We start from the raw sequence: 55,604 nt of genomic DNA on the forward strand, positions 1-55,604 counted from the left end.
TACGCGCACACGCTCGACCTGTGGGCCGACCGCTTCGAGGCCAATGCCGAGGAAGCGAAGAAGCTCGTGGACGACGAGCATTTCCGTATCTGGCGCGTGTATCTGGCAGGGTGCGCGTATGCATTCGAAAACGACGACGTGTCGATCTACCAGGTGATCTGCCGCAAGGCGGGACGCAGCGCGAAGACGCTGCCGTGGTCGCGGCGCTATATCTACGAGAAGGCGCTCTGAACCGCGACCTCACGCAGCACGGCGCAGGCGGGCCGGACGAGGACACTCTCGACCTGTTCGGCGAGCCTGCGCCGGTGGTGCGTGAGCCTGCGAAGCCCCTGCCGACGCCGAAGTCCACCAAAGCGCGCGGCGTGCTGCCCGCTCCGTCGCAGCCCGAACTCGAACTGCTTGCGCAACGCCTTCCCGATTCGATCCATCTCGGCACCTCGACATGGTCGTTTCCGGGCTGGCGCGGCATCGTCTACGGCGACGACTATTCGAACACCAAGCTCTCGCGCGACGGTCTCGCCGCTTATGGCGCGCATCCGCTGCTCAGAAGCGTGTCGATCGACCGCTCGTTCTATGCGCCGTTGTCGCTCGCCGAATACGCACGATACGCGTCGCAGGTGCCCGAACATTTCCGCTTCATCGTCAAGGCGCCGGCCTCCGTCACCGATGCCTTCGTGCGCGGCGAACGCGGCGCGCCCGACGCGGACAATCCCGCTTTCCTGAACGCGCAGATTGCCATCGATGAATTCGTGACGCCGTGCATCGGCGGATTGGGTGCGAAGGCCGGCGCGCTGGTGTTCCAGTTCTCGCCGCTGCCGGATGCGCTGGTGGTCGAGCCGGCGTTGTTCATCGATCGTCTCTCTGAATTCCTGAAGGCGCTGCCGCCGCTCGAAGGCGACGCCTGCTACGCGGTGGAAATACGCGACGCGGTCATGCTCACGCCGCGTTTTATCCGCGCGCTGCGGGAGGCGAAGGTGCGCTATTGCATCGGCGTGCACGCGCGCATGCCCGACGTGCGCCGCCAGGCGAAAGCGCTCGCGCTGCTGGATGAAGACGGCCTGGGACCGCTCGTCGTGCGCTGGAGCCTGCACAGCGGCTTCCGCTACGAACAGGCGAAGGCGAAGTACGAGCCGTTCGACCGGATCGTCGACGAGGATCTCGACACGCGCGAAGCGCTGGCCGAGCTGGCCGCGCAATATGCGATCGCGGGCCAGCCGGTGGTGATCGCGGCGAACAACAAGGCGGAAGGCTCCGCGCCGCTCACGTGCTTCGAGCTCGCGCGGGGCATTGCGGCGGCATGCGAACGCGCTTCGTAGGCGCGCTCACGCCTTTACGTCCTCATGCTTTGAGCCGATGCGCGAACTTCTTGCGGAACTTGGCGACCTTCGGCCCGACGACCGCCGCGCAGTAGCCCTGCTCCGGATGCTGCGCGAAGAAGTTCTGGTGATAGGCCTCGGCGGGATAGTAGTTGCCGTCGAGCGGGCTGACTTCCGTGACGATCCTGCCGCCGTAGATATCCTCGCGCTGGAGTTCCTCGATCACGTCGAGCGCAATCTTGCGCTGCTCGTCCGAATGCGTGAACACGACGGAGCGGTACTGCGTGCCGGTATCGGCGCCCTGGCGGTTGAGCTGGGTCGGATCGTGGGTCGCGAAAAAGATCTCGAGGATTTCCCGGAAGCCGATGACCGAAGGATCGAACACGACCTTCACCACTTCGGCGTGGCCGGTGTCGCCGCCGCAGACCTGTTCGTACGACGGATTCAGCACCTTGCCACCCGCGTAGCCCGATTCGACCGATGCCACGCCCTGCACGGCCAGGAACACCGCTTCGGTACACCAGAAACAACCGCCGCCGAGCGTCGCGGTTTCAAATCCGGCCTGCTCATTCTGCTGGGTCTGCTGAGTCATAAGGCGCAACTCCTCATCAAGTGCATGCGGCGCTTGCCGCGGATCATGCATATGGATGCGCACGGCCGCTTCTTCAATGCGTGCGCGGCCGGGATGCATTCATCGAGTTTATTGGGTTTGGACAGGCGACGCTGAATGGCATCGCAGGCAGAAAACCTGCTTGCCCGGTACGGCCTTGAACGTCCGGCCACAGCCGATTCCGCTAGAATCGCAACACATCACCTGTTTTTACATGACTTCCGAAAAGTCTCACCGACTGAAGCGCGACGCGCGGCCGGCTCGGTAGCACACGGCAGACTCGACCGCCCATCCGCACCATGACACGCGCCAAAGCCCCGAATTTCGATCCGTCAGCGTTTCGCACCGCACTCGGCCAGTTCGCGACCGGTGTCACCGTCATCACGACGCTCACGCCGTCCGGCCAGCCCATCGGCATTACGGCAAGCTCGTTCAACTCCGTGTCCCTCGACCCGCCGCTCGTGCTGTGGAGCCTCGCGACCCGGTCGGCGTCCATGGCGGTCTTCCGCTCGAACAGTCATTACGTGGTCAATGTGCTGGCGGCGTCGCAGCTCGACTTGTGCCGGCGCTTCGCGACGGTCAAGGGCGACCGTTTCGCGGGCGTGTCGCACGCGGCCGGCGACAGCGGCATGCCCGTGCTGGACGGGGCCATCGCCTGGTTCGAGTGTCACAACCGCAGCCGCTATGACGAAGGCGATCACGTGATCTTCGTCGGCGAAGTGGAACGGTGCGGCGTGCGCGAAGACGGCGACCCCGCCGCGCCGCTCGTCTTTCAGGCGGGCGGGTTCCATACCCTCGGACCGCTGGACTGATTCGGAACTTCGCTTCGCTCAGGACGCCGCTGAAGATGTCCCTGAGGCCACCGCAGAAGACGCCCTCTCGATCCGCACGGCCGGCTGGTCGATCAGCGCGACCGGCACGCCCGCGTCGTCTTTCATCGTTTGCAGCACGATGTTCGAGCGGATGTCGATCACGCCGGGCGCCTTGTACAGCTTCGAGAGAATGAAGTCGGAATAGTGCTTGAGGTTGTGCGCGAGCACGCGCAGCACGTAGTGCGTGTCGCCGGTGACGACGAACGCGCCGACCACCTCCGGCCAGTCGCGCACGGCGGCGGCGAACTTCTCGTGCCAGTTTTCTTCGTCGTTGCGCATCGAGACGTGGACGAACGCTTCGAGTTCGATGCCGAGGCGTTCGCGGTCGAGGCACGCGCGATAGCTCGCAATCACCCCTTCTTCTTCGAGCAGACGCATTCGGCGCAGGCACGCCGACGGCGAGAGCGAAATGCGCTCCGCCAGGTCCAGGTTGCTGATCCGTCCATCTTCCTGCAGTACCGCCAGAATTCGGCAATCCGTTGCATCGAGCGTGAAGCCGGTCATTTTTGATTCCCCTAGGCCCGTTTCATCGAATTATGTTCTAAGCGCGACACTTTTGGGTATTTATTTCGCAAGCACCTTGCGAGACAACACGACTATGATTTGACGCATCTCCACGCTTTCTGCTAAGGCGCGTCATGACGCTGCTGGATATTTCCCCGCCCATCGAACCCGCCACGCCCGTCTGGCCGGGCGATACGCCTGTCGGCATCGAACGCGTGTGGCGCATGGAAGCGGGCTCGCCGGTCAACGTCGCGCGGCTCACGCTGTCGCCGCACACCGGCGCGCACGCCGACGCCCCGCTCCATTACGACGAACACGGCGCGCCGATCGGCGCCGTCGCGCTGGACACCTATCTCGGCGCGTGCCGGGTCGTGCATTGCGTCGGCGTCGCGCCGCTCGTGCTGCCGGAGCATGTTGCCGGGCAGCTCGACGGCATGCCGCCGCGCGTCCTGCTGCGCACCTACCGGAATGCGCCGCTCGACGCCTGGGACAGCGCCTTCACCGCGGTCGCGCCCGAGACCATCGACCTGCTGGCCCGGCACGGCGTGAGGCTCATCGGCATCGATACGCCGTCGCTCGATCCGCAGGAATCGAAAACCATGGACGCGCACCGGCGCATCCGCGCGCACGGCATGGCGATCCTCGAAGGCCTGGTGCTCGATGCCGTCGCGCCGGGCGATTACGAACTGATCGCCCTGCCGCTCAAATTGTCCACGCTCGACGCCAGCCCGGTGCGCGCCGTCCTGCGTCCGCTGGCCTGATTCATAGTCATAGCCGATCTTTATTACAGAAATGGAATTTTCGATGCGACATCGTGACGAAGCTGCGGCGCTAGACCGCGGCGACCCGCTGCGCGCCCTGCGCGAGCAGTTCGCCCTCGCCGACGGCGTGATCTATCTCGACGGCAATTCGCTCGGCGTGCCGCCGAAGGCCGCTGCGACGCGCGCGGCGAGCGTGATCGGCGCGGAATGGGGCGAAGGCCTGATCCGCAGCTGGAACACGGCCGGCTGGTTCGCGCTGCCGAAGCGCCTCGGCAACAAGCTCGCGCCGTTGATCGGCGCGGCCGAGGATGAAGTCGTCGTGACCGACACGATCTCCACGAATCTGTTCAAGGTCCTGTCCGCTGCACTGAAGCTGGCGCACGAGCGCGATCCGAAGCGCCGCGTGATCGTCTCCGAACGTTCAAACTTCCCGACCGACCTGTACATCGCGCAAGGCCTGATCGAGCAACTGGACCGCGGCTACGAGTTGCGCCTGGTCGACGATCCGTCCGAACTGCCCGCCGCCATCGACGAGCACACGGCGCTCGCGATGATCACGCACGTCAATTACCGCACTGGCGCCATGCACGACATGGCCGCGCTCACGCCGATGATCCAGCGCGCGGGCGCGCTCGCCGTGTGGGATCTGGCGCATTCGGCGGGCGCGGTGCCGGTCGACCTGAACGGCGTCGGCGCGGATTACGCGGTCGGTTGCACCTATAAGTACCTGAATGGCGGCCCGGGTTCGCCGGCCTTCGTCTGGGTGCCGAAGCGCCATCAGAACGCGTTTTCGCAGCCGCTGTCCGGCTGGTGGGGCCATCGGAAGCCGTTCGAAATGAACCCGGTCTATCGTCCGGACGACGGCATCGGACGCTTCCTGTGCGGCACGCAGCCAATCGTCTCGATGGCGCTGGTCGAATGCGGTCTCGATGTCTTCCTGCAAACCGACATGCAGGCGCTGCGCCGCAAGTCGCTCGCGCTGAGCGATCTGTTCATCCAGTTGGTCGAGACGCGCTGCGGCGAATTTCCGCTGTCGCTGGCCACGCCGCGCGAGCACGCGCAACGCGGTTCGCAGGCGAGCTTCGAGCATCCGCATGGTTATGAGGTGATGCAGGCGCTAATCGCGCGGGGTGTGATCGGCGATTATCGCGAGCCGCGCATCCTGCGTTTCGGCTTCACGCCGCTCTACACGCGGTTCGTGGATGTGTGGGATGCCGTCGAGATCCTGCGCGACGTGCTCGCGACCGAAAGCTGGCGGGCGCCCGAATTCGCCGAGCGGGCGTCGGTGACCTGAACGGACGACGATCATGACCCAGACCCAAGGCTGCCCGTTCGGGCATGGCGCGTCCAGCACGACCAACACGGGCGACACGGGCGACACCGCCGGTGTCGATCAGAAAGAAGGCTGGCACGAAGCCAAGCTCGACTTCACCGACTCGATGAGCTACGGCGATTACCTCGGCCTCGATGCGATCCTGAGCGCGCAGCATCCGCTCTCGCCGGATCACAACGAGATGCTGTTCATCGTGCAGCATCAGACCAGCGAGCTGTGGATGAAGCTCGCGCTCTACGAACTGCGCGCGGCGCTGGCGGCGGTGCATCGCGACGAACTGCCGCCCGCGTTCAAGATGCTCGCGCGTGTGTCGCGCATTTTCGAGCAGCTGGTGCAGGCGTGGAACGTCCTCGCGACGATGACGCCCTCCGAATACACCGCGATGCGCCCGTATCTCGGGCAATCGTCGGGATTCCAGTCGCATCAGTACCGGCAGATCGAATTCATGCTCGGCAACAAGAACGAGCAGATGCTGAAGCCGCACGCGCATCGCCCGGAAATCCACGCGCAGGTGCGGGAAGCGCTCGAAGCGCCGTCCTTCTACGACGAAGTGATTCGCCTGCTGCCCCGGCGAGGTTTCGAGATCGATCCCGCGCGCCTCAACCGCGACTGGTCGCAGCCGACCACCCACGATGCGTCGGTCGAAGCGGCCTGGCTCGCGGTGTATCGCGATCCGTCGCGGCACTGGGACCTCTATGAAATGGCGGAAGAACTGGTCGACCTGGAAGACGCGTTCCGGCAATGGCGCTTCCGGCATGTGACGACGGTGGAACGCATCATCGGTTTCAAGGGCGGCACGGGCGGTACGGCCGGCGCGTCCTATCTGCGCAAGATGCTCGATGTCGTGCTGTTTCCGGAGCTGTGGCACGTCCGGACGGTGCTGTAAGCGCTCGAGCGTTCAGGCCAGCCGCGCGGCCAGCGCCTTGATACGAGGGCCGATGGTCTCGCGGAAGTACGCCTCGCCCATCGACGACGCTGGCCCGCTGCTCGACAGCACCAGCCAGCGCCCGTTGCGCAAATCGCGGAACGGCGCGGCGACGGCGTTGACGTCGTCGTGCCATTCGCGGAACGAGTAGCAGCAGCCGTCGCGCGCGAATTCGTCGAGCGCGGCGCGCGCCGCATCGACCTTGTCCGCACCCTCGTTGCGGCCGAGTTCATCCAGCAGCGCCTCGCGCGCCGCCGGTTCCTGTACGGCGAGCCAGGCGCGGCCCATCGAACTGGTCAGCATCGACAGACGCGAGCCGGGCGCGAGGCCGAGCGTCAGCGCGGTCTCGCTGCGGATGGTGTCGAGATAGATCATGTCGAGCCCGTCGCGGCAGCCCAGCGACACCGCCGCGCCGATCTCCCTGGCCAGCGCGCGCATGTGCGGACGCGCCAGTTCGAGCGTGTCCGACTCCGCCAGCAAGGTGAAACCCAGCGACAGCACGCCGGTGTCGAGCGCATATTTGCCGGCGGATTCGTCGAAGCGCAGATAGCCGAGTATCGTCAGCGTGTAGGCGAGGCGGTTGACCGTCGCCTTCGGCAAGCCGGTGCGTTCGACGAAATCACGATTGCCGAGCAGTGTCTCGCCCGGACGGAACGCACGCAGCAGATCGAGCCCGCGCGCCAGCGCGACCACGAACTTGCGCTCGTCGAGATCTTCCGGCGCGACATGGCGCAATGAAGCGGGCGTGGAATTTCGATTGGAGTCGGCTGACATCGGATGCTAGACTCAAGGCTGATTTGCAAAACATTGTTTCGCCTAGCGGAACGCATGTCAAGCGCGCGTGCCGGGTTCCTGATACGACATCCCGCCCGGGGCAGCGCTTTTCACTGAATTCAGGAGATCGCACATGGCCGAAGCCGCCCGTTTCAACTGGGAAGATCCGCTGCTGCTGGATCAGCAACTGAGCGAAGACGAGCGCATGGTGCGCGACGCGGCCCGCGCCTACGCGCAGGACAAGCTTCAGCCGCGCGTCATGCAGGCGTTCCGCGAGGAAAAGACGGATCCGTCGATCTTCCGCGAGATGGGCGAACTCGGCTTGCTCGGACCGACCATTCCGGAACAGTACGGCGGCCCAGGCCTCAACTACGTGTGCTACGGCCTGATCGCGCGTGAAGTGGAGCGCGTGGATTCGGGCTATCGCTCGATGATGTCGGTGCAGTCGTCGCTCGTCATGGTGCCGATCAACACCTTCGGCAGCGACGCGCAAAAGGAAAAGTATCTGCCGAAGCTCGCACGCGGCGAATGGATCGGCTGCTTCGGGCTGACCGAGCCGAACGCCGGGTCGGATCCCGCCGGCATGACGACCCGCGCGAAGAAGGTGCAGGACGGCTATTCCCTCTCCGGCACGAAGATGTGGATCTCGAATTCGCCCATCGCGGACGTGTTCGTGGTCTGGGCCAAGCTGGAGGAAGACGGCCGTGACGACATCCGCGGCTTCATCCTCGAAAAAGGCTGGAAGGGACTGTCCGCCCCGGCGATCCACGGCAAGGTGGGACTGCGCGCGTCGATCACAGGCGAGATCGTGATGGACGAAGTGTTCGTGCCGGAAGACAACCTGCTGCCGGACGTGCGCGGCCTGAAGGGTCCGTTCACGTGCCTGAACTCGGCGCGCTACGGCATTTCATGGGGCGCGCTCGGCGCCGCCGAAGCGTGCTGGCATACGGCCCGGCAATACACGCTGGACCGCAAGCAATTCGGCCGGCCGCTTGCGGCGAACCAGTTGATCCAGAAAAAGCTCGCCGACATGCAGACGGAAATCACGCTGGGTCTGCAAGGCGTGCTGCGTCTGGGACGCATGAAGGACGAAGGCACGGCCGCGGTGGAGATCACCTCCATCATGAAGCGCAATTCGTGCGGCAAGGCGCTGGATATCGCCCGCCTTGCGCGCGACATGCTCGGCGGCAACGGCATCTCCGATGAATTCGGCGTGGCGCGGCATCTGGTGAATCTGGAAGTGGTGAACACCTATGAAGGCACGCACGATATTCACGCGCTGATTTTGGGACGCGCGCAGACGGGTATCCAGGCGTTTTTCTGACGGCACGGCTTTATTTGGATGGTGTGAGTGAGCCGGCACTTGCCGGCTCTATGCGTTTCAGAACCGCCAGCCTTTGTAACTTTCGATCCGCCTCTGAAACTTTTACGGGACAGATCGTATCCATTCCAGATGATGTCGAAGCTTTGACCAGTCACAGCGCCGCGGCCGCGTCAGGGTGTCATTCGCGGAACTGGAATGAAATCTGCGTAATCTGGCCTGCGAGAGTGAGCCTCCTCGTCAGCGACCCCATCTTTGGTTACGATTCGCGTAGCCTCATCGATTGGAGCCTTTAATGTCAGAAATCAACAAGGAGCGATTCATGTCGGATATCAAAACCGTACTCGCTGACGCCGAAGACCTTTTGAAGCAAGCGGCGACCGCCACCGGTGAACGCGCCTCCGAGCTTCGCGAGACCGCGCTTGCCCGCCTCAAGCAGGCGAAGGAAAAGGCCGCCGATGCGCAAGTCGTCGTCATCGAACGAGGCAAGAAAGCGGCGCGCGCCACCGATGACTATGTGCATGAACATCCGTGGGCGTCCATTGGCATTGCGGCCGGCCTCGGCATGGTGATCGGGCTGCTCATCAATCGAAAGTAGAGAACGCACGGGCCTGCCTCGCTGTCGAGGGCAATGGCCCGTTGTTTGCTGAATCCGTATCCGTCGGGGTCGCAAGTGGACTGAACCGTAAGCGCCTTGCCCGGGCGCCCGGCTCGACATTCGTACCGGCTGGCCGCTCCGCGCGCCGGCCGGAAGTACACCAAGCGGCACCACTGCGCTTCTCGCATTCAAGCCATGACGACAGAACGGCCACCGCAGCAATCGTCCCCCGGACCATTGCGACGCATCTTGACCTCCGCCTTCGCCATCTTCGAGACGCGCCTTGAACTGATCGGCATCGAGCTCCAGGAAGAGAAGGAACGTCTGATCGGCGTCCTGTTCCTTGGACTTACCGCCATGATGCTCGCGATGATGGCGCTCATCTCGCTGACCGTCCTGATCGCAATTTTCTTCTGGGACACGTACCGCTGGCAGGCGTTGGGCGGCATCACGTTGCTGTACGCGCTGATTGCAATCGCATGCGGCCTGCGGGCGCGCAGCAACCTGCGCGACGCGCCGCACCTGTTCGACGACACACTCTCCGAGTTCCGCAAGGACCGCGACATGTTTCGTTGATCCCCGATCCGCGCACCTGAATCCGCCATGAGCCAACAAGACGACACCTTCAAGACGCCGAAGCGCGACAAGATGCAGAAGCTGCGCACACCCCACATGCGTGCGCTGCGCAAGGAATTGCTGATTGCGCGCGCGGACGTTGAACGCATGGAAATGCGCCAGGCCACGCACGACCTGCGCTCGTCCATCACGCATTTCAGCTTCCTGCGCTTTCTGATGCCAGGCGGCGGCACCAGCCGTTGGAGCAAACGCGGCCGTGGCGCGTCGGGGGGCGGCGTCGGCGGGATGCTGGGATCGCTGCTCGGCTCGAAGAACATCGGCGTGCTGTTCAAGCAGTATCCGATCATCGGCTCCGTCGCCTCGCTCGTGCTCACCAAGACGGTGCGGACCAAGCTCCTGAGCGGCGCCAAGCCGCTGCTCAAGTGGGGCGGCCTCGGATTTGCCGGCTGGGAAGCCTGGCGCATCTATCAGCAGATGAAGTCGAACACGCCCGAGACTTCGAACGACGCCGTCGATCCGACGGTGTTCTGATTCCCTTCCGCCCCACTACATTCTCCCCGCCCAGCAGGCAACCGACTGTGCCGTGTCCAACGGCGCGGTCGCACCGGGCGCGCGATTCCAGCGCAGTCCGGTGGCATCGACGACAAACACACCGCACGCGTCATCCTGCATCTCGCCGGGGGTGACCGGCGCGGCTTCGATTCCATATCCGCCGTTGGTCGCGTTCTCAGGCAGCACGGTGAGGCGATAGACGGCCCTGCCGCTTGATGGCGCCTGATCGAAACCCGCGCTCAGGACGATGGCATCGGCGCTGGCCGCGACCTGCCCGAGCCGCGCCGTTTCGACGAACTGGACCGCCTTGAGCGCTGCGGTGGCGGCATCGACGCGATGCGTCTTCGTCACATGAGTCCGATAAGCCGGTACGGCGAAAGCCGCCATGACCGCGGCCACGGCGAGCGCGATCATCAATTCGAGCAGACTGAACGCTGCTTCCCTCGTTGCTTCGACGCGTTCCATGCGCACCTCTCAGAACGGCCTGGCGACGACGCGCCGCCAATGCTGCGCGCTGACGTCGTCGGCGACGTCGATGCGCAACTGCAGCCACGTTTCCGAGTCCGGCGTGGCGCCGAAACCGCGCGCGGTGATCAGGTAGGAAACCTCGGCCGTGCCCGGCGGATGCGTCCACGCTTCGATCAGGCATTGCGGCGCGCGGTAGGCATATGGCCAGGTATCGAATGGCCTAACGGCCAGCGGTGCCGCGCCTTCGAACGAAGCCTTCGAGCGCCAGCGCGATGGCTCGCTGTTCATGGCCGGCAGCGCGGCCGCGAGCATTCCGCTGCAGCGAAGCAGCGCGCCGTCCGCCGCGTGAAATGCCTGGACCCGTTCGCGCGTGGCAACCGTCGAGCGCGCCGCGACGAGCGAGGTTTGCAGCCAGGCGCTCGCGGTGACCAGCATCATCGCGGCGAGCATCAGGACGATGGGCAACGTGGCGCCGCGCGAGTGTGAGCGTGAAGGTGAGCGTGCTTTCATGGCTCAACCGGCCTCGCGCGCCGACAGAAGCGGCGCATTGCGCAGCGCGACGCGCCGCCAGAAGGCTTGTCGGGCGCGGCCGTCGTCGCTGTAGGCGGGGACGCCGTCGCAATCGACATGATTAACGCGGCGTTTCGCCTGCGCCGTGAAGCCGCGCACCAGCACGCAGAGATCCACCGCATGCACCTCCTTCCAGCGTCCGCGAGCGATACCCGAAGCGGCCAGCGCGACAGGCGCGCCCGGCAGCCAGTACAGGGCGCGAATACGCTCGACGCCCTCGACGATCGGCTGCGCCTGCTTGCCGTTGCCTTCGCAATAAAGTTCGGGCTCGCCGGTGGAGGTGCTGGCCTTCGCGTGGAAGCGATTGGTGGCGTAGGTGTCGGGGACTGCCTGGCCGAGGCAGTCGGTGGGCGCGCCGCCAGAAGTCGGCCATGTAGCGATGACGTCGGCCGCGTAGCGGACCTGCACGCCGTCCGAGCGGCTCGCGAGCGTTTCGCAGGAAGCGACCCCCTCCTCGCCGATCACGCGCCCCTGCGCACAACCGAAGATAGGCGCGTCCAGCCCGGCGTGCGGGTCGAGGTCGGCGCTGAATCCTGCCATCTGCAACTGCTGGCCGAGCATGTCCAGCGCGACCGACGCGGCTTCGTGCATGCGCACTGCGTCGGCGGCGCGTTCGAAAGCCGCGCGCTGGGCGCGGTAGAGCGAGAGACATGCGCTCACGATCGACAGCCCCAGCGCAAGTGCGATGCTCAGTTCGAGCAGCGTGTGCCCGCGCGAGCGTGAAGAGTGGAAGCGCGGATTCATCGCGCGAACGCCACGGCAACGCACGACGAGCGCGGCGGCGCCTGCGGCTCCGGACAGGCCTGCCCGCCCTCCTCCGCGTGCCAGCTCACGGTCGCGACATGCACGCCGGCTGCGCGATCGAACACGGCGACGTCGCCTGCGGGAAGCATGGACGCCGCTCTCGTGCGCCATTGCGACAGGATTGCCGCGCTATCCGCGTCGCCGCGCATCCCTTCGGCCACGGAATCCGCAATGAGCGCGGCGCGCTCGCGCAGCAGCGCCATGCGCTCGCCCCGCGCCAGCGCGCTCTGCAGGCCGGTCAGCCCTAATCCGGTCACCGCCGTGAGCGAAAGCGCAATCATCACCTCGACCAGCGAGTCACCGCGTTGAACACGCTTCATGCCGATGCTCCACAGGCGCCCTGCGTCATGCGCGCGCGCCCGCCCGCCGCAAGGCGGACGCAGCGCCGCGGCGCCGCGCTCGCGGAGGATTCGCCGCGGCGCGAAGCGAACTCGAAACTGCGAAATCCGCCGATCACCTGCCCCGAGGGCGGCGTGAAGGACATGTCACTCGACGTTCCCGCGATGGATACCGACGACATCGCCGCATGCAACCGCAACAACACCGGCACGCCTTCTCGCTCGACGAACAGTCCCCAGCCGCACGACCAATCGATGGCGCCGCCCTCGCAACTACGCCCGGTCGCGAGGCAACGACGCGCGGCATCGATCCGGCAAAGCGTGACGCGCACGCCGCGCCGAATGGTTTCGGCGCGAGCGAGTGAAAGCGTGGAAAAGAGCGCATGCGCGCGGGCATCGACCTGATCGCGCATTTGCCAGGACACGAATGGGGGCGCGGCGAACATCGCGACGATCGCCATTACGGCGAGCACGACGCACAGCTCGACGAGCGTGACACCTGGAGGTATCCGGTGAAGCTTCTGGACCATCTGCATGCCTTATCGAGTGGATTGAGCCGGAGAGCCCAATCTAACGACAAAGCATGCCGCCCGCCATTAGCCGGATGGACGAGTGTTCATGCCGCCCGAAGCCCGGCACACTGCGCGGACGAACGGCTGGAAACCTGTCTGGGAGAAAGAGATGCGTGAAAAATCAGCGCTTGCGCGTGGTGGTTTTCTTCGGCGCGGCACGCCGGAATTCCTCGAGCACGTCCTCGAATTCGGAGACATCCTCGAAACGCTTGTAGACGGAAGCAAAACGAACGTAGGCAATGGTGTCGAGCTGGCGCAACTCGTTCATGACGAGTTCGCCGAGCCGCTCGCTCTGCACTTCGCGCTCGCCGCTGCCGAGCAGCTGATACTCGATGCGCGCGACGGAGGCATCCACTGCATCCGCCGCAACGGGCCGCTTCCGGAGCGCGAGCTGCATGCTGGAAACGATCTTGCGCCGGTCGAACTCCACGCGGCTGCCATCCTTCTTGACGACCGAGGGCAGCGCCAGCTCCACCCGTTCATACGTGGTGAAGCGCTTGTCGCACGCGGGACAGCGGCGCCGGCGCCGGATCGCCGCGCCGTCCTCCGACACGCGAGAATCCACGACCTGGGTGTCTTCGTGTCGGCAGAACGGGCAGCGCATGAGCGTCGGACTCGCAGATTAACGGTAGACCGGGAAACGCTTGGTCAGGTCGGACACCTGAGCGCGCACGCGCTCGAGGTTCGCCTGGTCTTCCGGGTTGTCGAGCACGTCGGCGATCAGGTTGCCCACCAGCTCCGCTTCCTTCGTGCCGAAGCCGCGCGTGGTCATGGCCGGCGAGCCGAGACGCACGCCGCTCGTGACGAACGGCTTTTCCGGATCGTTCGGAATGGCGTTCTTGTTGACCGTGATGTGCGCGGCGCCGAGCGCGGCTTCAGCAGCCTTACCCGTGATCTTCTTCGCGCGCAGGTCGACCAGCATCACGTGGCTTTCCGTCCGGCCCGAGACAATGCGCAGGCCACGCTTCACCAGCGTTTCCGCCAGCACGCGCGCGTTCTCGACCACGGCCTGCTGATAGGTCTTGAACTCCGGCGAGAGCGCTTCCTTGAACGCAACGGCCTTGGCGGCAATCACGTGCATCAGCGGACCGCCCTGGATGCCCGGGAAAATCGCCGAGTTGATCTGCTTTTCGAACTCGGCCTTCATCAGGATCACGCCGCCGCGCGGGCCGCGCAGGCTCTTGTGCGTGGTCGTGGTGACGAAGTCGGCGTGCGGCACCGGGTTCGGATACACGCCGGCGGCAACCAGGCCGGCATAGTGCGCCATGTCCACCATGAAGTAGGCGCCGACGCTCTTGGCGATCTTCGAAAGACGCTCGAAGTCGATCTTCAGCGCAAACGCCGAAGCGCCCGCGACGATCAGCTTCGGCTTGTGTTCCTTGGCGAGCGCTTCGGTCTTTTCGTAGTCGATGTCTTCAGCTTCGTTCAGGCCGTAGCTCACGACGTTGAACCACTTGCCCGACATGTTCACGGGCGAGCCGTGCGTCAGGTGGCCGCCTTCGGCGAGGCTCATGCCCATGATCGTGTCGCCCGGCTTGAGCACCGCGAAGAACACGCCCTGGTTGGCCTGCGAACCGGAGTTCGGCTGCACGTTCGCCGCTTCCGCGCCGAACAGCTGCTTCACGCGGTCGATGGCGAGCTGCTCCACCACATCCACGTACTCACAACCGCCGTAATAGCGCTTGCCCGGATAGCCTTCGGCGTATTTGTTGGTGAGTTGCGAACCTTGCGCGGCCATGACCGCCGGCGAGGTGTAGTTTTCCGACGCGATCAGTTCGATGTGATCTTCCTGGCGGCGGTTTTCCTGCTCGATCGCCTTGAGCAGTTCGGGATCGACTTTGGCGAGGGTACTTTCGGCTCTGTCAAACATACGTTTTCCGTGAGTTCAATACAGGTTGACCGGATCGCGCGCGCGCCATGTTCGAAGTTGACTTCAAAGCAGACTTCAAGGCAGACGCAGGGGACGCTGGACACCGAGGATGTCCAGGCGCGACGGATGAGGGAAAAATCCGATTTCGCAAGGCGGACAGCCACCGGCAACGCAGCAACGGCGTGCGGATCTCAGCTGCCCAGGCGAACGGCAAAACGACGCTCCGCGCTTCCTGGTGGGTCGCTCCACCTTGAATCCGAAGATTCTATCGCCAGTCACGCGGGGTTTGAGCGTTGTAGTGTAATGGGCGGCCCCGCTTTAGGCAACCGGCTCCCCAGGCCCGCCAGATGGCGCGGGACGGCGCTTAAAGCACGATCGTTCGCACCCGTGATTGCTTGCCGCGATGCATCAATGGAAGTACCCTTTGCGCCGTTGCCGGACGCGCGTCCCTATTTGCTCCGGCTCTGCACATTCAACCTCATCCGGAGTCCGCCCATGATCGTCTTCGTCACCGGTGCATCCGCCGGCTTCGGCGCTGCCATTGCCCGCACCTTCGTCAAGGGCGGCCATCGCGTGATCGCCGCGGCGCGCCGCAAGGACAGGCTCGTCGCGCTGTCGAAGGAACTCGGCGATGCCCTCCTGCCGCTCGAACTCGATGTCCGCGACGAAGCCGCCGTCCGGAACGCCATCGCTTCACTGCCCGAGGCCTTTGCCCAGATCGACGTGCTGGTCAACAACGCCGGCCTCGCGCTCGGCCTGGAGCCCGCGCAGCGCGCCAGTCTCGACGACTGGAAGAACATGATCGACACCAACTGCACGGGCCTTGTGACGATCACGCACGCGATCCTGCCTGGCATGGTCCAGCGCAATCGCGGTCACGTGTTCAACATGGGCTCGGTCGCGGGCACCTATCCGTATGCGGGCGGCAACGTCTACGGCGCCACCAAGGCGTTCGTGCGGCAATTCAGCCTGAACCTGCGCGCCGATGTCGCAGGCACCGCGCTGCGCGTGACCGACATCGAGCCAGGACTCGTGGGCGGCACCGAGTTCTCGAACGTGCGCTTCAAGGGCGATGACGCGAAGGCGGACACTGTATACAAGAACACGCAGGCACTCACGCCCGAGGACATTGCCGACTCCATTTACTGGATCGCCACGCGCCCCGCGCATGTGAACGTCAACGCAATCGAGATCATGCCGATCGCGCAAAGCTTCGCACCGTTGCAAATTCACCGCGCCTGAATCGCGGATCCGCCTAAGGATTTGGCGGTGTCGCGTCCGCTTCCGGTAAAATGCCGCCGATGAATATTTGTCAAAAAGCGAGCCGGGGCGGTCTGACCTGCCACGGCGCGTGCAAGGCAGCACACAGGTGAGTGATCCGTTGACCTTCGAGTGGCCGATTCGGGTGTATTACGAGGACACCGACGCCGGCGGCATCGTCTTCTACGCGAACTACCTGAAGTTTTTCGAGCGGGCGCGCACCGAATGGCTGCGCGCTTGCGGCATCGACCAGCAGGTTCTCGCCGAGTCCGAAGGCATCGTGTTCGTCGTGAGGCGCACGTCCGTCGAGTACTCGTCGCCGGCACGTCTGGACGATGTCATCCGGATCGAGAGCCGCATCGAACGACTCGGACGCGCATCGGTAGATTTTCATCAGGAAGCGTGGCGCGACGGCGTGCTGCTAGCGACCGGCGACATTCGCGTCGCGTCGGTGGCGCGCGCATCGATCCGTCCGGTCGCGATTCCCGACGCAGTGACCGACGGACTGCGGCGCGGCCCGCACGCCGCCAGGCGCAGCGCCGGTCCTGACCCAACCTGACCGAACCTGACCCATGAACTTGTCGCACCTCCAGACGGTCGATGCACCGTGCAACAGAGGAAGCACTACTGAACACGAGCCGGCCACGGCGCGGCTTTCGTTTTATTCACATTCGTTTCACGAAAGCATGACGCTTTGACCGGACGCCCCGTTCGGGACGTTACAGCGGACCTTTATGAACAATACTCAAGACCTGTCAATCGTTTCCCTCGTCATTCACGCGAGCCTGCTCGCGCAGGCGGTGATGGCGCTGCTCCTGCTGCTGTCGCTCCTGTCCTGGACTTTCATCTTCCGCAAATGGTTTGCCATTCGCCGCGCACGTGCGCAGACCGAGCGTTTCGAGCGCGATTTCTGGTCGGGCGGCGACCTGCAGGCGCTTTATCAGAGCGCAGCCAACAATCGCCACACCATCGGCGCGCTGGAGCGTATCTTTGAATCCGGCATGCGCGAATTCCTGAAGGGCAAGGAGCGCCGCATCACCGATCCGGGCGCGATCCTCGACGGTTCCCGCCGCGCCATGCGCGCCGCCTTCCAGCGCGAAATGGACGTGCTGGAAGCGAATCTCGCGTTCCTCGCGTCGGTCGGTTCGGTGAGTCCGTATATCGGTCTGTTCGGCACGGTCTGGGGAATCATGAATTCGTTCCGCGGCCTCGCCAACGTGCAGCAGGCCACGCTCGCGAACGTCGCGCCGGGCATCGCCGAAGCGCTCGTCGCAACCGCCATCGGCCTGTTCGCCGCGATTCCGGCCGTGGTCGCCTACAACCGCTACGCGCATGACATCGATCGCCTGGCGATCCGCTTCGAGACCTTCATCGAAGAGTTCTCGAACATCCTGCAGCGTCAGGCGCACTGAGAAAGGAGTCCTCGATGGCAGGCCCGATTCGTTCCAGCATGCGCGGCAGTTCGCGCCGCGCCATGGCCGACATCAATGTCGTGCCGTACATCGACGTGATGCTCGTGCTGCTCGTCATCTTCATGGTGACGGCGCCGCTCGTTTCGCCTTCGATCATCAATCTGCCGACCGTCGGCAATGCGCAACCGCAGGAACAGCAACCGCCGGTCGTCATCAACATCAAGGCCGACGGCAGCATGAACGTCCGCTACAAGAACGACGACGGCGCCACGCAAGAGCAGAAGATGACCAAGGACGATCTCAACACGTTCGTGCTGAACCGCCAGGAGTCGCATCCTGACCAGCCCGTCGTGATCGCCGCCGACAAGACGGTGAAGTACGAGGTCGTCATGAACGTGATGTCCGATATGAAGTCGCGCGGCGTGAAGCGCGTCGGCTTGCTCGTCAAATCGCAATGACCGTGTCGCAGAACAAGCATCAGCCAGCGCGCGGCGCGTCCGCACGCCCTCTCCGCCCGCCGCGCGAGCGCGGCACGGGCCGCGCGTTCGCGCTGGCCGCGCTGATGCATCTGCTGCTCATCTGGCTGCTGTATCACGGCATCAACTGGCAGAACAACACGCCCGCCGGCGCCGAAGCAGAGATCTGGACCGAACTCCCCGACACGCCCGCGCCGACGCCCCGCCCCACCCCCACGCCGCCCGTCCCGCAAGTGAAGGCGCCGCCGCCGCCGCCGCCCGCGAAGGACGAAGACGCGGACATCGCGCTGCAGGAAAAGAAACGCAAGCAACAGGAAGCCGCCGCGCGCGAGGCGCAGCTGGCCGAACAGCGTCGCCAGCAGGAACAGGCCCAGCAGGAAGCGGAAGCGAAGCGCCAGCAGCAGGCCGCGCAAGCCGCCGCAGCCGCGGCCGCGCAGCAGAAAGCGATGCAGGACAAGCAGAAGCAGATCGAGCAGCAACGTCAGGCCGAATTGCAGAAGCAGCAACAACAGAAAGCACAGCAGGACAAGCAGCGCCAGCAGCAAGCCGAGGCGCAGAAGCAGGAACAGAAGCAGGAGCAGTTGAAGGAACAGCAGGAAGCCAAGGCAAAGGCTGAAGCCGACGCCAAGGCCAAGGCTGCCGCCGATGCGAAAGCCAAGGCCGCTGCCGATGCGAAAGCCAAGGCGGCCGCCGAAGCCAAGGCCAAGGTCGATGCAGAGCGCAAGGCACGCCTCGCGCAGTTGCAGGGTCAACTGGGCGGCGGCACGGCGTCGAGCGGCGAAGGGCTTGCCAAGAGCGGCACCGGCAAGGGCGCGGGCGGCAATGCAACCTCGCCGGGCTATGCGGAGAAGGTGCAGCGCCGCGTGCGGCCGAACATCGTGTGGGCGGGTGAGACCGCCGGACTGGAGACGGTCGTGTCGGTGCGCTGCTCGCCGTCGGGCACGTTGCTGTCGGCGAACATCACGCGCTCGAGCGGCAACGAGCAATGGGATCAGGCGGCATTGCGCGCGGTGCAACGATCGGATCCGATGCCCGTCGACACCGACGGCAAGGCGCCCGATCACTTCACGATCACGCTGCGCCCGGCCGGAAGCTGATGACGCAGAACACGCGATGCCAAGGCAACAGCAGCCAAGGCGCGTTGAAAGCCTGCATTAAGCAGCGGGAACGAATCGTGCGTCCGCGGGTCTGTTCTGCAATCCGCGGACACTTGAAAACGCTTTTTTCTGGAACCTATACAGCATGAGTTTGATGACGAAGCTTGGCCTGAGAACGCTGGTCGCGTCCTGCCTGATCGCAGCCGGCACTGCCGCACACGCCCAGTTGAACGTACTCGTGACCGGCGTCGGCTCCACGCAATTCCCGATCGCCACGGCCAACTTCGCCAATGAAGCGAGTTCGCCGCAGCAGGTCAGCGCGATCATCCGCCAGGATCTGCAGCGCAGCGGCAAGTTCACGAACATCGACGCGGGCAGCACGCCCGTCTCCGAAGGCGACACGGTCGATCTCGGCGCCTGGAAGGCCAAGGGCGCGGACGCGTTCGTATCGGGCAGCGTGAACAAGCTGCCGAACGGTCAATACGAAGTGCGCTTCCGTCTCTACGACACGGTCAAGCAGCAGAACCTCGGCGGCCTGTCGCTCGTCAGCGCCGAAAGCGGCCTGCGCATGAGCGCGCACAAGATCGCCGACTACATCTACGCCAAGCTGCTCGGCGGCCGCGGCGTGTTCGCCACGCGTCTGTCCTATGTCATCCAGACGGGCGGCCGCTACCAGTTGCAGATTTCCGATTCGGATGGTCAGGACGCGAAGATCGCCCTCTCCAGCCCCGAGCCGATCATCTCCCCGGCATGGTCGCCGGACGGCACGAAGGTCGCGTACGTGTCGTTCGAGCGCAAGAAGCCGGTGGTGTACATCCACGATCTGCCGACGGGGCGTCGCGTGGTCGTGTCGAACCAGAAGGGCAACAACAGCGCCCCGGCGTGGTCGCCTGACGGCCGCAAGCTCGCGGTCGCGCTCTCGCGCACCGGCAACACGCAGATTTTCGAAGTCAATGCAGACGGCTCCGGCCTGCGCCGTCTGACCCAGGGCAGCTCGATCGACACCGAGCCGTTCTACTCTCCTGATGGCAACTCGATTTATTTCACGAGCGATCGCGGCGGCCAGCCGCAGATCTACAAGATGCCGGCGGCAGGTGAAAGCGCCGGCGCGGCCCAGCGGGTCACGTTCACCGGCGCGTACAACACGAGCCCGCGCGTGAGCCCGGACGGCAAGCAACTCGCGTACATTTCGCGCACTGGCGGCGGCTTCAAGCTGTACTTGCTGGACCTCGCGTCCGGCACGGCAACGGGGCTGACCGACACGACGCATGACGAATCGCCGAGCTTCGCGGCGAATGGTCAGTACATCCTCTACGCCACCCAAGTGAACGGACGTGGCGTGTTGGCAGCCGTATCGACCGATGGTCGCACGCGGCAAGTCTTGTCAGTACAGGGCGGTGCGGTGCGCGAGCCGTCCTGGGGTCCGTTCATGCAATAAGTCCAGCAATAACGTTCACATACAACGTTCAGCTACAACACAAGGAGAGGTACCATGATGTCGAAACTTCGTATCGGCCTGGCAGTTGCGATGGTCGGCGCATTGGCGGCTTGTCACTCGGGCGTGAAGCTCGACGAAGGCCAGAACAAGGGTGCAGTCGGCACGCAGCCGAACCCGACGGACGTGAAGCAGGTCAACATCGACCCGTTGAACGACCCGAACAGCCCGCTCGCCAAGCGCAGCATTTTCTTCGACTTCGACAGCTACGCCGTGAAGGACGACTATCAGCCGCTGCTGCAACAACACTCGTCGTATCTGAAGAGCCATCCGGAGCGTCACGTCCTGATCCAGGGCAACACCGACGAACGCGGCACGAGCGAGTACAACCTGGCGCTCGGCCAGAAGCGTGCGGAAGCCGTGCGTCGCGCGATGTCGCTGATGGGCGTGGCCGATTCGCAAATGGAAGCCGTGAGCCTCGGCAAGGAAAAGCCGATGGCGACGGGTCACGACGAAGCGTCGTACGCGCAGAACCGCCGTGCGGATCTCGCATACCAGCAGTAATCACGTAACGTAACCTGTCACGGGTGAGTCGCTCTATGTTGTATCGCTTTCCCTTGCTGCGCGCTGCCGCAGCCGCTTGCGTGGTGGGTTCGACGATGTTCGGCGTGCCCGCGCACGCCGGCGTCTTCGACGACAACGAAGCGCGCAAGGCCGTGCTCGACCTGCGCACGAAAACCGACAGTCTGTCGAATCAGTTGCAGGCCGCGCAACGCACGATCCTCGATCAGCAGAACCGCATCGACCAGTTGAATCAACAGGTCGCGACGGTTCGCGGGCAGAACGAGGATCTGACCAACCAGGTCGTGACGCTGCAAAAGCAGCAGAAGGACTATTACGCCGATCTCGACTCGCGCCTGAAGAAATTCGAGCCGCAACAGGAGACGATCGACGGCATGACCGGTTCGGTGCAGCCCGGCGAGACGGAAGCGTTCAACGCGGCGTCGACTCAATTCCGTAGCGGCGATTACAAGAACGCCGCGGCGTCGTTCAAGACGTTCGTGGCGAAGTATCCGCAGAGCCCGTATCAGCCGACGGCGCAGTACTGGCTCGGCAACGCGCTCTATGCCCAGCGCGACTACAAGGGATCGACTGCGGTCTGGCAGAACCTGGTGAAGAGTTATCCGACGCATCCGCGAGCACCCGAAGCGCTGCTTGCGATCGCAAACAACCAGATCGAGCAAGGCCAGAAAGCGGCTGCCAAGCAGACGCTCCAGCAGATCATCTCGCAATACTCCGGTACGGAAGTCGCGACGACGGCGCAGAGCAAGATGTCGCAGGTAAAGTGATCGAGGGCTGCTGCAAGCAATGAGAGAGAACGCCTGCGGGAAGTCATGCCGCAGGCGTTTTTTCTGAGGACATTGGCCGGTTTGCGATGCGGTTTGGTTGACAAAAATCCAATTCGCAGATTATAATTTCGCCTCTTTTGGGTCGTTAGCTCAGCTGGTAGAGCAGCGGACTTTTAATCCGTTGGTCACAGGTTCGAATCCCGTACGGCCTACCAAAAGATTCAAAGGGCTCAGCGCATGCTGAGCCCTTTTCTTTTGCGTGAGCGCTTTGCACACTTCTACTTGATCGCGCTTGCTCATGATGTCGCCCCTCGATAGCAAAGCGGTTCCCCACCCATAAACTGACCGGGAGCGGATTCTTTCCGCTTCCATCGAGCGGCGTCACCAGAACAATCTGAAATCGAAGCACGGCGAGTGCCGCCGGAGCACCAGGACACAATCTGTCCCGGTGCTTCTTATAATCGAACGCGGTTCCCAACTCGCCCAAGCCATGACCAACAGCCTCGACGAAGCCATCCTCCGCGTGCTGCCGACCGAACGGGACGCCACCGCCTGGCTTCCCACGCCGGAAATTCGCCGCCGTCTGGAGGAGCGCGGGCATCGCGTCGGCTATACGAAGAAGGTGCAGCGTCACTTGACGGCGCTCGAAGCGGACGGCCGCGTCGTCTCGATGCTCAACGGCCGCGAACTGCTGTGGCAACGCAAGCCCTGGCTGCACGGTCTGCAGGAAGGTGTCGGACTGATGAGCGCATCCGAGGCCGTGGCGTTCCATATCCTCCAGCGCTTCGCCGGCAACAAGCTGCCGAACGCCGTGACCCGCGACATCGATCCGCTCTTCAAGGCCGCCGAGGCGCGGCTGTCGCAGGAAAAAGAGGACAGCCGCATCTATCGCGCGTGGGCGGACAAGATCGATTCCGTCGATGGCGCCTTCACGCTGATTCGTCCGAAGCTGCGTCCGGAGATCTTCCAGGCTGTCGCGACCGCGACCTTCTTCGAGCGCGAACTGCTCGTGCAATACCGTCCCGCGTACAAGAGCGAAAAGAACGAGAAGAACGAAAGCGGCAGCCAGACCGATGAACCGAAGACCCGCACGCTCTGGCCGCTCGCGCTGGTGGAATCGGCGGGCGTGATGTACATGGTCGCACAGGATCCGAAGCGCGCGCCGCGTCCCGAGAAAGGCGAAACCGAATGGATGCGCACGCTGTATCGGCTCGACCGGATTCGCTCGGTGACGGAATCCGGCGAGGCCTTCACCTATCCCGAGGACTTCAAGCTGCGCAAGTACATCGAGACGCAGCAGGTGTTCGATTTCCTGCCCGAGCCCGCTGTGCGTCTCGAACTCGCCTTCGAAGGCCACGCCGGCAATCAGCTGCGCGAATCGCCGATGTCGAAGGATCAGCAGATCGATACCCTGCCCGACGGCCGCACGAAAATCTCCGGCACCGTCACGCCGAGCCTGAAACTGCGCTGGTGGCTGCGCGCCCTCGGCGCGAACGTCGAGATCCTCGCGCCGCAGACCCTGCGCGATGAATTCGCGCAAGACTATCGCAAGCTCGCCAACCGTTATGTCGAAGGCACGTCGCCATGAACGACACCGCGCTGCTCGACCAGGCCGCCGCCTGGATCCGCGCCGCCGATGGCCTGCTCGTCACCGCCGGCGCCGGCATGGGCGTCGACTCGGGCTTGCCGGACTTTCGCGGACCGGAAGGGTTCTGGCGCGCGTATCCGGCACTGCGGCATCACGGCTTCTCGTTCGAGGACATGGCCAATCCCGCGGGCTTCGTGCGCCATCCGCAACTGACGTGGGGCTTTTACGGGCATCGGCTGGCGCTGTACCGGGCAACGCAGCCGCATGAGGGCTTCCACCTGCTGAAGCGCTGGGCGGCGCGCATGCCGCACGGCGCGTTCGTATTCACGAGCAATGTCGATGGCCAGTTCCAGCGCGCGGGTTTTGCACCGGAGCGCATCGCCGAATGTCACGGCGCGATCGACACGCTGCAATGCCTGGACGCCTGCACGCATGATCTCTGGTCCGCGGACGGCTTCGATCCCGTCGTCGATGAAGCGCGCTGTGAACTGCTCAATGCGCCGCCGCGCTGCCCGCGTTGTCATGCGCTGGCGCGACCGAACATCCTGATGTTCGGCGACTGGAACTGGATCGAGCGGCGCTCGGCGCAACAGGAACGCCGGCTGGCTGCGTGGCTGCACGGCGTCGAACGGCTGGTGGTCGTCGAACTCGGCGCGGGGCGTGCGCTGCCCACGGTCAGGCGCTTCAGCGAACGCAACGGATCGCGCGTGATCCGCATCAATCCGCGTGAGCACGCCATTGCGCCGGACCGGGGTGTCGGCATCGCGGATGGCGCGCGCAATGCGCTTCTGCGCCTCGACGCCCTGCTGCACGACGCCTGACGCACGATACGCGCAAGACGCGTCAGCCCATGTAACGCACGTTGACCTGCGGCCCGAACACCTCGCGCACGATCTCGACCAGATGATCGTGATGGCTCAGGAAGATCACCTGGGTACGCTTCGCGAGTTGCGCGAGCACACGCAGACCGGCGCGCGCACGGCCGTCGTCGAAGTTGATGAAGAGGTCGTCGGCGACGAATGGCAGCGACGCTGCGCGCTCGCCATGTTCCTCCAGTGCCGCGAGGCGCAACGCGAGATACAGCTGGTCGCGCGTGCCCTCGCTCATTCCGCCGATCTCGACATGCTCGCCGCTCACTCGCACCGCGGAGAGCGCCATCGGCTGGCGATCGTAGTCCACGACCAGCCGCGAGAAATTGCCGAGCGTCAGTTCGGCGAAGATCGCACTGGCGCGCGACAGCATCGGGCCCTGACGGCGTTCGCGATAACGGTCGATCGCCCATTTCAGCAGCGTCGAAGCGGTTTCGACCTTGACGAAACGTTCGGCGGCATCGGCCATGGCGGCCAGCGCTTCCTGCCGCTTCGCCTCGGCGCGCGCGGCGTTGGCGTCGCCAGAAATGGCCGCCAGTTCGCGCCGCGCACTTTCGAGCGCCGCCGCGACGTCGTGCGCCGCATTCACCGACTCCGACAGCGCCGCGCCGATCCGCGACAGTTCCGCCGCCACGCTCGGCATGTCCGCGCCCTCCACTTCCGCGACGAGCTCGTCGAGCGCAAGGCCATCGCCGCCCTGGATGAGCGCGGCGCGCGCGTCGTCGGCGGCGGCCTTGAGCTGCCCCTTTTGATGCGATTGCGCGATCAGCGGCGCGAGCGCATCGGGCGTGTCCACGGCCGCCAGTTCGTAGAGCGGCCGCAACGTGGCCTTCGCTTCCTCCACTTCGAGTCTCGCGTGGCTCACCTGCGTCTCCGCCGCCGCATGTTCCTTCTTCAGCCGATCGCTGTCGGCCTGCGCGGCCACGGCGCGATCGAGCCGCGCCGACAGCTCCGTCGCGATCCGCGACGCGCCCGCTGCGGTCAACGACGCGTCGAGTTCCTGCGCCAGTTGCTCGGCCTCGGCATCGAGCGTGGCAAGCGCGTGGCGCCTGGCTTCGATCTGACCGCTGCGAATGCCGTCCACGTGCGTCAACTGCTCGCCGATCTGCTTCACGATGTCGAGCGCCGTTTCGGCCGCCGCCTGCGAATCCACGGCGCGTGCGAGGCCTGCCTTGTCGAGCGCCGCCGTCCAGTCCCGCTGCCAGCGCTCGAACGCTTCACGCGCCGCCTTGGCCGCGCCTTCGCGTGCGCCGCGTTCGGCCTGCGCTTCGTCGAGCTGTGCCTGGAGATTGCGCCGCGTCACGCCCGCTTCGTCGATGGCGGCAATGCGTGCCTCGGCGCTGTCGCACAGCGCATCGATACCGGCGTGCAGATCCTCCGGTGCGCCGGATGCACTCAACTGACGCGCGAGTTCATCGCGGCGCGCGGCGGCATCGGTGGCTTCGCGCGTCAGTTCCGCGCTGCGTGCGTGCAGCGCCTGCGCCGCCGTCAGCACCGCATCGCGCGATGCCATCCACGCCGGCGCATCGTCCAGCGGCATCTCCGCGAGGCCCGCCTGCACGGCGAGCGCGCGCCAGTCGTCGTCGAACTGCGTCAATGCGGTCGCGGCTTCGCGCACAGCTTCCTCACGCCGCGCGAGTGTTTCTTCCGCGCTGACGATGCGCCGCTTCAGCGCCGTCAGTTGCGTCGCCTGCCCGACCGAGCCCAACTGGCGGTCCGCCAGCCCGTCCGATGCATGCAGCTGCTGCTCGAAGCCCGGCGCGCCCGCGGCAAGCGCAACTTCGCCCGAACGGATCGCGTGCCACGCGGCATCGCGCGTCGCACGGGCATCGCGCACTTCGGCGGCGGTCACGACGTCGTGTGTTTCGACCAGTTCGTCCAGCGCATGCTGCGCCGCGCGCAGATCGTCGCGCGCCTCGTCCAGCCGATCCTCGGCGAGCGTCACGCGCGATGCCCGCTCCTGCCGCTCGCGCCGCAGCGTCGCGATGCGCTCCTGCGCAGGCAGCGTCATCGACTGCAACGCGTCGACCGGCCGCGTCCAGCGTCCGAGCGCGGCGAGACCCGCGTCGAGCGCCTGCTCGGCTTCGCGCTTCGCGTCTTCGAGACGCCGTTGCTCGGTGCCCGAATCGCGATACTTCTGCGCCGCGCGCAAGGCGGCACGCAACGCCGGCGACACCTCGCCGCCGTCGATTCCAGCCAGCCGCGTCTTCAGCATATCGATCTGCTTCGCGGCTTCATCGGCGGCCTGCCCTGCGTTGCGCGCCGTTTGCTGCAATCCGCCGCGCTCCAGCATCAGGCTCGACAGGGTCTGGAGCACGAGCGCGCCGGGCAGCGCGTGACGCGCGCCCGCTTCGTCCTGCGGCCAGCCGAGTTGCGCGCTGTGCTGCGCGACCTGCCGCAGCCGCATGTCCACTTCGTTTTCCAGCCGCGCGATCTCGCCGGCGTGATTCGCCGTGCGTTCGCGCGCGGCATCGAGCGCACGAATGCGCGCCTGCGCGGCGAGCATTGTCCGGTCGGGCTGGATGGTATCCGCTTCGATCTGCAAGCGCGCCGCTTCAGCCACATGCAATTCGACCGCCCGTTCAGCGGACGCCAGCCGCGTCAGCGCATTCTGCAGCGTCGCTCCGGCGTCGGCCGGCAACTCCCGCACCTCGCCCAGCTCGCGCAACTCGGCGCTCTTCTCGCGCCACACGTTCAGATGCGGCGCCACGCGCCTCACGCGTTCGAGCCGGCCGCGCTGCGCTTCGAGCGCCGCACGCTGGAGGTCCTGTTCGCGGCGCTTCTCCTCAGCCTCCTCGACCGCGCCCTGCGCGCGCCGCCATTGCGCCGTGCGCACGCTGGCCGTCTTCAGCTCGGCGCTGGCTTCGTCGAATTGCTTGAGACCGGCGTAATACGCCCGATCGCCCGACTTGCGCCGGGCCCACAGCCGGTCCGCTTCGTCCGCGAGGCGCTGACGCACGTCGCCAAGACTCGCGATGCCCGCCGCCGACTGGAACAGCACCTGCCCGACATCGCTCGAGGCATCGAGAATGGCGTCGCCGCCGCGCCGCAGCGCGTCGTGATTCAGGCAGTACATCTGCTCGAAAAAGTGCTTGTCGGCGGCGCCGAGGAACGGCGTGAGCGCGTCGGCGGCGAGCGGGTCGCCGTTCGGCGCCGTGAGCGACGACTTGCGGCTCTTCGTGCGATGAAACGCGAACGCCGAGCCGTCCAGTTCGAGCGACGCGCCGAGCCGCAGATCGCTCTGCGGATGCACGAACGCGAGCGGCGAGCTGTGCGGCATGCCGAACAGCAGCTCGGCAATGGCGTTCTTGATGGTCGACTTGCCGGCCTCGTTCGGACCGACGACAAAATGAAAGTCATGCTCCGCCACCGGGAAATCCACGTCGTGGTCGGTGAATTTGCCGTAGCGGATGAGTTCGAGTCTGCCGATGCGCATGGGCTTACTCCGCGTCCGCCAGCTGCGCGATGAGCCCGGAGCGCACCTCGCTCACGAGCGCCGCCAGTTCGCCGTTGCGCACCTGCTCGAGCTCGGGCACGGCCTTCTGCAACTCGCTCGGCGCCTGCGTCGCCAGCACGATCAGTCTTTCCTTGAGCATCTCCAGAAACTCCGGGTCGGATTCCGCTTCGATCAGGAGGCCGTGCAGGTCGGCGAGCGCGTCGCTGCGTCCGGCCGTGGGCACTTCCTGCGACAGCGGCCGGGTCGCGACTTTCACCTTCTCCAGCCACAGCCGGTCATGGCTGATCGCCGCGATCTGCGCCAGCACTTCGGCGCGCAATTGCGTCGCGAGTCCGAACAGCTCGCCGTGCGCCTGGGTCGCACCGGTGATCGTCACGCGCACGGCATGCGGCACCGGCGACGCCGCATCGTCCACCAGCGCTTCGAGCGCACGGCCGACCGCGCGCGCGACTTCATCGAGCGTCGCGGCCTGCGAGGCATCGACGCTCACGGCTTCCCAGCGCAGCACGTCGATGAACAGCCGCTCGACGCTCACCTCTTCCGCCTCCGACACCGTCACCAGCACGGCGCCGCGCCGCCCGGTCTCGCGGATGTTGCGTCCTTGCAGATTGCCCGGAAACACGATGGTCGACGCATCCTGCCAGATCGCATATTCATGCACGTGCCCGAGCGCCCAGTAGTGATACTGCTTCGCGTGCAGTTCCGCGACCGAGCACGGCGCGTAGCTCGCGTGCTGCGCGGCGCCTTCGAGCGCGGTATGCAGCACGCCGATGTTGAAGTAGCCCGCGACCGGCGCCGGATACGCGGTGACGAGGTTCGTCGTGACGGCCTTTTCCTTGAAGCTGTGGCCGTGCAGCGCGACCTTGAGCGCGTCGATGCGGAAGGTCTGCGGCTTTCTCGCCGAGAACGTATGGACGTTGTCCGGCAGCTGCAACTGGCTCGTCATTTCGCTTTCGGCGTCGTGGTTGCCGAACAGCACATACACCGGAATGCCCGCGCGGCGCAGACGGCCCATCTCGCGGCAAAAGAAGATGCCGGTGTTGTGGTCGCGCCAGGTGCCGTCGTAAAGATCGCCGGCAATGATCATGAAGTCGACCTGCTCGTCCACCGCGACCGTAACGAGCCTCGAGAAGGCCTCGCGCGTGGCGTTGCGCAGCATGTCGGCGGGTGCGTCGGCGTAGGCGGACAAGCCGTGCAGAGGGCTGTCCAGATGGATGTCCGCCGCGTGTATGAAGCGCATGCGCTGTCTCCGTGATGAAAGGTTGCCGCCGGCCCGCGAGGACCGGGCGGTCGATTCTGACAGCCGCTCCAGACAAATCGTGTCCCGGTGTGCCCTGACCGTTCGGGACGCCGGATGTCCCGAGCGGCCCACAGAATCAGCCGTCCGGAATCAACGCGACACGAGGCCAGAACGATGAACGAAACACTCGAACGACACCAGCGACACGCCGCGATCACGAGCCCGTACACGCCGGGCAACGTCGATGCCGCGATCCGCCATCTGGAACGCGTGCTCTCGGCGGAAGGCGCGAATTCGCTGTTTGGCCAGACTTACTGGCGCAGCCGCGTGTGCCAGGTGAGCGCGACGCGTGGACTTCAGCGTGACCAGCGTGCAAGGCTCGAACGCCTGATGAACCGGCTCGCCGATGCCGGCGCACAGTAGTGCCCGATTCAGTCCTGATGTCAGGATGGCGCCCGGCGCGAGCGTTGCAGCGCCTGCGCCAGCGCGACGAACTCCGCGACCGGCACTTCCTCGGCGCGGCGGGTGAGATCGAAACCGATGGCATCGAAATCGATCGACTCGCGGTAAGCCGACAGGTTGTTGCGCAAGACCTTGCGACGCTGTGCGAAGGCCGCCTTCACGACGTCCGACAGCGCGTTCTCATCCACGTCGGGCAACTCGTGCGGCGCGAACGGAATCATGCGCACGATCGCGGAATTTACCTTCGGCGGCGGATTGAACGATTCGGGCGGCACGTCGAGCAGCTTGTCCATCACGTAGCGGTATTGCAGCATCACGGACAGGCGCCCGTAGTCCTTGCTGGCGGGTTCAGCGATCATCCGGTCCACCACTTCGTCCTGCAACATGAAGTGCTGGTCGATCACCCGGTGCGCGAAACGCGTGAGATGAAACAGCAGCGGGCTCGAAATGTTGTACGGCAGATTGCCGACGATGCGCAGCGTAGGCTTGCCGCTCTCATCAGCTTGAGCAAGCGCGCCGAAGTCGAATTCGAGGGCATCGGCGGAATGCAAAACCAGACGCTCGCCGAAACGCTTCTCCAGCCGCCCGATCAGGTCGCGGTCCAGCTCCACCGCATGCAGCGGCGATTCCGGCGTCGCCACTCTGTCGATCAGCGGTTCGGTCAGCGCGGCCAGGCCCGGCCCGATCTCGACCATGCGCTCGCCGCGGCGGGGCGCGATGGTGTCGACGATCGAATCGATGATGCCCTGATCGACGAGGAAGTTCTGCCCGAAGCGCTTGCGCGCGAAATGGCCTTGATGTTTGGTCGGCATGTTCGTTTGAATGAAGCTCGCGCGGCGGCTTTCAGGCCGCGCGTTTGTGGCGCGCCATCGTGACGGCGGCGTCGATTGCGGCGATCATGCTGCCCGCGTCCGCGCGGCCCGTGCCGGCGAGATCGAGCGCGGTGCCGTGATCCACCGAGGTGCGGATGATCGGCAGGCCCAGCGTCACGTTGATGCCTTCGCCAAACGTGGCGTATTTCAGCACCGGCAGGCCCTGGTCATGGAACATCGCCAGCACGCAGTCCGCGTCCTGCAGATAGCGCGGCTGGAACAGGGTGTCGGCGGGATACGGTCCCGGTGCGTCGATGCCGAGCGCGCGCGCCTGTTCTAGCGCAGGCGCGATCACGTCGATTTCCTCGCGGCCCAGGTAGCCGTTCTCGCCCGCGTGCGGGTTGAGGCCGGTGACGAGGATGCGCGGCGCGGCCAGGCCGAAATGCGCGCGCAGGTCGTGATGGATGATGCGCAAGGTCTCGACGAGTCCCGCCACGCTCAGTGCGGCCGACACGTCCTTCAGCGGCAGATGCGTGGTGGCCAGCGCGACCCGCAGCGGACGCTCGCCCGAACCCGCCAGCATCATGACCACGCGCGGCGTATGCGTGCGTTCGGCGAGATATTCGGTGTGGCCGGTGAAGGGCACGCCGGCGTCGTTGATGGTGCTCTTTTGCAGCGGCGCGGTGACGATGGCGTCGAAACGGCCGGACACGGCGCCGTCGATGGCGGCATCGAGCAGGCCGAGCACATAGCGCCCGTTGGCCGCGTTCAGCTTGCCTGCCTCGGCGGGCACGGCAAGCGCGTGATGTTCCAGTTCGACAGGCTCACCCGCCGCCGGCCAGCTTGCGCCGGCACGTTCGGCGAGCAGCGCGCGGTCGCCGAGCACCGTGAAGCGCGCCTGCGGCCAGCGCGTGCGGGCCTGCGCGAGCGCCGCCGCCGTCAGTTCCGGGCCGACGCCGCCCGGCTCGCCCGTCGTGATGGCGATGGCGAGCGGGCGGGGGTCGGCGGTGCTCATCTGCTTACTGCTGCGCCTGGGCAGCGACGCCCTTGTACTGGACGTAGGCGGTGTCGCGCAGTTCGCGCAGCCAGTCGGAATAGGCCTGTTCCGCCTTGCGCTGACCGATCGCCTGACGTGCGATGTCGAGCTGCTGCGTCGCCGAGCCTTCCGCCTCGCGACGGCCGAGCACCTGGATCAGGTGGTAGCCGTACTCGCTGCGCACCGGATCGCTGACCGCGCCGTCCTGCAGGTTGTTCATCGCGCGCTCGAATTCAGGCACGGTTTCGCCCGGACTGATCCAGCCGAGGTCGCCGCCCTGCGAGGCCGAGCCGTCCTGCGAATAGGTCCGCGCGAAGTTCGCGAAGTCGCCGCCCGCCAATACTTGCTGCTTGATGTCGAGCAGCCGCTGGCGCGCCGCCTGTTCCGACATGCCGTCCGTCACGCGCAGCAGGATGTGGCGCACGTGGGTCTGCGTGAGCTTGGGGGCGTCGGCGGCCGTGCCCTGGCTCGCGCGCCGGTCCACCAGCTTGATGACTTCGAAGCCGCCGCTCGTACGCAGCAGCGTCGGCGCGACCTGACCCGGACGCAGCGTCGCGACCGCCGTCACGATGCCCGCCGGCAGCGAAGCCGGCGCACGGAAGCCGAGATCCCCGCCCTTGGAGGCGTCGGTGTCCTGGGAGTTGTTCTTGGCGAGCTTGGTGAAATCGTCGCCGTTGAGCGCCTGCTTCAGCACGGCGTCCGCCTTGCCCTGCGCCGCCGCGACGTCCGCCTCGGGCGCGTCCTGCGGCACCTTGAACATGATGTGCTGCAAGTGCAGGTCGCTCGTGTTGCGGGCGCCCGGACCGCGCTGGCTGGCGATGTAGTTCGCCACTTCGCCGTCCGACACGGTGATCTTGCTGTCGACTTCCTTCTCGCGCAGCTTCGACAGCGTGAGTTCGGTGCGCGCGTCGCGCACGAAGGTGGCCCAGGGCACGCCCTGTGCCTCGATGCGCGAGCGGTAGACGTCGAGCGTCATCTGGTTCTGCTGGGCCAGGCGGGCGAGCGTGCGGTTCACGGTGGCGTCGTCGACGTTGATGCCGTCGTCCTTCGCCTTCTGAAGCTGGATGCGCTCGAGCACCATCTGATCGAGCACCTGGCGCTGCATCTGGTCCGCGGGCGGCAGCGGCGCGTTCTGCTGCTGGAGACGCTTGGCGATCAGCGCGGTGCGCTCTTCCAGTTCGCGCTGCGTGATGACGCCGTCGTTCACGACCGCGACCACGGAATCCGCCACCTGCGCATTGCGGTTCGACAACGCCTGCGCGCCGGCCGGCGTACTCAGGATCAACGCTGCGGCGAGCGCGCCCGCCACGATGGCCGTCGATCTAAACAATTTCACGTTTGACACAGAGACTCCATCAAATTCCAGCTTCACCCGTTCGTGTGCTGCGTGTGTGGTGCGCGGCGCCGTTGCCTGGCGCCGCTTGCGTGTTGCCTGTCCGTTGCCTGTCTGTTGCTCGCCGCGGCAATGTCACTCGTAATCGCTGTAGCGGGCGAGCGGCGGCGCGGCCGGCGGCGGCGACTGATACCCCTGGACACTCGAGCGGAATGCGCTGACGAGACCGTTGTCGACGTTCGACAAGCCCTTGAACGTCAGCTGCGCCAGCACCCGCGTGCCCGACGAAAGCTGGCCCGTGGTGTTGACACCGTTGGCGTAGCGCTGCACGCCGAAGCCGAGCGCCCAGCAGTCGGCATCGTACTGGAAGCCCAGCAGCCCGTCGACGAGACGATGGCTCGCCATGTCGTAGTTGACGCGCCCGACCGCGTAGAGGCGGTTCGTGAGCGGCCATTCGCCGGACACCAGGATCTGGTTGATCGGCTCGTTCGACAAGGTGGTCTGGTTCGAACGCGTATAGCGATAGCCGACGTTGATCACCTTGCGCGCGCCGGGACTGAACGCGAAACCGATACTCGAACGCACGAGCTGGTTGTTGTCGACATTATATTGGAACGCGGTTTCCGAAGCGAAACCTGCCCCGAGCTTGATCGCCGCGCCCGCGATCAGGTCCGAGTGCTTGGCCTGGTCGGGCAGCTGGTCCGGCGTGATCGTGACGCGCTGGCTCTCGAAGTAGTACTGCTGCGCGATCACGAAACGCGCGCGTTCGTCGCCGGTCGCCGGATTGATGAAGCGCGTGGTCAGGCCGGCCGTGATGCGGTTGGCGTCGGCGATGCGGTCGTTGCCGACGAAGGTGTTCGGCGTGTAGATCTCGGCCAGTCCGAAGTCGGATACGGAGGTGTCGAAGATCGGCGCTAAATCCTGGTTGTGGTACGGCGTTTAGACGTAGTAGAGCCTCGGCTCCAGCGTCTGGATATAGTCCTGGCCGAACAGCCGCACCGAGCGCTCGAACACGAGCCCGGTGTCGAAGCTCAGCGTCGGGATCGACTCGGTGAAGTTCTTCGGCTGGCCCGCGACCGGCGGCGACGAGCCCGACACCTGCGACGTGGCGATGTGGCTCAGGTCATACGACGCGAAGTGCCACTGCACCTTCGGCGTGATGAAGTAGCCCGGCGCGTTGATGCCGTAGCTGAGGTACGGATTGAAGTACAGCCGGTTGCCGTCGGTCGCGCCTTCCTGCGAGATCGTGAAGCGCGTGGCGTCCAGTTCCGCGCCGTAGTCGAAGCCGCCGACGTTGTACTTGTTGTACTGGACGTTGACCTGCGGCTCGCGCGCATAAGGCGGAATGGACGGCTGCAGCGTCTGCCAGCGCTGTTCGCGGGCAAGCACCGACCACGGGCCGTTGTTGTACGTGAGACCCGCTTCCTGCTGATACAGCAGCTGCGTGCCGTTCAGGAACTGGTTCGACGCGTTGCCCAGGTCCTCGGGATACTGCGAGTCCGAAACCTTGTTGTAATTGACATAGCCGCCGAAGCCGTTGCCGAAGTTCTGCTGGTGCTGCCAGAAGATCGCGTAACGGTTGGTATGCGTGTCGCGGTCGTTCGGCAGATAGTTGACGTCCAGCGAACCCGAATAGTTGGGCGACAGATAGCGGTAATTCGCCTCGCCCAGCACGCCGCGGCGCGTCATGATGCGCGGCGTGATGGTGAGGTCGCGGTTCGGCGCGATGTTGAAGTAGTACGGGATCGTCGCTTCGAAACCGGTCGTCGAGCTGAGCGAGAACGTGGGCGGCAACAGGCCGCTGCGGCGGTCGCCGGTCAGCGGGAACGACATCCACGGGCTGCCGAACACCGGCACGCCCTGGAAGAACAGCACGCCGTTGTGCGCAATGCCTTCTTCCGCGCCGGTATCGAAGTCGAACGACGTGCCCTTGATGTACCACGCCGGATCGGTCGCGCACGCGCAGGCGGTATAGGTGCCGTGATCGACGCGCGCACGCTCGTTGTCGATCATGTCGATGCGCTCGGCGCTGCCCGAACCGCCCGTCAGGTTGAAGTGGTACTTCGGGTTCGTCATGAACCCTTCGTTGGCCTCCACCTTCAGATGCGCTTCCGGACCGAGGAACGACACGCCGTTGTTGATCAACCTGACATTGCCGAAAGCATCGGCCATGTCGGTGTCCTGGTCGTAGTGCAGCGCGTCGGCCTTGATGACCGTCACCGTGCGCCGCACTTCGGCCGAACCCTTCGCGGCCATGTCCTCGTCGGACGTGCCGGTGGTCTTGTCGCCCAGGAGGAAGGTGGTCGGCTGCTGGCCGGCCTGCAACGGGCGCTCTTCGAGCTGCGGCGCGAGGCGCAGGCTGTCGGCGCCGTCGAGCGGGACCGGATTAGCCGCGGGCCCGACGAGCTGCGCATGCGCGAGCGCGGGCATCAGCCCCGGCACGGACAGCAGCGCGACGACGAGCCGCCGCCTGCGTGGCTGAGCGTCAGCGTTGATTTTCAAAACGGGAAACTGTCGTGGCGGCATGGATGGGTGCGGTTCGATTCCGTTTGCGTCCCATGCGCCCGATGCCGCCGGGCAGGCGGCCGTGCCCTCACCGCAATCACGAACTTGACGGTCCGTTGCTAGCAGGGACGACACTCGATTGAACGATGACGCTCACAGTCGTCGGGGGCCTGGCGCCAGGCGTGAAACGGATCGCTTAAAAAGTCGTGGGGTATTATATGGCAAGATGTTTGGCCCCTCGAATTTATGACGAACATTCCTTCCGACGCGCGCCTTGAACAACTCGGCGCATGGCTTCAACGTCTTGCCGGACGCTACCGGCTGAACCTCACCAGTCTCGCTCCCGCTTCCGCCGACGCCAGCTTTCGCCGCTACTTCCGCCTGGAAAGTGACGCGGAGTTCGGCGCGACGCTGATCGCGGTGGACGCCCCGCCGCCCGAAAAGTGCCGTGAATTCGTGCAGGTCGCGGGCCTGCTGGAAGCGGCGCAGGCCCATGTGCCGAAGATTCTCGAAGCCGATTTCGACGCCGGCTTCATGCTCGTCACCGATCTCGGCACCACCACGTACATCTCCGTCCTCGACGAGACGAATGCGCGGCCCCTGATGCGCTCGGCCATCGACACGCTGATCCGCTTCCAGCAGACGGCGCGCGAAGGCGTGCTGCCGGCCTTCGACCAGGCGTTCCTGCGCCGCGAGATGGAGCTGTTGCCCGAGTGGTTCATCGGGCGTCACCTGGGCCGCGAGGTCACGGCGGACGAACGCAAGGTGCTCGACGCCACCTTCACGCTGCTCGAACAGAGCGCGCTCGCGCAGCCGCGGACCTTCATGCTGCGCGATTTCATGCCGCGCAACCTGATGGTCTGCGAGCCGAATCCCGGCGTGCTGGATTTCCAGGATGCGGTCTACGGTCCGATCACCTACGACATGGCCTCGCTGATGCGCGACGCCTTCATCAGCTGGGAAGAGGCGTTCGAGCTCGACTGCATCGCGTATTACTGGGAACGCGCGAAGAAGGCCGGCCTGCCCGTGGATGCCGATTTCGGCGAGTTCTACCGGCAGCTCGAATGGATGGGCCTGCAACGGCACATCAAGGTGCTCGGGCTGTTCGCGCGCATCCACTATCGCGACGGCAAGCCGCGCTATCTCTCGGACCTGCCGCGTTTCATCGGCTATGCGCGCAAGGTGGCCGAACGCTATGCGCCGCTGTGGCCCTTCGCGCGCCTGCTCGATTCGCTCGAAGGCCGCGCGCAGGAAGTCGGCTACACCTTCTGAATCTGAACTCCGGACCACGATGACGCACGCTTTGACAACGGCGATGATCTTCGCCGCCGGCCGCGGCGAACGCATGCGCCCGCTCACCGACACCTGCCCGAAACCGCTGCTCGAAGCGGGCGGCAAGCCGCTGATCGTCTGGCAGATCGAGCGGCTGGCGCAGGCGGGCATTCGCACCATCGTCATCAATCACGCCTGGCTGGGCGCGCGCATCGAAGCCGCGCTCGGCGACGGCGCGCGCTGGGACGTCGTGCTGCGCTACTCGCCGGAAACCGAGGCGCTGGAAACGGCGGGCGGCATCGCGCAGGCGCTGCCTCTGCTCGGCGAGCAGGTGTTCGTCGCAGTGAGCGGCGACGTGTTCTGCAACTTCGATTACGCGTCCCTGCGCGCCAACGCCGATAAATTGCAGGCGCGCAGCGAGCCCGGCATGCATCTGGTGATGGTGCCGAACCCGCCGTTCCATCCCGCGGGCGATTTCGCGCTGCGCGACGGCCTGCTTGCGCTCGACGGCGAACCGCGCGTCACCTTCGGCAACATCGGTCTGTATGACCCGCGCATGTTCCGTGATCTCGTGCCCGGCACGCGCCGCGCGCTCACGCCGTACTATCGCGAAGCCATCGGCGCCGGACGCGCGAGCGGCGAGTTGTACCCGGGCCGCTGGGAGAACGTCGGCACGCCCGCGCAGCTGCAGGCGCTGGACGAGGCGCTGCGTTCGCGGTGAGCGCCCGGATTGCGCCGCATCCGATGGTAAAATGCGCGGTTCTTCCGTCTTTTCCTTCCGTTGCGACAAGCAATCATGTCCGATACCCGTCCCGATACTCTCTTTGCGCTCACCGCGCTCTCGCCGCTCGACGGCCGTTATGCCGGCAAGACCGAGGCCCTGCGTGAATGGCTGTCCGAAGCCGCGTTCATGCGCCATCGCGTGACGGTGGAGATTCACTGGCTGATCGCGCTGTCGCGTGCGGGCTTCGCCGAAGTGCCGCGCTTCTCCGAGGCGTCCGAGCAATTCCTGCTGGGCCTCGCCGAACGTTTCACCGCCCATGACGCGGCGCGCATCAAGGACATCGAACGCGTCACGAATCACGACGTGAAAGCGGTCGAATACTGGCTCAAGGAATCGGTGAAGGGCCAGGCCGAACTGGAACGCGCGAGCGAGTTCATCCACTTCGCCTGCACCTCCGAAGACATCAACAACACGTCGCACGGCCTGATGCTCGCCGGCGCCCGCGAGCACGTGATCCTGCCCGCGCTGCGCTCGGTGCATGAACGCCTCGTCAAGCTGGCGCACGCGCAGGCCGAACAGCCGATGCTCTCGCGCACGCACGGCCAGCCCGCCAGCCCGACGACGCTCGGCAAGGAAATCGCCAACGTTGCGGCGCGTCTGGCGCGCGCGATCCAGCGCATCGAAAAGGTGGAACTGCTCGGCAAGATGAACGGCGCGGTCGGCAACTTCAACGCGCATCTGTCAGCGTATCCGGAGTTCGACTGGGAGACGTTCTCGAAGGACGTCGTCGAGAACCGCCTGAAGCTCACCTTCAATCCGTACACCACGCAGATCGAGCCGCACGACTACATGGCCGAACTGTATGACGCCATTGCGCGCGCGAACACCATCCTGCTCGACCTCGACCGCGACGTGTGGGGCTACATCTCGCTCGGCTATTTCAAGCAAAAGACCAAGGCCGGCGAAATCGGTTCGTCGACGATGCCGCACAAGGTCAACCCAATCGACTTCGAGAATTCGGAAGGCAACCTCGGCCTGGCCAACGCCACGCTGCGCCATCTCGCCGACAAGCTGCCCGTCTCGCGCTGGCAGCGCGACCTGACGGACTCCACGGTGCTGCGCAATATCGGCGTGGCGTTCGGCTACTCGCTGCTCGCCTACGACTCGCTGATCCGCGGCCTCGACAAGCTCGAAGTCAACGCGGCGCGTCTCAACGAAGATCTCGACAATACCTGGGAAGTCCTCGCCGAGCCGGTGCAGACGGTGATGCGCCGCTACGGCATCGAGAACCCGTACGAGCAGTTGAAGGAACTGACGCGCGGCAAGGGCATCACGCGCGAGGCGCTGCAGACGTTCATCACGGGTCTCGCCATCCCCGAGGATGCGAAGAAGCTGTTGCTGGACATGACGCCGGGTTCGTATATCGGCCGTGCGGTGGAGCTGGCGAAGCGCATCGGCTAAAAAATCGTCCGCACGAAAGACAACGCCCCACGCTGCCTGCGCAGCGTGGGGCGTTTTGCTTTCCGAAAGCCGCGTTCAGCTCAGCGCGTCTTCAACTGCTCCATCACGATATCGACGATCTGTTCCGGCGTGTGCTCGATGTTCACGACGATCGCCTCGTCCTCGCCCGGCGGTTCGAGCGTGTCGAGCTGGCTTTGCAGCAGCGTCGGGTCGAAGAAGTGCCCCGTGCGCGTGCCGATGCGCTCCTTCAACACGTCGAACGAACCTTCCAGATAGACGAAGCAGACATCCTTGTCGCCGTCGCGCAGCACATCGCGATACGAGCGCTTCAGCGACGAACACGTGAACACCGCCGTCTCGCCCGCGCGCTGCTTCTCCTCGATCGCGGCGCGAATGGTCTTGAGCCACGGCCAGCGGTCGTCGTCAGTGAGCGGAATGCCCTGGTGCATCTTTTCCTTGTTGGCTTCGCTGTGAAACGCGTCGCCGTCGGTGAAGGCACACTGCAGCCGTTCGGCCAGCAACTCGCCGATGCGGGTCTTGCCGGCGCCCGACACACCCATCGCGATCAGAATCATCGAAATCTCCTTACACGACCGCCGCAAGCGCGAAGGTCAAACCCAGTCCCAACAGTGAAATGATGGTTTCGAGCAGCGACCAGGTCTTGAACGTCTGACCGACCGTCATCCCGAAATACTCCTTGATCAGCCAGAAGCCGCCGTCGTTCACGTGCGAGAAGATCAGCGAGCCGGAGCCGGTGGCCAGCACCAGCAATTCCGGGCTCGTGTGACCGCCCGCCGCCGCCGCGATCGGCGCGACGATGCCGCAGGCCGTGGTCATCGCGACCGTCGCCGAGCCGGTGGCCAGACGGATCAATGCCGCGACGAACCAGCCGAGCAGCAGCGGCGACAGATTCGCGGACGACGCCGTCGCAACGATCTGCTGGGAAATGCCGCTGTCGCGCAGCACCTGGCCGAAACCGCCGCCCGCGCCGACGATCAGCGTGATGCCGGCGATCGGCGCAAGACACTCGCCGCAGAACTTCTGGATCTGCTCGCGATTGAAGCCCTGCTTCGCGCCGAAGGTCCAGAAGCTGACCAGCACCGCGATCAGCAGCGCCATGTCCGACTGGCCGATGAAGCGCAGCAGGTCATTGGGCAGCGTCTTCGGTGTGAAGACCAGATCCGCCCAGCTGCCGATCAGCATCAGGATCACCGGCAGCAGGATGGTGAACAGCGTGATGCCGAAACTCGGCAAGACGCGCTTCGTGTCGGCTTCGCCGTGCTTCTGCACGAACTGGTCGGCGAGCGCGTTGGCGTCCGGCAGCTTGATGTGACGGCTGATCAGCAAGGCAAACAGCGGACCGGCGACGATGGCCGTCGGAATGCCGACGATCAGGCCATAGGCAATGGTCCTGCCGATATCCGCGTGATACGCCTGCACCGCGAGCAGCGCGGCCGGGTGCGGCGGAATCAGCCCGTGCACGACGGACAAACCGGCGACCATCGGCAGGCCGATCAGCAGCAGCGACTTGCCAGTGCGCTTGGCGACGTTGAACGCAATCGGAATCAGCAGCACGAAGCCGACTTCGAAGAACACCGGCAAGCCGACGATGATCGCGACGACCATCATCGCCCAGTGAATGTTCTTCTCGCCGAAGAGATCGATCAGCGTATTGGCGATGCGCTCGGCGCCGCCCGATTCGGCCATCATCTTGCCGAGCATGGTGCCGAGGCCGACCACGATGGCAATGTGGCCGAGCGTATTGCCGTTGCCGGTTTCGAACGACTTGACGATCTTGTCCATCGGCATGCCGACCGCGAGCGCGAGCAGCACGGAGACGATCATCAGGACGAGGAATGGATAGACCTTGTAGCGCGCGATCATCAGGATCAGAACCGCGATCGCGATCACCGCGTAGAGCAAGAGCATGCTCCCGTGGACGGCTGGCATGACGCCTCCTTTATTTCTTTGTTCAGGTTATTTTTTCGCCTTGCGTGCGGCCTGTATCGCAATCCTTACTGGCGAGTTCGGTGGCGAACTCGGCGCAGCAGCAACGGGCACGCCCGCGTCAGGCGCTGGGCAACAGGATTTTACTTGCTGAAAGGCGTTTCAGCCGAAGACGTGCGGGTTTCGCGGCGTCTTTTCATCGGCGATGTCGCGGATGGCCCGACGGCGCATCCGGATCACAGGCTGTCTCCCATCTTTTTATCGTCGATGGACGCGCGGGGCATGCGCGCGCCCATCGCATGGAACATCAGTGCGGCGCCAGTTCGCTTGCGGCACGCGCGAGGCGCGTGACTTCGTCCCAGTTCTGTGCGGCCAGCGCCGCCTTGGGCGTCAGCCACGAACCGCCGACGCACACCACATTGGGCTGCGCGAGGAAACTGGTCGCGGTCTCGGCAGTGATGCCGCCGGTCGGGCAGAAGCGCAGATTGGGGAACGGGCCGTAGAACGCCTGCAGCATCGGAATGCCGCCCGCCTGTTGCGCCGGGAAGAACTTGACGATCTCGTAGCCCAGTTCCATGGCGGCGATGATGTCGGATGGCGTCATGACGCCCGGCAGCAGCGGCAGGCCGGCGTCCTGCGCGGCCTTGTGCATGTCCTTCGTCAGACCCGGCGAGACGCCGAACTTCGCGCCTGCCTTCTTCGCCTGCGCGCAATGCTCGGGCTTCGTGATCGTGCCCACGCCGACCACGATGTCGTCCGCGAGCTGGCTCGCGCGTTCGATCGCGGCAATGCCGGCCGACGTGCGCAGCGTGATTTCCAGCACCTTCACGCCGCCTGCGTGCAGCGCGCGCGACACGTGTTCGCCCTGCTCGACCGAGTCGAAGGCCAGAACCGGAATCACCGGTCCCAGACGCACGATTTCGCTTACCGTTTTCATGTGATGCGACTCCTGGTTTGATGCGGCGCCCTGGCGGGCAATCCGCGGGGTTCTCTCCGGCCGGGCCCGGGCCGTTCAGCGTCAGTGATGCGCGGCGTGCGCCTTGTTGAGCGCCGATGCCGCCGCGCGCGCGTTGTCGCGCAACGGGTTGCGCTCCTGCAGCGCCGCGCCGTCGGCCTGCGCAGCGTCCGCGCCGATCAGCGCGCCGAACACCGATGCGCCCTCTTCCGCCGGCAGCGCCGCGCTGCGGAACACGCCGAACAGTTCGCGCCCGAAGCCGACTTCGTTCTCGGCCTGATACAGCGGCGCCTGGACTTCGCGCGCCGCCCATTCCTGTTCGTCGATCTCGATGTCGAGCACGCCGGACGGTGCGTCGATCACCAGCATGTCGCCGGTGCGCACCTTGCCGAGCGGACCTTGCAGCAGCGCCTCGGGCGACACGTGGATCACCGCCGGCACCTTGCCCGATGCACCGGACATGCGTCCGTCGGTGACCAGCGCGACATGGAAGCCCTGATCCTGCAACACGCCCAGCAGCGGCGTCAATCGATGCAGTTCCGGCATGCCGTTCGCCCGCGCGCCCTGGAAACGCACCACGGCGACGAAGTCGCGTTTGAGCTCGCCCTTGTCGAAGGCTTCCTGCACTTCTTCCTGCGAATTGAAGACGATGGCCGGCGCCTTCACCACGCGATGCTCCGGCGCGACCGCCGAGATCTTGATGACGCCGCGGCCGAGCTTGCCCTGCATCAGACGCAGGCCGCCGTCCGGCTGGAACGGCTCGCCGATGCCGCGCAGCACCTTGCTGTCGTGGCTTTCGGCGGCGCCGTCGATCCATTGCAGCTTGCCGTCGATGAGCTTCGGCTCCTTCGTGTAATGCGACAGCCCCCGGCCCGCGACCGTCTGCACATCCTCATGCAGCAGTCCGCCTTCGAGCAGATTGCGCACGAGGAACGCGACGCCGCCCGCCGCGTGAAAGTGGTTCACGTCGGCCTTGCCGTTCGGGTAGATCTTCGCGAGCAGCGGCACGGCTTGCGAGAGCTCGTCGAAGTCATTCCAGTCGATGATGACGCCCGCCGCGCGCGCGATCGCCACGAGGTGCAGCGTGTGATTGGTTGAGCCACCCGTCGCGAGCAGTGCGACGATGCCGTTGACGATGGCCTTTTCGTCGACCACATGGCCGATCGGCGTGTAGTTGCCGCGCTCGTGCGTCAGGTCCAGCACGCGGCGTGCGGCTTCGGCGGTGAGCGCATCGCGCAGTTCGGTGTGCGGATGCACGAACGCCGAACTCGGCAGATGCAGGCCCATCACTTCCATCAGCATCTGGTTGCTGTTGGCGGTGCCGTAGAACGTGCAGGTGCCGTGGCCGTGATACGCGGCCGCCTCGGCTTCGAGCAGCGCGCTGCGGTCGCACTTGCCGGTGGCGAACTCCTGGCGCACCTTGGCCTTGTCGTCGTTGGTGAGGCCGCTGGTCATCGGGCCGGCCGGCACGAAGATGGTTGGCAGATGGCCGAACTGCAGCGCGCCGATGGCCAGGCCCGGGACGATCTTGTCGCACACGCCGAGACACAGCGCGGCGTCGAACATGTTGTGCGTCAGCGCGACGGCCGTGCTCATCGCGATGACTTCGCGTGAGAACAGCGACAGTTCCATGCCCGCATTGCCCTGCGTGATGCCGTCGCACATGGCGGGCACGCCGCCCGCGAACTGCGCGATACCGCCGTGTTCGCGCGCCGCCTGCTTGATGAGGTCCGGAAAACTCTTGTAGGGCGCGTGCGCGGACAGCATTTCGTTATACGAGGACACGATGCCGATGTTCGGCTCGCGCACCGCCTTGATCGCAAATTTTTCCTGGCCCTCGAGGCCCGCGAAGCCGTGCGCGAGGTTCGCGCAGGACAGCGCGCCACGCGCCGGGAACATGCCCTGCGCGGCGTCGATGCGCGCCAGATAAGCGGCGCGCGTCGGCTTGCTGCGCGCGATGATGCGGTCGGTGACGTGCTTCAGTTGCGAATGCGGGGAAACCATCGATGCTCCTTCGTCTCACTCCCGGCGCGCTTGCCGTCGAGATGGGGTTTGGAATTGCGAGGAACGGCGCTGGAGTTGTTGTCGTGTCGTTCGCCGATGGACCGAATATTAGTAGAAAAACTACATGCATTCAATGGGGTTTATGCGGACAACGCACTTCAAAGCATCGTGCGCTTAAGCTTTCACGATGCGCTTCTCAGGGAAATCCCTGAGTTATACCGCCGAAATTATGTAGTATTTGTACAAGCCGAATGATCGGCTATAGTCGCAATCAATTTTCAGCATAGGCGAGATTTCCGATGTTGCTGTCCCAAGTCGAAGCAATGCGCGAACAGTTGCGGCCCTCCGAGCGCAAGCTGGCCGACTACGTGCTCGAAGCGCCGCGCGAAGTGCTCGATCTCTCGATGACCGATTTCGCCGCGCGCGCCGGCGTGAGCCAGCCGACCATCGCGCGCTTCTGCCAGGCGCTCGGTTTTTCCGGCTTTCGGGAATTCAAGATCCGCCTGGCACAAGGCGTAGCAGCGGGCGTTCCCACCGTTTATCGCGATGTGAAGAGCGACGAGCCGCCGGCGGGCGTCGCGGCGAAGGTGCTGGACCGGACCATCGGCGCGTTGATCGAGGTACGCAACAGTCTGTCTTCGGACAGCGTCGCGGCGGCCATCGCGATTCTCGCGGACGCGCGGCGCATCGAGTTCTACGGCGCGGGCGGTTCCGGCATTGCCGCGCTCGACATGCAGCACAAGTTTTTCCGGCTCGGCGTGCCGTCCGTCGCCTATTCCGATCCGCACACGTACACGACTTCGGCCGCGCTGCTCGGCCCGGGCGATGCCATCGTCGCGATCTCGAACACCGGCCGCACGCGCGACATCCTGGATGCGTGCAAGTCCGCGCTGCACGGCGGCGCGAAAGTGATCGCGATCACGCACGGCAACTCGCCGCTGGCGCGGCTGGCGACGGTGGGACTCTTTGCCAACGTCGACGAGGACACGGATATCTTTTCGCCGATGACGTCGCGCGTCTCGCATCTCGCGATCGGCGACATTCTGGCGGTGGGATTGGCCCTCGCACGCGGTCCGAAGCTGGCGGAAAAGCTCGCGGAAGCGAAGGACGTGCTGGAGAGCCGCCGGGTGGGCACGTGAGCCGCGGCGCGGCTCACGCGGGAGACATCAGAAAGATCAGAAAGGCTTGACGACCACGAGCAGCGTCGCACCGAGCAGGCCGAGCACCGGCAGCTCGTTGAACATGCGATACCACTTGTCCGAGCGTTTGTTTTCGCCGCGCTGGAAGGTATGCAGCAGGCGTCCGCAATACGCGTGATAGACGATGATCAGCGCGACGATAGTGAGCTTCGCGTGCAGCCAGCCCTGCCCCGCGCCGATGCCGACAATGAGCCACAACCACAGCCCGCACGCCAGCGCCGGCACCGCGATGAAAGTCATGAAGCGGAACAGCTTGCGCGCCATCAGCAGGAGGCGCGCAGTGGCCTTGGGGTCGGTTTCCATCGCCAGGTTCACGAAGATGCGCGGCAGATAGAACAGTCCCGCGAACCACGAGGCGACCAGCACGATGTGCAACGATTTGATCCAGAGCATCGGTCTTGTTGGTTTTCGCGAGGTTATTGACGCACTTCGCCGCGCCCCAGCACGACGTATTTCAGCGAGGTCAGTCCGTCCAGACCCACCGGGCCGCGCGCATGCAGCTTGTCGTTCGAAATGCCGATCTCCGCGCCCAGCCCGAATTCGAAACCATCGGCGAAACGCGTCGACGCGTTGACCATCACGCTCGCCGAATCCACTTCGCGCAGGAAACGCATGGCGCGGTCGTGGTCTTCGGTGAGGATGGCATCGGTGTGATGCGAGCCGTAGGCATTGATGTGGTCGATGGCTTCGTCCAGCCCTTCGACGATCTTCACCGCGAGCACCGGCGCGAGATATTCGGTGCTCCAGTCGGCTTCGGTGGCGTCGACGAGCCCGCCGATCCGCGCCGCCTCCAGCACGGCGCGCGCGGCGGCATCCACGCGCAACTCGACGTCCTTTGCCTGATACGCACGCGCGAGCAGCGGCAGCGCTTCATGCGCGATGCCGCGCGCGACCAGCAGCGTTTCCATTGTGTTGCAGGTGCCGTAGCGATGCGTCTTCGCGTTGTCGCAGACGGCCGCGGCCTTCACGAGGTCCGCGCGGTCGTCCACGTAGACGTGGCAGATGCCGTCAAGATGCTTGATCATCGGCACGCGCGCTTCTTCCATCAGGCGCGCGATCAGGCTCTTGCCGCCGCGCGGCACGATCACGTCGACGAATTCGGTCATCGTGATCAGCTTGCCGACCGCCGCGCGATCCGCTGTCTCCACCACCTGCACCGCGTCCTGCGGCAGGCCCGCCGTTTCCAGCCCGACGCCGATCAGTTTCGCGAGCGCCGTATTGCATTCGAGCGCCTCGGACCCGCCGCGCAGGATGGTCGCGTTGCCGGACTTGAGGCAGAGCGCGGCGGCGTCGATGGTCACATTCGGGCGCGATTCATAGATGATGCCGATCACGCCGAGCGGCACACGCATCTGCCCAACCTGGATGCCGCTCGGACGGAACTTGAGGCCGCTGATCTCGCCGATCGGATCGGCCAGCGCGGCTACCTGGCGAAGGCCTTCGACCATGGTGTCGAGGGCCTTGTCGGACAGCGTCAGCCGGTCGATGAATGCGGCGTCGTGGCCTTTTTCGCGCGCGCGTGCGAGGTCGCGTGCGTTCGCCTGCTTGAGCGCCTCGCGCTCGCGTGCGATGGCGTCCGCCACCGCGAGCAGCGCGGCGTTCTTCGCCGCCGTCGAGGCCCGCGCCATCGCGCGTGACGCCGCGCGGGCGCGGCGGCCGAGGTCGGTCATGTACTGGTCGATGTTCATCGTGAGTCTCTTCCTGATGCCGCTGATCCGCAGTGTTTTCTGCGCGCTGGCCGGTGCGGGACGGGCGTCCGCGAGCCAGCCGCGCAGAATTCATTCTAAGCCGGGACGCCGCGTGAAACAGGCCGCGACGGCCGCGCCTTATCGACGCAACCTCGACGCAACTTATCGACGCGGTCGCGCCGAGGCCATCGCCGCGGTCCGCCCCGGCTGGCCGCCGTGCGCCACGGCCATCGCGAGTTCGAACATGCCGGCCCACGGATCGGGCGGCGTCTCGCTGCCGCGCTTGCCCGTGCCGCCGGACAGCCCTTTCACCTGACGATCGAGCCGCGCCGCCAGCGAGAGCGCCTTTTCGAGCGCCTCGTCCGTCACCCGCGACAGCGCCGGCGGGATCAGCCGCTCGCGCGGTCCCCACACGCGGTTCTCGCGCATCAACGTGGCGAGCGGCTTGCCGGCGGCGACGCCGCGCTTGATGCGCAACAGCGTGCGCACTTCCTCGACCAGCGCCCACAGCACCAGCACGGCCGCTTCGCCCTCGCCCTTCAGGCCGTCGAGCATGCGCGCGAGCCGGCCGACGTCGCCGGTCAGCATCGCTTCGTTGAGCTTGAACACGTCGTAGCGCGCGACGTTGAGCACGGCATCGTGAATCTGCTCGAAACTGAGCACGCCTTCCGGATACAGCAGGCCGAGCTTCTGGATTTCCTGATGCGCGGCGAGCAGGTTGCCTTCCACCCGTTCCGCGATGAACGCCAGCGCGCGCCGTCCGTCCTCGCCGGGAGGAACGCGCTGGCCCTGTTGTGCGAGCCGCTGGCCGACCCACATCGGCAGTTGCGCGCGCTCGATCGCGTCGATCTTCAACGCGACGCCCGCGCCGAGCAGCGCGCTGAACCACGCCGATTTCTGCGTCGCGCTGTCCAGCCGCGGCAGCGTGACGAGCGTGACGACGTCGGGATTGTCGGCGGCGGCGAGCGCCTTCAGCGCCTCCGCGCCTTCCTTGCCCGGCTTGCCGGTGGGAATGCGCAGCTCGATCAGCTGGCGGTCGCCGAACAGCGACATCGACTGGGTAGCGCCGAGCAGCGCGCTCCAGTCGAAACCGCGCTCGACCGTGAACACCGAGCGGTCCGTGAAGCCGGCTGCGCGCGCCGCGGCCCGGATGCGGTCGCACGCTTCCTGCGCGAGCAGATGCTCGTCGCCATGGACGACGTACAGCCCCTTCAGGCCTTTCGCGAGATGCGCGTCGAGCGCGTCGAGCTTCAGTTGCATGCGCGCGGGTTGCTGGCGTTCAAAGCGGCGGCACCGGCAGCGGCGCGCGCGGCGCGACGCCCGGGGTCTGCTCGCCCGGCGCCGGATGCAGCGAGCGCACCGTGGCGAGCCGACGCGTCAGCTGATCCACGGCGTCGTTGCGCATGTCGGTGTAAAGCAGCGTCGATTCCTGCGACTTGGCGAGCGTGTACTGGTCGCTGTAGGTCATCGAGCGGTTCAGCGCGATCACGCTCGGCGGAATCAGCAAGGTGCCGTCCGCGCCGACCAGCGTGTAATTCAGGCTGTAGACGAGCTCGTATTCCTGCACGACGCCCTGCGAGTTCAGGCTGAGCGTGCGCATGCCCTGGCCTTCCGTCAGGCGCAGCGTGGCGTCCGGCTTCTCGTACGCCTTGACCACCACCGTATCGCTGCCGCCCTGGATCATGCGCTCGAGGCGTCCGACCATCTGCGGCGCGCCGCCGCTGATGGCGAGCCGCTTGAACGCATAGTCCTGCTGTCCGCGCAGCTGGAAGCCGCACGCGGACAGCACGGCCGCGCCGCCCAGGAGCGCGAGGAACGAACGCCTGCTGACGCCTTTTTCGAAGGCTTTTCCGGTCACATCGACTCCTTGGTTTTGGGCATCGGACGCATTACACGACCACGTTGACGAGACGCCCCGGCACCACGATCACCTTCTTCGGCGTGCGGCCTTCGGAGAACTTCCCGAACATGTCATGCGCGACCGCCGCCTGCTCGATGGCGTCGCGCGAGGCGTCCTTCGCGACGGTCAGCGCGCCGCGCACCTTGCCGTTGATCTGCAGCACGAGTTCGATTTCCGCCTGTTCGAGCGCGGCTTCGTCGACCTTCGGCCAGGGTGCGTCGAGCAGCGGGCCGAAAGTGTCGGCGTAACCGAGTTCCGACCACAACTGGAAGGTCGCGTGCGGCACCACCGGATACAGCACGCGCAGCAGCACGCCGAAGGTCTCGTTCAGCACGCCCTCGCCCGCCTGCTTCGCGCCTTCGAGCGCGTTGAGCATCTTCATCGCGGCGGACACGACCGTGTTGTACTGCAGGCGGCCATAGTCGAAATCGGCCTGCTTGAGCACGGTGTAGATCTCGCGGCGCAGTGCGCGGTCGGCGTCGCCGAGCTTCGCCGCGTCGAGCTTGCCATGCTGGCGCAGCGCGGCGGCGTTGTCGTGCCCGAAGTGCCACACGCGGCGCAGGAAGCGGCTCGCGCCTTCCACGCCCGCGCCCGACCATTCGAGCGACTGCTCCGGCGGCGCCGCGAACATCACGAACAGGCGCGCGGTGTCCGCGCCGTACTGGTCGATCAGCGTCTGCGGATCGACGCCGTTGTTCTTCGACTTCGACATCTTCTCGACGCCGCCCAGCACGACCGGCTGGCCGTCGGCATTGAGCGTCGCGCCCGTGGGACGGCCCTTGTCGTCGTGCGCGACCGTGACGTCGAGCGGGTTGTACCAGGTCTTCTTGCCGGCCGCGTCCTCGCGATAGAAGGTCTCGTTCAGCACCATGCCCTGCGTGAGCAGGTTCTTCGCGGGCTCGCCGAACTTCACCAGCCCCATGTCGCGCATGACCTTGGCCCAGAAGCGCGAATACAGCAGGTGCAGGATCGCGTGCTCGATCCCGCCGATGTACTGGTCCATCGGCATCCAGTAGTCGGTGCGTTCGTCGACCATGCTCGTGGCGTCCGGCGCCGCGTAGCGCGAGAAGTACCACGACGAATCGACGAAGGTGTCCATCGTGTCGGTTTCGCGCTTCGCAGCGGCGCCGCAGGTCGGGCAGGCGCAGTTCAGGAACGCTTCCGACTTCGCCAGCGGATTGCCCGAGCCGTCCGGCACGAGGTCTTCCGGCAGCACGACCGGCAGGTCCTTTTCGGGCACCGGCACGTCGCCGCACTTGGGGCAATGGATGATCGGGATCGGCGTGCCCCAGTAGCGCTGGCGCGAGATGCCCCAGTCGCGCAGGCGCCAGGTGATCTGCTTGTCGCCGAGGTCTTTCGCCTTCAGGTCGGCGGCGATCGCGTCGATGGCCTCCGCCGTGGTCAGGCCATCGTACTTGCCGCTGTTGATGAGCTTGCCCGCGGTCTTGTCGCCGTACCATTCTTCCCAGGCGTCGGTCGAATAGGTCTTGCCTTCGACATCGATCACCTGGTTGATCGGCAGGCTGTATTTCTTCGCGAAGGCGAAGTCGCGCTCGTCGTGCGACGGCACGCCCATCACCGCGCCTTCGCCGTAGGACATCAGCACGTAGTTGCCGATCCACACTTCGACCTGCGCGCCCGTCAGCGGATGCGTGACGAAGAAGCCCGTGGGCACGCCCTTCTTTTCCATGGTGGCAACATCGGCTTCCGCCACGCCGCCGCGCTTGCATTCGTCGATGAACGCCTGCAGTTCCGCGTTGTCGCGCGCGAGACGCGTGGCAAGCGGATGCTCCGCCGCGACCGCCGCGAAGGTGACGCCCATGATGGTGTCGGCGCGCGTGGTGAAGACGCGCAGCAGCTTCGCTTCGCCGTCGATCTCATACGGGAAGCCGAAGTTCACGCCGAAGCTCTTGCCGATCCAGTTCTGCTGCATGATCTTGACCCGCTCGGGCCAGCCGAGGCCTTCGAGGTCGTCGAGCAGTTGATCCGCGTAATCGGTGATGCGCAGGTAGTACATCGGGATTTCGCGCTTTTCCACCAGCGCGCCCGAGCGCCAGCCGCGCCCGTCGATGACCTGCTCGTTGGCGAGCACGGTCTGGTCGACCGGATCCCAGTTCACAGTGCCGGTCTTCTTGTAGGCGATGCCCTTTTCCAGCATCTTGAGGAACAGCCACTGGTTCCACTTGTAGTACTCGGGCGAGCACGTGGCGACTTCGCGCGACCAGTCGATGGCGAGACCCATCGACTGCATCTGCTTCTTCATGTACGCGATGTTCTCGTACGTCCACTTCGCCGGCGGCACGCCGTTGGCCATCGCGGCGTTCTCGGCGGGCATGCCGAACGCGTCCCAGCCCATCGGCATCAGCGTGTTGTAGCCGTTCATGCGCAGGTAACGGTACATCACGTCGTTGATGGTGTAGTTGCGCACGTGACCCATGTGCAGCTTGCCGGACGGATACGGCAGCATCGAGACGCAGTAAAACTTGGGCTTGGCCGACGTCTCGGTCGTCCGGTAGACGTCGTTCGCACGCCAGGTGGTCTGCGCGGCGGATTCGACGTCGGCGGGTACGTATTTATCGTGCATGGTGTGGTGGCTTTACGCTAAGGCTGGGAACGGACCTCGGAACCCGCCGCTCTCGTGATGGCAAACGGCTGATCCTGGCGCCGCGGGGTCACGGGGTCTCGTGTGCCGGACCGGCGCGGCGTCGAATGTCGGCCCGCCGGCGGAGGCAATCCGCGCAAAAACGGGCAAATCGCGATTATACCGTTCGATGCGGCGCGTCAGGCGCATGCACGCGCCGCGCGAACTCAACGCGCCGACTGCTGCGCCGGCTGTGTCACGAAGCCGATCCGCTCGATCCCCGCCTGCTGCGCCGCGCCCATCACCTGCGCGATGACGTCGTAGCGCGTCGCGCTGGAGGCACGCAGATGCAGTTCCGGCTTCTGCGCCGCGCGGCCCGCCTCGACGAAGCGCGCGCGCATCTGCTCCACGCCGATGAGCGTGTCGTTCCAGTAGAGCTTGCCGGTGTCGTCGATGGACAGCGTGATGGTCTGCGGCGTCTCGCGCGCCGGCTGGGACGAGACCTTCGGCAGGTCGAGGCGGATGGCGTGCGTGAACAGCGGCGCCGTGATGATGAAGATGACGAGCAGCACGAGCATGACGTCGATGAGCGGCGTCATGTTGATCTCGGCCATCGGCTGGCCGTTCGCGTGCTTGTCTAGTCCGCCGAAGGCCATGTGCGCTCCGTGTCCGCCGTGCCGCACACGAACGCGTGCAGGTCGTGAGCGAAGCCGTCGAGTTCCTCGGAAATCTGCCGCACGTAGCGGCCGAGCACGTTGTAGGCGAGCACGGCGGGAATCGCGACGACCAGACCGAAGGCCGTCATGATGAGCGCCTCGCCGACCGGCCCCGCGACGTTCTCGATCATCGCCTGCCCGCTCGACGCAATGCTGGACAGCGCGTGGTAGATGCCCCAAACGGTGCCGAGCAGGCCGACGAACGGCGCCGTGCTGCCCACGGACGCCAGCAGCACCTGGCCGAATTCGAGACGGCGTTGGGAGCTCAGCATCGCCTGGCGCAGCGCCCGCAGCACGCGCTCATTGCGTTCGACCCGCGACAGCAGTGCGCCCGGCATGTCCGCCTCGGACGCGCGCCAGGCGGCCTCGGCGAGCGGCAGGAAGACGCGTTCGCGATCGGCGCGCCGCAACGCGCCGATGCCGTCCTTGAGCGTCGCCGACTGCCAGAAGCGTTGCAGCGCGCGCGGACCCTGCCATTTGGCGCGCGCAAGGATCCACGCCTTCATGAGCAGGAAGCACCAGCTGGCGAGGGACATCGCGAGCAGCAGGCTGGCGACCGCGTGCGTGACGGCGTCGCCGGATTGCAGATAGTGGATGACGCCCGTGGCGGCCATGGTCGCGCGGCGGTATCAGCGCAGGCCGAGCACGTCCTGCATGTCGAAGAAGCCCTTGTCGTGGCTTTGCAGGAAACGCGCGGCGCGCAGCGCGCCTTGTGCATAGGAGAGACGGCTGGACGACTTGTGCGTGATCTCGATGCGCTCGCCGATGCCCGCGAACAGCACGGTGTGATCGCCGACGATGTCGCCACCGCGAATCGCGGAGAAGCCGATGGTCGACGGATCGCGTTCGCCCGTCACGCCTTCGCGGGCGTACACGGCGCAGTCCTTCAGGTCGCGGCCGAGGGCCTTCGCGATGACTTCGCCCATGCCGAGCGCCGTGCCCGAGGGCGCGTCCACCTTGTGGCGATGATGCGCCTCGATGATCTCGATGTCGTAGCCGGTCGCGAAATGCTGCGCGGCGAATTCGAGCAGCTTCATCGTGACATTCACGCCTACGCTCATGTTCGGCGCGAACACGATGCCGATCTTCTCGCCGGCCTCCTTCAGCTGCGTCTTCTGCTCGTCCGAAAAACCGGTCGTGCCGATGATCAGCTTCACGTTGTGGCGCAGCGCCGCTTCCAGGTGAACGAGGGTGCCTTCGGGGCGCGTGAAGTCGATCAGGGTGTCGGCGTCGGCGAACACGCGCTCGATGTCGTCGGTCAGCAGCACGCCGGTCGTCTTGCCGAGGAACGCGCCCGCGTCCTGGCCGAGCTGCGGCACGCCGGGCCGGTCGAGTGCGCCGACGAGCTGGGCGTCGGGATCGTTGAGAACGGTTTCGATCAGCATCCGGCCCATGCGGCCCGATGCGCCGGCGATGGCGATCTTCATGGCAATCTCGTTTGATGAACCGCGCCCGGCGCGCGGCCGGGGCGTGGTGGTTCAGTGCGATGTTTCAGCAAGGCGACCCGGCACTCGAGTCCGGACCGACTGACTCTACTGCGGCATCGTGAACTGCGTCTGGCCGCTGCCGCTTCCGGCCGGCGCGGGCGACGTACTCGCCGGACCGACCGCGCTGCTGTCGGGAATCTGGATCGGCTGCGGCTTGCGCTGGAGCTGGATCTGCGAGTTGCTGCCCGAGGCGCCGCCCGCACCCGGCGCGCCGCCCGCGCTCGTCGGCGCGCTGCTGAACGCCGAGGAACGTTGACGGCCTGCGGGCATTTCCACTTGCGCGGTCGCGCGGTTGGCGGCTTGCGCGGCCTGCTGGTTGGCGTCGCCGGCAAAGGCATTCGACGCGTTGGGCTGCGTGGACGGCTCGCCTGCCGGCGCCGTAACGGTCACGCCCGACGCGGCCGAAGCCGCCGATGCCGGAGCCGCCGCAGCGCCAGGCGCCGTCTTGGCAACCTTGACGCCCTTGTCGCCGTCGATTTCGGCGAGCAGTTCGAGGTTTGACGGCAGGTTTTCACCGCCCGACCAGCTCACCACGCGGTCGCTCGCGAAGTTGACGACGAAGTCGCGTTGCTGCACGACGGCGGTGGATCCGCGCTTGAAGTAGAAGACGTAGTCCCAGCGGTCCGCGTGGAACATGTCGATGAGCAGCGGCGTGCCCAGCAGTTGCTTCACCTGATCGCGCGACATGCCGACCTGCATCTGCGCGGCGGCTTCCGCCGAAACGAAATTGCCTTGCACGACCGTGATCCGATACGGTGTGATGCTTTGCGCGATCTTCTGCGTGACGCTGTCGTACGCCGAGCAGCCGGCGAGCAATGCGGCCAAGGTTGCTGCGATCACGGTTCCCCGCATGCGACGGCTCTCCCTGCTATTCGATAAAGATTGAAAAAACATTTCACCTTTCACGCGAGGCGCTTGAAGTCCGCGCCCGCTTCGTCCGACGAGCCCGCAAGCATACGCGACGCAAGCACGCGGGATGTCGGGAATCGGAAAAACGCATTACTATGAGAACCTTGAATTGTACTCTAGGGATGCCTAGCCATGACCAATCCCGCCGATCTCAAAAATATCGGGCTCAAGGCGACCCTGCCCCGCCTCAAGATTCTCGAGATTTTCCAGCACAGCCCGGTGCGCCATCTGACCGCTGAAGACGTGTATCGAAACCTGCTCAACGAAGAGCTGGATATCGGTCTCGCCACGGTGTATCGCGTGCTCACGCAGTTCGAGCAAGCCGGCCTGCTGTCGCGAAGCAATTTCGAATCGGGCAAGGCCGTATTCGAGCTGAACGAAGGATCGCACCACGATCACCTCGTCTGCATCGACTGCGGCCGCGTCGAGGAGTTCTTCGACGCGGAGATCGAACGCCGCCAGCAATCGATCGCCAAGGAACGCGGCTTCAAGCTCCACGAGCATGCGCTCGCGCTGTACGGCGCATGCACGAAGGAAAACTGCCCGCACCGCAAGCATTGAGCGCCGCGCGCCGCTGATCGAGCGGCGCCGGATGCAAAAAACCGCCGTCCATCTCTCCGATGGACGGCGGTTTTACTTCGCCTGTACGTTTCGCGATCTGCTTATGCGAGCGATTCGCAACTGCATTTCGCAGTCGACATCACGCGGCGCGCGCGGCCGGTTCGATCAGCGTGCAGTGCTCGGGCAAGTCGAGTTCGTCGCAGTTCGGCTGGTCGCCGCCGCGATCCACCACGATGAAATCGCCTTCCCGGTCCAGCACGATCAACGGGTGATGCCACACGCCGCGCGCATAGTTCACGCCTTGCCAGCCGCGCGCATGGAACGCGCGCAACGCGCTCGCATCGAACTCGCCCGCCGGCGCCACCACCACGAGATAGCGCACGTCGGCGAGCGGCACGAACGCCTGGCTGCCGAGCGGATGACGCTCCATCATCGAGATGACGACCGGTTGCGGACGCGGCTGCCCGCGAAACAGGTTGATGAGTGGACGCCCGCCGTTCTCGAAGCCGATGTCCACCCGCGCGAGATCGTGAAAGCGTTCGGTCGTGCCGGCGTTGATCGGGAAATGGCGCGCGCCTTCCAGTTCGATGACATCGCCGAACGGTGCGAAAGCTTCGCGCGTGAGCGGTTCCAGCGTCAGCGTTTTCATTCGATTGCCCCAAAGATCCGCAGCCGCGACACGCCGCCGTCCGGATAGATGTTGAAGCGTACGTGCGTCACCGGGCCGAGCGCGGCGAGTTCGTGCTCGAAGCGATGCACGCTGTCCATCGAGAGCTTCTGCTCGTCGAGCAGCACCGGCCAGAACATTGCCTGCGTGACGAGCGATTCATCCGTGCCGCCGACGACGCGCGCCGCCTGCAACGAACAGCGGTCCGGATAGTTGCCCTTGAAGTGCGCGGTGTCGACTTCGATCGCGCGGATCACGCCGGCATGCGCGAGCGCGACGATCGCCCAGTCGTTGCCGGGCTCGCGCCGGCGCCGCGTTTCCCAGCCGTCGCCCATGTTGACGCCGCGTCCGGGCATCAGCATCTGCGACGCAGGACCGAAATGCTGGTTGTTCGCCGCGATCAGCGAAGCGCCGTTCTCGAGCGCCGCGAGATCGAGC

Annotated in this window: 56 protein-coding genes, 1 tRNA gene, 1 pseudogene and 1 riboswitch (2 of these 59 running past the window's edge); of the genes and pseudogenes, 27 read left to right on the plus strand and 31 right to left on the minus strand. The window is 65.5% G+C overall.

Annotated elements, in window-relative coordinates; translation table 11 throughout:
* Together QCE64_RS10280 and QCE64_RS10285 are read left to right on the plus strand one after the other, a co-directional pair.
* On the plus strand, window positions 1-231 hold the end of the coding sequence (locus QCE64_RS10280; protein WP_309918288.1) for a cyclopropane-fatty-acyl-phospholipid synthase family protein. 984 nt of this gene lie to the left of the window's left edge; the window shows 231 of its 1,215 coding nt (coding positions 985-1,215); the start codon falls outside the window, past its left edge; its stop codon occupies window positions 229-231.
* A gap of 74 nt (window positions 232-305) precedes the next feature.
* Complete coding sequence (locus QCE64_RS10285) at window positions 306-1,316, plus strand: DUF72 domain-containing protein (RefSeq protein WP_404987360.1); 1,011 nt, start codon at window positions 306-308, stop codon at window positions 1,314-1,316.
* Between the two features lie 22 nt (window positions 1,317-1,338).
* Here QCE64_RS10285 and msrA read toward each other — a convergent pair whose 3' ends face one another.
* On the minus strand, window positions 1,339-1,908 hold the full coding sequence (msrA, locus tag QCE64_RS10290; protein ID WP_309918290.1) for a peptide-methionine (S)-S-oxide reductase MsrA: 570 nt from the start codon (window positions 1,906-1,908) through the stop codon (window positions 1,339-1,341).
* Between the two features lie 317 nt (window positions 1,909-2,225).
* Here msrA and QCE64_RS10295 point away from each other — a divergent pair, with 317 nt between their 5' ends.
* Window positions 2,226-2,738, plus strand: a complete 513-nt coding sequence (locus QCE64_RS10295; RefSeq protein WP_309809660.1) for a flavin reductase family protein — start codon at window positions 2,226-2,228, stop codon at window positions 2,736-2,738.
* An 18-nt stretch (window positions 2,739-2,756) separates the two neighbouring features.
* Here the strand turns inward: QCE64_RS10295 and QCE64_RS10300 are convergent, their stop codons facing one another.
* Window positions 2,757-3,302, minus strand: a complete 546-nt coding sequence (locus QCE64_RS10300) for an Lrp/AsnC family transcriptional regulator (protein WP_309918292.1) — start codon at window positions 3,300-3,302, stop codon at window positions 2,757-2,759.
* Between the two features lie 134 nt (window positions 3,303-3,436).
* Here QCE64_RS10300 and kynB point away from each other — a divergent pair, with 134 nt between their 5' ends.
* Genes kynB through kynA form a run of 3 tightly spaced genes read left to right on the plus strand, consistent with a single transcriptional unit; the run spans window position 3,437 to window position 6,282 of the window.
* Window positions 3,437-4,063 carry an arylformamidase gene (gene kynB, locus QCE64_RS10305; RefSeq protein WP_309918295.1) on the plus strand — a complete coding sequence of 209 codons (627 nt, stop codon included), beginning with the start codon at window positions 3,437-3,439 and terminating at the stop codon, window positions 4,061-4,063.
* A 43-nt stretch (window positions 4,064-4,106) separates the two neighbouring features.
* On the plus strand, window positions 4,107-5,357 hold the full coding sequence (kynU, locus tag QCE64_RS10310) for a kynureninase (protein ID WP_310003679.1): 1,251 nt from the start codon (window positions 4,107-4,109) through the stop codon (window positions 5,355-5,357).
* Between the two features lie 13 nt (window positions 5,358-5,370).
* A complete protein-coding gene (gene kynA, locus QCE64_RS10315) occupies window positions 5,371-6,282 on the plus strand; it encodes a tryptophan 2,3-dioxygenase (RefSeq protein WP_310003681.1) in 912 nt (303 codons plus the stop codon).
* A gap of 12 nt (window positions 6,283-6,294) precedes the next feature.
* On the opposite strand, the gene QCE64_RS10320 is transcribed toward kynA, so the two are convergent.
* Window positions 6,295-7,095, minus strand: coding sequence for an IclR family transcriptional regulator (locus tag QCE64_RS10320; RefSeq protein ID WP_309930851.1), 801 nt, complete (start codon window positions 7,093-7,095; stop codon window positions 6,295-6,297).
* Window positions 7,096-7,228: 133 nt separating this feature from the next.
* On the opposite strand from QCE64_RS10320, the gene QCE64_RS10325 reads away from it, so the two are divergent.
* From QCE64_RS10325 to QCE64_RS10340, 4 genes are all read left to right on the plus strand, one after another.
* Entirely contained in the window at window positions 7,229-8,419 is a 1,191-nt protein-coding gene (locus tag QCE64_RS10325; RefSeq protein WP_309918306.1) for an acyl-CoA dehydrogenase, read from the plus strand.
* A 292-nt stretch (window positions 8,420-8,711) separates the two neighbouring features.
* Window positions 8,712-9,014 (plus strand): DUF883 family protein, encoded by a 303-nt coding sequence (locus QCE64_RS10330; RefSeq protein WP_309809675.1) that lies wholly within the window; start codon window positions 8,712-8,714, stop codon window positions 9,012-9,014.
* Between the two features lie 195 nt (window positions 9,015-9,209).
* Window positions 9,210-9,590, plus strand: a complete 381-nt coding sequence (locus tag QCE64_RS10335; protein WP_309919834.1) for a phage holin family protein — start codon at window positions 9,210-9,212, stop codon at window positions 9,588-9,590.
* 27 nt (window positions 9,591-9,617) lie between these two features.
* On the plus strand, window positions 9,618-10,121 hold the full coding sequence (locus QCE64_RS10340) for a DUF3318 domain-containing protein (RefSeq protein ID WP_309930855.1): 504 nt from the start codon (window positions 9,618-9,620) through the stop codon (window positions 10,119-10,121).
* Window positions 10,122-10,136: 15 nt separating this feature from the next.
* Here QCE64_RS10340 and QCE64_RS10345 read toward each other — a convergent pair whose 3' ends face one another.
* From QCE64_RS10345 to glyA, 7 genes are all read right to left on the minus strand, one after another.
* Complete coding sequence (locus tag QCE64_RS10345) at window positions 10,137-10,607, minus strand: type IV pilin protein (protein ID WP_310003683.1); 471 nt, start codon at window positions 10,605-10,607, stop codon at window positions 10,137-10,139.
* Window positions 10,608-10,616: 9 nt separating this feature from the next.
* Entirely contained in the window at window positions 10,617-11,120 is a 504-nt protein-coding gene (locus tag QCE64_RS10350; RefSeq protein WP_309930859.1) for a pilus assembly PilX N-terminal domain-containing protein, read from the minus strand.
* Window positions 11,121-11,123: 3 nt separating this feature from the next.
* A complete protein-coding gene (locus tag QCE64_RS10355) occupies window positions 11,124-11,924 on the minus strand; it encodes a PilW family protein (protein WP_309930861.1) in 801 nt (266 codons plus the stop codon).
* A complete protein-coding gene (locus tag QCE64_RS10360) occupies window positions 11,921-12,304 on the minus strand; it encodes a prepilin-type cleavage/methylation domain-containing protein (RefSeq protein ID WP_310003685.1) in 384 nt (127 codons plus the stop codon). The genes QCE64_RS10355 and QCE64_RS10360 overlap by 4 nt, the downstream gene beginning before the upstream one ends.
* Entirely contained in the window at window positions 12,301-12,858 is a 558-nt protein-coding gene (locus QCE64_RS10365; RefSeq protein WP_310003687.1) for a GspH/FimT family pseudopilin, read from the minus strand. The genes QCE64_RS10360 and QCE64_RS10365 overlap by 4 nt, the downstream gene beginning before the upstream one ends.
* Before the next feature lie 157 nt (window positions 12,859-13,015).
* Window positions 13,016-13,498, minus strand: a complete 483-nt coding sequence (nrdR, locus tag QCE64_RS10370) for a transcriptional regulator NrdR (RefSeq protein ID WP_309809690.1) — start codon at window positions 13,496-13,498, stop codon at window positions 13,016-13,018.
* 18 nt (window positions 13,499-13,516) lie between these two features.
* Window positions 13,517-14,764 (minus strand): serine hydroxymethyltransferase, encoded by a 1,248-nt coding sequence (gene glyA, locus QCE64_RS10375; RefSeq protein WP_309930865.1) that lies wholly within the window; start codon window positions 14,762-14,764, stop codon window positions 13,517-13,519.
* A 190-nt stretch (window positions 14,765-14,954) separates the two neighbouring features.
* A riboswitch (ZMP/ZTP riboswitch) is annotated at window positions 14,955-15,053 on the minus strand.
* Between the two features lie 206 nt (window positions 15,054-15,259).
* Here glyA and ydfG point away from each other — a divergent pair.
* The 11 genes from ydfG (at window position 15,260) to QCE64_RS10430 (ending at window position 24,202) form a co-directional block, all read left to right on the plus strand.
* The gene (gene ydfG, locus QCE64_RS10380; RefSeq protein ID WP_309809694.1) at window positions 15,260-16,006 is read left to right on the plus strand and encodes a bifunctional NADP-dependent 3-hydroxy acid dehydrogenase/3-hydroxypropionate dehydrogenase YdfG; all 747 of its coding nucleotides are present in this window, start codon (window positions 15,260-15,262) and stop codon (window positions 16,004-16,006) included.
* 127 nt (window positions 16,007-16,133) lie between these two features.
* A complete protein-coding gene (ybgC, locus tag QCE64_RS10385; RefSeq protein WP_309918326.1) occupies window positions 16,134-16,583 on the plus strand; it encodes a tol-pal system-associated acyl-CoA thioesterase in 450 nt (149 codons plus the stop codon).
* Between the two features lie 175 nt (window positions 16,584-16,758).
* Window positions 16,759-17,436, plus strand: a complete 678-nt coding sequence (tolQ, locus tag QCE64_RS10390) for a protein TolQ (protein ID WP_016346195.1) — start codon at window positions 16,759-16,761, stop codon at window positions 17,434-17,436.
* Between the two features lie 14 nt (window positions 17,437-17,450).
* Window positions 17,451-17,894: a protein TolR gene (gene tolR, locus QCE64_RS10395; protein ID WP_309809701.1), complete on the plus strand. Its 444-nt coding sequence runs from the start codon at window positions 17,451-17,453 to the stop codon at window positions 17,892-17,894.
* Window positions 17,891-19,009: a cell envelope integrity protein TolA gene (gene tolA / locus QCE64_RS10400; protein WP_310003689.1), complete on the plus strand. Its 1,119-nt coding sequence runs from the start codon at window positions 17,891-17,893 to the stop codon at window positions 19,007-19,009. Before tolR ends, tolA begins: the two co-directional genes overlap by 4 nt.
* Before the next feature lie 145 nt (window positions 19,010-19,154).
* On the plus strand, window positions 19,155-20,447 hold the full coding sequence (gene tolB / locus QCE64_RS10405; RefSeq protein ID WP_309809704.1) for a Tol-Pal system beta propeller repeat protein TolB: 1,293 nt from the start codon (window positions 19,155-19,157) through the stop codon (window positions 20,445-20,447).
* A 54-nt stretch (window positions 20,448-20,501) separates the two neighbouring features.
* Window positions 20,502-21,008 carry a peptidoglycan-associated lipoprotein Pal gene (pal, locus tag QCE64_RS10410; protein WP_309809705.1) on the plus strand — a complete coding sequence of 169 codons (507 nt, stop codon included), beginning with the start codon at window positions 20,502-20,504 and terminating at the stop codon, window positions 21,006-21,008.
* 35 nt (window positions 21,009-21,043) lie between these two features.
* Window positions 21,044-21,793, plus strand: a complete 750-nt coding sequence (gene ybgF / locus QCE64_RS10415; RefSeq protein ID WP_309918331.1) for a tol-pal system protein YbgF — start codon at window positions 21,044-21,046, stop codon at window positions 21,791-21,793.
* Between the two features lie 139 nt (window positions 21,794-21,932).
* Window positions 21,933-22,008 (plus strand) — tRNA-Lys (locus QCE64_RS10420).
* Window positions 22,009-22,283: 275 nt separating this feature from the next.
* Window positions 22,284-23,381 (plus strand): WYL domain-containing protein, encoded by a 1,098-nt coding sequence (locus tag QCE64_RS10425; RefSeq protein WP_310003691.1) that lies wholly within the window; start codon window positions 22,284-22,286, stop codon window positions 23,379-23,381.
* The gene (locus QCE64_RS10430) at window positions 23,378-24,202 is read left to right on the plus strand and encodes a Sir2 family NAD-dependent protein deacetylase (protein WP_309930979.1); all 825 of its coding nucleotides are present in this window, start codon (window positions 23,378-23,380) and stop codon (window positions 24,200-24,202) included. The genes QCE64_RS10425 and QCE64_RS10430 overlap by 4 nt, the downstream gene beginning before the upstream one ends.
* 22 nt (window positions 24,203-24,224) lie before the next feature.
* Here the strand turns inward: QCE64_RS10430 and QCE64_RS10435 are convergent, their stop codons facing one another.
* Together QCE64_RS10435 and QCE64_RS10440 are read right to left on the minus strand one after the other, a co-directional pair.
* Entirely contained in the window at window positions 24,225-27,686 is a 3,462-nt protein-coding gene (locus QCE64_RS10435) for an AAA family ATPase (protein WP_310003693.1), read from the minus strand.
* A gap of 4 nt (window positions 27,687-27,690) precedes the next feature.
* Window positions 27,691-28,947, minus strand: coding sequence for a DNA repair exonuclease (locus tag QCE64_RS10440; RefSeq protein WP_310003695.1), 1,257 nt, complete (start codon window positions 28,945-28,947; stop codon window positions 27,691-27,693).
* Between the two features lie 174 nt (window positions 28,948-29,121).
* Here QCE64_RS10440 and QCE64_RS10445 point away from each other — a divergent pair, with 174 nt between their 5' ends.
* On the plus strand, window positions 29,122-29,370 hold the full coding sequence (locus tag QCE64_RS10445) for a hypothetical protein (RefSeq protein ID WP_309930985.1): 249 nt from the start codon (window positions 29,122-29,124) through the stop codon (window positions 29,368-29,370).
* A 20-nt stretch (window positions 29,371-29,390) separates the two neighbouring features.
* Here the strand turns inward: QCE64_RS10445 and rsmA are convergent, their stop codons facing one another.
* The 4 genes and pseudogenes from rsmA to QCE64_RS10465 form a co-directional block, all read right to left on the minus strand.
* Entirely contained in the window at window positions 29,391-30,221 is an 831-nt protein-coding gene (rsmA, locus tag QCE64_RS10450) for a 16S rRNA (adenine(1518)-N(6)/adenine(1519)-N(6))-dimethyltransferase RsmA (RefSeq protein WP_310003697.1), read from the minus strand.
* A 31-nt stretch (window positions 30,222-30,252) separates the two neighbouring features.
* Window positions 30,253-31,236, minus strand: coding sequence for a 4-hydroxythreonine-4-phosphate dehydrogenase PdxA (gene pdxA, locus QCE64_RS10455; protein WP_309918350.1), 984 nt, complete (start codon window positions 31,234-31,236; stop codon window positions 30,253-30,255).
* A gap of 4 nt (window positions 31,237-31,240) precedes the next feature.
* Window positions 31,241-32,602: a peptidylprolyl isomerase gene (locus QCE64_RS10460; RefSeq protein ID WP_309809721.1), complete on the minus strand. Its 1,362-nt coding sequence runs from the start codon at window positions 32,600-32,602 to the stop codon at window positions 31,241-31,243.
* A gap of 123 nt (window positions 32,603-32,725) precedes the next feature.
* Window positions 32,726-35,116, minus strand: a pseudogene (locus QCE64_RS10465) (LPS-assembly protein LptD).
* A 225-nt stretch (window positions 35,117-35,341) separates the two neighbouring features.
* Here QCE64_RS10465 and QCE64_RS10470 point away from each other — a divergent pair.
* The 3 genes from QCE64_RS10470 to purB all read left to right on the plus strand — a co-directional run bounded on the left by QCE64_RS10470 (window position 35,342) and on the right by purB (window position 38,552).
* Window positions 35,342-36,367: a phosphotransferase gene (locus QCE64_RS10470; RefSeq protein ID WP_310003700.1), complete on the plus strand. Its 1,026-nt coding sequence runs from the start codon at window positions 35,342-35,344 to the stop codon at window positions 36,365-36,367.
* 19 nt (window positions 36,368-36,386) lie between these two features.
* Complete coding sequence (murU, locus tag QCE64_RS10475) at window positions 36,387-37,088, plus strand: N-acetylmuramate alpha-1-phosphate uridylyltransferase MurU (RefSeq protein ID WP_310003703.1); 702 nt, start codon at window positions 36,387-36,389, stop codon at window positions 37,086-37,088.
* A gap of 75 nt (window positions 37,089-37,163) precedes the next feature.
* Entirely contained in the window at window positions 37,164-38,552 is a 1,389-nt protein-coding gene (gene purB, locus QCE64_RS10480; protein ID WP_309918362.1) for an adenylosuccinate lyase, read from the plus strand.
* An 80-nt stretch (window positions 38,553-38,632) separates the two neighbouring features.
* On the opposite strand, the gene QCE64_RS10485 is transcribed toward purB, so the two are convergent.
* The 4 genes from QCE64_RS10485 to edd form a co-directional block, all read right to left on the minus strand.
* The gene (locus tag QCE64_RS10485; protein WP_310003705.1) at window positions 38,633-39,127 is read right to left on the minus strand and encodes a gluconokinase; all 495 of its coding nucleotides are present in this window, start codon (window positions 39,125-39,127) and stop codon (window positions 38,633-38,635) included.
* Between the two features lie 10 nt (window positions 39,128-39,137).
* Window positions 39,138-40,502, minus strand: coding sequence for a GntP family permease (locus QCE64_RS10490; RefSeq protein WP_309902797.1), 1,365 nt, complete (start codon window positions 40,500-40,502; stop codon window positions 39,138-39,140).
* Window positions 40,503-40,806: 304 nt separating this feature from the next.
* Entirely contained in the window at window positions 40,807-41,436 is a 630-nt protein-coding gene (gene eda / locus QCE64_RS10495; RefSeq protein WP_309918367.1) for a bifunctional 4-hydroxy-2-oxoglutarate aldolase/2-dehydro-3-deoxy-phosphogluconate aldolase, read from the minus strand.
* A gap of 81 nt (window positions 41,437-41,517) precedes the next feature.
* Window positions 41,518-43,458, minus strand: coding sequence for a phosphogluconate dehydratase (gene edd / locus QCE64_RS10500; protein WP_309930994.1), 1,941 nt, complete (start codon window positions 43,456-43,458; stop codon window positions 41,518-41,520).
* Window positions 43,459-43,757: 299 nt separating this feature from the next.
* On the opposite strand from edd, the gene QCE64_RS10505 reads away from it, so the two are divergent.
* Entirely contained in the window at window positions 43,758-44,597 is an 840-nt protein-coding gene (locus QCE64_RS10505) for a MurR/RpiR family transcriptional regulator (RefSeq protein WP_309809737.1), read from the plus strand.
* A 36-nt stretch (window positions 44,598-44,633) separates the two neighbouring features.
* On the opposite strand, the gene QCE64_RS10510 is transcribed toward QCE64_RS10505, so the two are convergent.
* From QCE64_RS10510 to QCE64_RS10550, 9 genes are all read right to left on the minus strand, one after another.
* A complete protein-coding gene (locus QCE64_RS10510) occupies window positions 44,634-45,050 on the minus strand; it encodes a CopD family protein (RefSeq protein ID WP_309918373.1) in 417 nt (138 codons plus the stop codon).
* 23 nt (window positions 45,051-45,073) lie between these two features.
* The gene (locus QCE64_RS10515; RefSeq protein WP_309930996.1) at window positions 45,074-46,345 is read right to left on the minus strand and encodes a glutamate-5-semialdehyde dehydrogenase; all 1,272 of its coding nucleotides are present in this window, start codon (window positions 46,343-46,345) and stop codon (window positions 45,074-45,076) included.
* A gap of 162 nt (window positions 46,346-46,507) precedes the next feature.
* A complete protein-coding gene (gene holA, locus QCE64_RS10520) occupies window positions 46,508-47,605 on the minus strand; it encodes a DNA polymerase III subunit delta (RefSeq protein ID WP_309930998.1) in 1,098 nt (365 codons plus the stop codon).
* 19 nt (window positions 47,606-47,624) lie between these two features.
* Window positions 47,625-48,203: an LPS assembly lipoprotein LptE gene (gene lptE / locus QCE64_RS10525; RefSeq protein ID WP_309918381.1), complete on the minus strand. Its 579-nt coding sequence runs from the start codon at window positions 48,201-48,203 to the stop codon at window positions 47,625-47,627.
* A 31-nt stretch (window positions 48,204-48,234) separates the two neighbouring features.
* Window positions 48,235-50,829, minus strand: coding sequence for a leucine--tRNA ligase (gene leuS / locus QCE64_RS10530; protein ID WP_309918384.1), 2,595 nt, complete (start codon window positions 50,827-50,829; stop codon window positions 48,235-48,237).
* A gap of 224 nt (window positions 50,830-51,053) precedes the next feature.
* On the minus strand, window positions 51,054-51,482 hold the full coding sequence (locus QCE64_RS10535) for a biopolymer transporter ExbD (RefSeq protein WP_309918387.1): 429 nt from the start codon (window positions 51,480-51,482) through the stop codon (window positions 51,054-51,056).
* A complete protein-coding gene (locus tag QCE64_RS10540; protein ID WP_309809748.1) occupies window positions 51,464-52,156 on the minus strand; it encodes a MotA/TolQ/ExbB proton channel family protein in 693 nt (230 codons plus the stop codon). The genes QCE64_RS10535 and QCE64_RS10540 overlap by 19 nt, the downstream gene beginning before the upstream one ends.
* A gap of 15 nt (window positions 52,157-52,171) precedes the next feature.
* Window positions 52,172-52,969 carry a 4-hydroxy-tetrahydrodipicolinate reductase gene (gene dapB, locus QCE64_RS10545; RefSeq protein WP_309918390.1) on the minus strand — a complete coding sequence of 266 codons (798 nt, stop codon included), beginning with the start codon at window positions 52,967-52,969 and terminating at the stop codon, window positions 52,172-52,174.
* 105 nt (window positions 52,970-53,074) lie between these two features.
* The gene (locus tag QCE64_RS10550) at window positions 53,075-53,881 is read right to left on the minus strand and encodes an outer membrane protein assembly factor BamE (RefSeq protein ID WP_309918392.1); all 807 of its coding nucleotides are present in this window, start codon (window positions 53,879-53,881) and stop codon (window positions 53,075-53,077) included.
* A 189-nt stretch (window positions 53,882-54,070) separates the two neighbouring features.
* Between QCE64_RS10550 and fur the strand changes: the two genes are divergently transcribed.
* A complete protein-coding gene (gene fur, locus QCE64_RS10555; protein ID WP_309809755.1) occupies window positions 54,071-54,499 on the plus strand; it encodes a ferric iron uptake transcriptional regulator in 429 nt (142 codons plus the stop codon).
* Between the two features lie 139 nt (window positions 54,500-54,638).
* Here fur and QCE64_RS10560 read toward each other — a convergent pair whose 3' ends face one another.
* Window positions 54,639-55,148 (minus strand): ureidoglycolate lyase, encoded by a 510-nt coding sequence (locus QCE64_RS10560; RefSeq protein WP_309918395.1) that lies wholly within the window; start codon window positions 55,146-55,148, stop codon window positions 54,639-54,641.
* Window positions 55,145-55,604: the final stretch of an allantoicase gene (gene alc / locus QCE64_RS10565; protein WP_310003707.1), read on the minus strand. The gene runs 551 nt beyond the window's last position; 460 of the gene's 1,011 nt are visible here — the last part of the coding sequence; its start codon lies beyond the right edge, outside the window — the gene reads right to left on this strand; its stop codon occupies window positions 55,145-55,147. The genes QCE64_RS10560 and alc overlap by 4 nt, the downstream gene beginning before the upstream one ends.

The organism is Caballeronia sp. LZ043, assembly GCF_031451075.1.
Classification (GTDB): domain Bacteria; phylum Pseudomonadota; class Gammaproteobacteria; order Burkholderiales; family Burkholderiaceae; genus Caballeronia.

Bases quoted from the DNA above. Each gene is read 5' to 3' on its own strand.
- msrA (WP_309918290.1), bottom strand. From the start codon at position 1,908: ATGACTCAGCAGACCCAGCAGAATGAGCAGGCCGGATTTGAAACCGCG.
- QCE64_RS10295 (WP_309809660.1), top strand. From the start codon at position 2,226: ATGACACGCGCCAAAGCCCCGAATTTCGATCCGTCAGCGTTTCGCACC.
- QCE64_RS10300 (WP_309918292.1), bottom strand. From the start codon at position 3,302: ATGACCGGCTTCACGCTCGATGCAACGGATTGCCGAATTCTGGCGGTA.
- kynB (WP_309918295.1), top strand. From the start codon at position 3,437: ATGACGCTGCTGGATATTTCCCCGCCCATCGAACCCGCCACGCCCGTC.
- kynU (WP_310003679.1), top strand. From the start codon at position 4,107: ATGCGACATCGTGACGAAGCTGCGGCGCTAGACCGCGGCGACCCGCTG.
- kynA (WP_310003681.1), top strand. From the start codon at position 5,371: ATGACCCAGACCCAAGGCTGCCCGTTCGGGCATGGCGCGTCCAGCACG.
- QCE64_RS10320 (WP_309930851.1), bottom strand. From the start codon at position 7,095: ATGTCAGCCGACTCCAATCGAAATTCCACGCCCGCTTCATTGCGCCAT.
- QCE64_RS10325 (WP_309918306.1), top strand. From the start codon at position 7,229: ATGGCCGAAGCCGCCCGTTTCAACTGGGAAGATCCGCTGCTGCTGGAT.
- QCE64_RS10330 (WP_309809675.1), top strand. From the start codon at position 8,712: ATGTCAGAAATCAACAAGGAGCGATTCATGTCGGATATCAAAACCGTA.
- QCE64_RS10335 (WP_309919834.1), top strand. From the start codon at position 9,210: ATGACGACAGAACGGCCACCGCAGCAATCGTCCCCCGGACCATTGCGA.
- QCE64_RS10340 (WP_309930855.1), top strand. From the start codon at position 9,618: ATGAGCCAACAAGACGACACCTTCAAGACGCCGAAGCGCGACAAGATG.
- QCE64_RS10345 (WP_310003683.1), bottom strand. From the start codon at position 10,607: ATGGAACGCGTCGAAGCAACGAGGGAAGCAGCGTTCAGTCTGCTCGAA.
- QCE64_RS10350 (WP_309930859.1), bottom strand. From the start codon at position 11,120: ATGAAAGCACGCTCACCTTCACGCTCACACTCGCGCGGCGCCACGTTG.
- QCE64_RS10355 (WP_309930861.1), bottom strand. From the start codon at position 11,924: ATGAATCCGCGCTTCCACTCTTCACGCTCGCGCGGGCACACGCTGCTC.
- QCE64_RS10360 (WP_310003685.1), bottom strand. From the start codon at position 12,304: ATGAAGCGTGTTCAACGCGGTGACTCGCTGGTCGAGGTGATGATTGCG.
- QCE64_RS10365 (WP_310003687.1), bottom strand. From the start codon at position 12,858: ATGCAGATGGTCCAGAAGCTTCACCGGATACCTCCAGGTGTCACGCTC.
- nrdR (WP_309809690.1), bottom strand. From the start codon at position 13,498: ATGCGCTGCCCGTTCTGCCGACACGAAGACACCCAGGTCGTGGATTCT.
- glyA (WP_309930865.1), bottom strand. From the start codon at position 14,764: ATGTTTGACAGAGCCGAAAGTACCCTCGCCAAAGTCGATCCCGAACTG.
- ydfG (WP_309809694.1), top strand. From the start codon at position 15,260: ATGATCGTCTTCGTCACCGGTGCATCCGCCGGCTTCGGCGCTGCCATT.
- tolQ (WP_016346195.1), top strand. From the start codon at position 16,759: ATGAACAATACTCAAGACCTGTCAATCGTTTCCCTCGTCATTCACGCG.
- tolR (WP_309809701.1), top strand. From the start codon at position 17,451: ATGGCAGGCCCGATTCGTTCCAGCATGCGCGGCAGTTCGCGCCGCGCC.
- tolA (WP_310003689.1), top strand. From the start codon at position 17,891: ATGACCGTGTCGCAGAACAAGCATCAGCCAGCGCGCGGCGCGTCCGCA.
- tolB (WP_309809704.1), top strand. From the start codon at position 19,155: ATGAGTTTGATGACGAAGCTTGGCCTGAGAACGCTGGTCGCGTCCTGC.
- pal (WP_309809705.1), top strand. From the start codon at position 20,502: ATGATGTCGAAACTTCGTATCGGCCTGGCAGTTGCGATGGTCGGCGCA.
- ybgF (WP_309918331.1), top strand. From the start codon at position 21,044: ATGTTGTATCGCTTTCCCTTGCTGCGCGCTGCCGCAGCCGCTTGCGTG.
- QCE64_RS10425 (WP_310003691.1), top strand. From the start codon at position 22,284: ATGACCAACAGCCTCGACGAAGCCATCCTCCGCGTGCTGCCGACCGAA.
- QCE64_RS10430 (WP_309930979.1), top strand. From the start codon at position 23,378: ATGAACGACACCGCGCTGCTCGACCAGGCCGCCGCCTGGATCCGCGCC.
- QCE64_RS10435 (WP_310003693.1), bottom strand. From the start codon at position 27,686: ATGCGCATCGGCAGACTCGAACTCATCCGCTACGGCAAATTCACCGAC.
- QCE64_RS10440 (WP_310003695.1), bottom strand. From the start codon at position 28,947: ATGCGCTTCATACACGCGGCGGACATCCATCTGGACAGCCCTCTGCAC.
- QCE64_RS10445 (WP_309930985.1), top strand. From the start codon at position 29,122: ATGAACGAAACACTCGAACGACACCAGCGACACGCCGCGATCACGAGC.
- rsmA (WP_310003697.1), bottom strand. From the start codon at position 30,221: ATGCCGACCAAACATCAAGGCCATTTCGCGCGCAAGCGCTTCGGGCAG.
- pdxA (WP_309918350.1), bottom strand. From the start codon at position 31,236: ATGAGCACCGCCGACCCCCGCCCGCTCGCCATCGCCATCACGACGGGC.
- QCE64_RS10470 (WP_310003700.1), top strand. From the start codon at position 35,342: ATGACGAACATTCCTTCCGACGCGCGCCTTGAACAACTCGGCGCATGG.
- murU (WP_310003703.1), top strand. From the start codon at position 36,387: ATGACGCACGCTTTGACAACGGCGATGATCTTCGCCGCCGGCCGCGGC.
- purB (WP_309918362.1), top strand. From the start codon at position 37,164: ATGTCCGATACCCGTCCCGATACTCTCTTTGCGCTCACCGCGCTCTCG.
- QCE64_RS10485 (WP_310003705.1), bottom strand. From the start codon at position 39,127: ATGATTCTGATCGCGATGGGTGTGTCGGGCGCCGGCAAGACCCGCATC.
- QCE64_RS10490 (WP_309902797.1), bottom strand. From the start codon at position 40,502: ATGCCAGCCGTCCACGGGAGCATGCTCTTGCTCTACGCGGTGATCGCG.
- eda (WP_309918367.1), bottom strand. From the start codon at position 41,436: ATGAAAACGGTAAGCGAAATCGTGCGTCTGGGACCGGTGATTCCGGTT.
- edd (WP_309930994.1), bottom strand. From the start codon at position 43,458: ATGGTTTCCCCGCATTCGCAACTGAAGCACGTCACCGACCGCATCATC.
- QCE64_RS10505 (WP_309809737.1), top strand. From the start codon at position 43,758: ATGTTGCTGTCCCAAGTCGAAGCAATGCGCGAACAGTTGCGGCCCTCC.
- QCE64_RS10510 (WP_309918373.1), bottom strand. From the start codon at position 45,050: ATGCTCTGGATCAAATCGTTGCACATCGTGCTGGTCGCCTCGTGGTTC.
- QCE64_RS10515 (WP_309930996.1), bottom strand. From the start codon at position 46,345: ATGAACATCGACCAGTACATGACCGACCTCGGCCGCCGCGCCCGCGCG.
- holA (WP_309930998.1), bottom strand. From the start codon at position 47,605: ATGCAACTGAAGCTCGACGCGCTCGACGCGCATCTCGCGAAAGGCCTG.
- leuS (WP_309918384.1), bottom strand. From the start codon at position 50,829: ATGCACGATAAATACGTACCCGCCGACGTCGAATCCGCCGCGCAGACC.
- QCE64_RS10535 (WP_309918387.1), bottom strand. From the start codon at position 51,482: ATGGCCTTCGGCGGACTAGACAAGCACGCGAACGGCCAGCCGATGGCC.
- QCE64_RS10540 (WP_309809748.1), bottom strand. From the start codon at position 52,156: ATGGCCGCCACGGGCGTCATCCACTATCTGCAATCCGGCGACGCCGTC.
- dapB (WP_309918390.1), bottom strand. From the start codon at position 52,969: ATGAAGATCGCCATCGCCGGCGCATCGGGCCGCATGGGCCGGATGCTG.
- QCE64_RS10550 (WP_309918392.1), bottom strand. From the start codon at position 53,881: ATGCGGGGAACCGTGATCGCAGCAACCTTGGCCGCATTGCTCGCCGGC.
- fur (WP_309809755.1), top strand. From the start codon at position 54,071: ATGACCAATCCCGCCGATCTCAAAAATATCGGGCTCAAGGCGACCCTG.
- QCE64_RS10560 (WP_309918395.1), bottom strand. From the start codon at position 55,148: ATGAAAACGCTGACGCTGGAACCGCTCACGCGCGAAGCTTTCGCACCG.